Origin of the sequence: Amycolatopsis camponoti, assembly GCF_902497555.1 — a bacterium.
In the GTDB taxonomy this organism is placed as follows: domain Bacteria; phylum Actinomycetota; class Actinomycetes; order Mycobacteriales; family Pseudonocardiaceae; genus Amycolatopsis; species Amycolatopsis camponoti.
On sequence record NZ_CABVGP010000002.1, the window covers coordinates 181,165 to 236,133 of the forward strand.

The 54,969-nt window shown below is 71.6% G+C and carries 55 protein-coding genes (2 of these 55 cut by a window edge); 34 read left to right on the plus strand and 21 right to left on the minus strand.

Going from position 1 to position 54,969, the window contains the following annotated elements:
* Nucleotides 1-264 carry the end of a DUF11 domain-containing protein gene (locus AA23TX_RS21635; protein ID WP_155544696.1) on the plus strand. The gene continues 564 nt to the left of window position 1, outside the view, so 264 of the gene's 828 nt are visible here — the last part of the coding sequence; its start codon lies beyond the left edge, outside the window; its stop codon occupies nucleotides 262-264.
* A 63-nt stretch (nucleotides 265-327) separates the two neighbouring features.
* Here the strand turns inward: AA23TX_RS21635 and AA23TX_RS21640 are convergent, their stop codons facing one another.
* Nucleotides 328-1,089, minus strand: a complete 762-nt coding sequence (locus AA23TX_RS21640) for a trypsin-like serine peptidase (protein ID WP_439328771.1) — start codon at nucleotides 1,087-1,089, stop codon at nucleotides 328-330.
* A gap of 91 nt (nucleotides 1,090-1,180) precedes the next feature.
* Between AA23TX_RS21640 and AA23TX_RS21645 the strand changes: the two genes are divergently transcribed.
* Nucleotides 1,181-1,960, plus strand: coding sequence for an alpha/beta fold hydrolase (locus AA23TX_RS21645; protein ID WP_155544698.1), 780 nt, complete (start codon nucleotides 1,181-1,183; stop codon nucleotides 1,958-1,960).
* Between the two features lie 17 nt (nucleotides 1,961-1,977).
* On the opposite strand, the gene AA23TX_RS21650 is transcribed toward AA23TX_RS21645, so the two are convergent.
* Nucleotides 1,978-2,634, minus strand: coding sequence for a rhomboid family intramembrane serine protease (locus AA23TX_RS21650; RefSeq protein WP_155544699.1), 657 nt, complete (start codon nucleotides 2,632-2,634; stop codon nucleotides 1,978-1,980).
* A gap of 72 nt (nucleotides 2,635-2,706) precedes the next feature.
* On the opposite strand from AA23TX_RS21650, the gene AA23TX_RS21655 reads away from it, so the two are divergent.
* Genes AA23TX_RS21655 through AA23TX_RS21670 form a run of 4 tightly spaced genes read left to right on the plus strand, consistent with a single transcriptional unit; the run spans nucleotide 2,707 to nucleotide 5,781 of the window.
* On the plus strand, nucleotides 2,707-2,853 hold the full coding sequence (locus AA23TX_RS21655; RefSeq protein WP_196425473.1) for a hypothetical protein: 147 nt from the start codon (nucleotides 2,707-2,709) through the stop codon (nucleotides 2,851-2,853).
* A 53-nt stretch (nucleotides 2,854-2,906) separates the two neighbouring features.
* A complete protein-coding gene (locus AA23TX_RS21660; RefSeq protein ID WP_155544700.1) occupies nucleotides 2,907-4,034 on the plus strand; it encodes a hypothetical protein in 1,128 nt (375 codons plus the stop codon).
* Nucleotides 4,031-4,942, plus strand: coding sequence for an ABC transporter ATP-binding protein (locus tag AA23TX_RS21665; RefSeq protein ID WP_155544701.1), 912 nt, complete (start codon nucleotides 4,031-4,033; stop codon nucleotides 4,940-4,942). The genes AA23TX_RS21660 and AA23TX_RS21665 overlap by 4 nt, the downstream gene beginning before the upstream one ends.
* Nucleotides 4,939-5,781 (plus strand): ABC transporter permease, encoded by an 843-nt coding sequence (locus AA23TX_RS21670; RefSeq protein WP_155544702.1) that lies wholly within the window; start codon nucleotides 4,939-4,941, stop codon nucleotides 5,779-5,781. The genes AA23TX_RS21665 and AA23TX_RS21670 overlap by 4 nt, the downstream gene beginning before the upstream one ends.
* Here the strand turns inward: AA23TX_RS21670 and AA23TX_RS21675 are convergent.
* Entirely contained in the window at nucleotides 5,771-6,577 is an 807-nt protein-coding gene (locus tag AA23TX_RS21675; RefSeq protein ID WP_230862651.1) for an esterase/lipase family protein, read from the minus strand. The genes AA23TX_RS21670 and AA23TX_RS21675 overlap by 11 nt on opposite strands.
* 177 nt (nucleotides 6,578-6,754) lie before the next feature.
* On the opposite strand from AA23TX_RS21675, the gene AA23TX_RS21680 reads away from it, so the two are divergent.
* Entirely contained in the window at nucleotides 6,755-6,895 is a 141-nt protein-coding gene (locus AA23TX_RS21680; protein WP_230862652.1) for a hypothetical protein, read from the plus strand.
* Here the strand turns inward: AA23TX_RS21680 and AA23TX_RS21685 are convergent.
* The 3 genes from AA23TX_RS21685 to AA23TX_RS21695 all read right to left on the minus strand — a co-directional run bounded on the left by AA23TX_RS21685 (nucleotide 6,892) and on the right by AA23TX_RS21695 (nucleotide 10,462).
* Nucleotides 6,892-8,085, minus strand: coding sequence for a glycoside hydrolase family 64 protein (locus AA23TX_RS21685; protein ID WP_155544704.1), 1,194 nt, complete (start codon nucleotides 8,083-8,085; stop codon nucleotides 6,892-6,894). The genes AA23TX_RS21680 and AA23TX_RS21685 overlap by 4 nt on opposite strands.
* A 109-nt stretch (nucleotides 8,086-8,194) precedes the next feature.
* Nucleotides 8,195-9,139, minus strand: a complete 945-nt coding sequence (locus AA23TX_RS21690) for an MBL fold metallo-hydrolase (protein ID WP_155544705.1) — start codon at nucleotides 9,137-9,139, stop codon at nucleotides 8,195-8,197.
* Nucleotides 9,140-9,199: 60 nt separating this feature from the next.
* Nucleotides 9,200-10,462: a ricin-type beta-trefoil lectin domain protein gene (locus tag AA23TX_RS21695; RefSeq protein ID WP_155544706.1), complete on the minus strand. Its 1,263-nt coding sequence runs from the start codon at nucleotides 10,460-10,462 to the stop codon at nucleotides 9,200-9,202.
* A gap of 395 nt (nucleotides 10,463-10,857) precedes the next feature.
* Between AA23TX_RS21695 and AA23TX_RS21700 the strand changes: the two genes are divergently transcribed.
* Genes AA23TX_RS21700 through AA23TX_RS21715 form a run of 4 tightly spaced genes read left to right on the plus strand, consistent with a single transcriptional unit; the run spans nucleotide 10,858 to nucleotide 14,656 of the window.
* On the plus strand, nucleotides 10,858-11,334 hold the full coding sequence (locus tag AA23TX_RS21700) for a PTS sugar transporter subunit IIB (protein WP_155544707.1): 477 nt from the start codon (nucleotides 10,858-10,860) through the stop codon (nucleotides 11,332-11,334).
* Nucleotides 11,335-11,340: 6 nt separating this feature from the next.
* A complete protein-coding gene (locus AA23TX_RS21705; RefSeq protein ID WP_155544708.1) occupies nucleotides 11,341-12,957 on the plus strand; it encodes a PTS system mannose/fructose/sorbose family transporter subunit IID in 1,617 nt (538 codons plus the stop codon).
* An 11-nt stretch (nucleotides 12,958-12,968) separates the two neighbouring features.
* Nucleotides 12,969-13,352 (plus strand): PTS sugar transporter subunit IIA, encoded by a 384-nt coding sequence (locus AA23TX_RS21710; protein WP_155544709.1) that lies wholly within the window; start codon nucleotides 12,969-12,971, stop codon nucleotides 13,350-13,352.
* On the plus strand, nucleotides 13,349-14,656 hold the full coding sequence (locus AA23TX_RS21715) for a hypothetical protein (RefSeq protein WP_155544710.1): 1,308 nt from the start codon (nucleotides 13,349-13,351) through the stop codon (nucleotides 14,654-14,656). The genes AA23TX_RS21710 and AA23TX_RS21715 overlap by 4 nt, the downstream gene beginning before the upstream one ends.
* On the opposite strand, the gene AA23TX_RS21720 is transcribed toward AA23TX_RS21715, so the two are convergent.
* From AA23TX_RS21720 to AA23TX_RS21730, 3 genes are all read right to left on the minus strand, one after another.
* Nucleotides 14,628-15,371, minus strand: coding sequence for a hypothetical protein (locus AA23TX_RS21720; RefSeq protein WP_155544711.1), 744 nt, complete (start codon nucleotides 15,369-15,371; stop codon nucleotides 14,628-14,630). The two genes, AA23TX_RS21715 and AA23TX_RS21720, sit on opposite strands and share 29 nt — an antisense overlap.
* Nucleotides 15,372-15,431: 60 nt before the next feature.
* Nucleotides 15,432-16,199, minus strand: a complete 768-nt coding sequence (locus tag AA23TX_RS21725) for a GntR family transcriptional regulator (protein ID WP_155544712.1) — start codon at nucleotides 16,197-16,199, stop codon at nucleotides 15,432-15,434.
* A 102-nt stretch (nucleotides 16,200-16,301) separates the two neighbouring features.
* Nucleotides 16,302-19,385, minus strand: a complete 3,084-nt coding sequence (locus tag AA23TX_RS21730; protein WP_155544713.1) for an AfsR/SARP family transcriptional regulator — start codon at nucleotides 19,383-19,385, stop codon at nucleotides 16,302-16,304.
* Nucleotides 19,386-19,470: 85 nt separating this feature from the next.
* On the opposite strand from AA23TX_RS21730, the gene AA23TX_RS21735 reads away from it, so the two are divergent.
* On the plus strand, nucleotides 19,471-20,082 hold the full coding sequence (locus AA23TX_RS21735) for a thioesterase II family protein (RefSeq protein ID WP_155544714.1): 612 nt from the start codon (nucleotides 19,471-19,473) through the stop codon (nucleotides 20,080-20,082).
* Here the strand turns inward: AA23TX_RS21735 and AA23TX_RS21740 are convergent.
* Nucleotides 20,031-20,294, minus strand: a complete 264-nt coding sequence (locus AA23TX_RS21740; protein WP_155544715.1) for a hypothetical protein — start codon at nucleotides 20,292-20,294, stop codon at nucleotides 20,031-20,033. The two genes, AA23TX_RS21735 and AA23TX_RS21740, sit on opposite strands and share 52 nt — an antisense overlap.
* 47 nt (nucleotides 20,295-20,341) lie before the next feature.
* Between AA23TX_RS21740 and AA23TX_RS21745 the strand changes: the two genes are divergently transcribed.
* From AA23TX_RS21745 to AA23TX_RS21755, 3 genes are all read left to right on the plus strand, one after another.
* Nucleotides 20,342-21,313, plus strand: a complete 972-nt coding sequence (locus tag AA23TX_RS21745; protein ID WP_155544716.1) for a methyltransferase — start codon at nucleotides 20,342-20,344, stop codon at nucleotides 21,311-21,313.
* Nucleotides 21,314-21,935: 622 nt separating this feature from the next.
* Nucleotides 21,936-22,265, plus strand: coding sequence for a hypothetical protein (locus tag AA23TX_RS21750; protein WP_155544717.1), 330 nt, complete (start codon nucleotides 21,936-21,938; stop codon nucleotides 22,263-22,265).
* Nucleotides 22,266-22,312: 47 nt separating this feature from the next.
* A complete protein-coding gene (locus tag AA23TX_RS21755; RefSeq protein WP_155544718.1) occupies nucleotides 22,313-22,576 on the plus strand; it encodes an SH3 domain-containing protein in 264 nt (87 codons plus the stop codon).
* Nucleotides 22,577-22,579: 3 nt separating this feature from the next.
* On the opposite strand, the gene AA23TX_RS21760 is transcribed toward AA23TX_RS21755, so the two are convergent.
* Nucleotides 22,580-23,491, minus strand: coding sequence for a Kelch repeat-containing protein (locus AA23TX_RS21760; RefSeq protein WP_196425474.1), 912 nt, complete (start codon nucleotides 23,489-23,491; stop codon nucleotides 22,580-22,582).
* Between the two features lie 353 nt (nucleotides 23,492-23,844).
* On the opposite strand from AA23TX_RS21760, the gene AA23TX_RS21765 reads away from it, so the two are divergent.
* The 8 genes from AA23TX_RS21765 to AA23TX_RS21800 all read left to right on the plus strand — a co-directional run bounded on the left by AA23TX_RS21765 (nucleotide 23,845) and on the right by AA23TX_RS21800 (nucleotide 31,432).
* Nucleotides 23,845-24,819, plus strand: a complete 975-nt coding sequence (locus AA23TX_RS21765; protein ID WP_155544720.1) for an ABC transporter substrate-binding protein — start codon at nucleotides 23,845-23,847, stop codon at nucleotides 24,817-24,819.
* 250 nt (nucleotides 24,820-25,069) lie between these two features.
* Complete coding sequence (locus AA23TX_RS21770; protein WP_155547216.1) at nucleotides 25,070-25,891, plus strand: ABC transporter ATP-binding protein; 822 nt, start codon at nucleotides 25,070-25,072, stop codon at nucleotides 25,889-25,891.
* Nucleotides 25,884-26,591, plus strand: a complete 708-nt coding sequence (locus tag AA23TX_RS21775) for an ABC transporter ATP-binding protein (protein WP_155544721.1) — start codon at nucleotides 25,884-25,886, stop codon at nucleotides 26,589-26,591. The genes AA23TX_RS21770 and AA23TX_RS21775 overlap by 8 nt, the downstream gene beginning before the upstream one ends.
* A gap of 35 nt (nucleotides 26,592-26,626) precedes the next feature.
* Entirely contained in the window at nucleotides 26,627-27,478 is an 852-nt protein-coding gene (locus tag AA23TX_RS21780; protein WP_155544722.1) for a branched-chain amino acid ABC transporter permease, read from the plus strand.
* Nucleotides 27,475-28,545, plus strand: a complete 1,071-nt coding sequence (locus AA23TX_RS21785) for a branched-chain amino acid ABC transporter permease (RefSeq protein ID WP_155544723.1) — start codon at nucleotides 27,475-27,477, stop codon at nucleotides 28,543-28,545. The genes AA23TX_RS21780 and AA23TX_RS21785 overlap by 4 nt, the downstream gene beginning before the upstream one ends.
* Nucleotides 28,532-29,845, plus strand: coding sequence for an ABC transporter substrate-binding protein (locus tag AA23TX_RS21790; protein WP_155544724.1), 1,314 nt, complete (start codon nucleotides 28,532-28,534; stop codon nucleotides 29,843-29,845). The genes AA23TX_RS21785 and AA23TX_RS21790 overlap by 14 nt, the downstream gene beginning before the upstream one ends.
* Before the next feature lie 60 nt (nucleotides 29,846-29,905).
* The gene (locus AA23TX_RS21795; RefSeq protein ID WP_155544725.1) at nucleotides 29,906-30,472 is read left to right on the plus strand and encodes a TetR/AcrR family transcriptional regulator; all 567 of its coding nucleotides are present in this window, start codon (nucleotides 29,906-29,908) and stop codon (nucleotides 30,470-30,472) included.
* Between the two features lie 21 nt (nucleotides 30,473-30,493).
* A complete protein-coding gene (locus AA23TX_RS21800; protein ID WP_155544726.1) occupies nucleotides 30,494-31,432 on the plus strand; it encodes a GlxA family transcriptional regulator in 939 nt (312 codons plus the stop codon).
* 137 nt (nucleotides 31,433-31,569) lie between these two features.
* Here AA23TX_RS21800 and AA23TX_RS21805 read toward each other — a convergent pair whose 3' ends face one another.
* On the minus strand, nucleotides 31,570-31,914 hold the full coding sequence (locus AA23TX_RS21805) for a hypothetical protein (protein ID WP_230862653.1): 345 nt from the start codon (nucleotides 31,912-31,914) through the stop codon (nucleotides 31,570-31,572).
* A gap of 191 nt (nucleotides 31,915-32,105) precedes the next feature.
* Between AA23TX_RS21805 and AA23TX_RS21810 the strand changes: the two genes are divergently transcribed.
* Nucleotides 32,106-33,107, plus strand: coding sequence for an MFS transporter (locus AA23TX_RS21810; RefSeq protein ID WP_155547217.1), 1,002 nt, complete (start codon nucleotides 32,106-32,108; stop codon nucleotides 33,105-33,107).
* On the opposite strand, the gene AA23TX_RS21815 is transcribed toward AA23TX_RS21810, so the two are convergent.
* From AA23TX_RS21815 to AA23TX_RS21825, 3 genes are all read right to left on the minus strand, one after another.
* Nucleotides 33,083-33,277 carry a hypothetical protein gene (locus AA23TX_RS21815; RefSeq protein WP_155544727.1) on the minus strand — a complete coding sequence of 65 codons (195 nt, stop codon included), beginning with the start codon at nucleotides 33,275-33,277 and terminating at the stop codon, nucleotides 33,083-33,085. The genes AA23TX_RS21810 and AA23TX_RS21815 overlap by 25 nt on opposite strands.
* 71 nt (nucleotides 33,278-33,348) lie before the next feature.
* A complete protein-coding gene (locus tag AA23TX_RS21820) occupies nucleotides 33,349-34,005 on the minus strand; it encodes a response regulator transcription factor (RefSeq protein ID WP_155544728.1) in 657 nt (218 codons plus the stop codon).
* A complete protein-coding gene (locus AA23TX_RS21825; protein ID WP_155544729.1) occupies nucleotides 33,993-35,192 on the minus strand; it encodes a sensor histidine kinase in 1,200 nt (399 codons plus the stop codon). The genes AA23TX_RS21820 and AA23TX_RS21825 overlap by 13 nt, the downstream gene beginning before the upstream one ends.
* Nucleotides 35,193-35,315: 123 nt before the next feature.
* Here AA23TX_RS21825 and AA23TX_RS21830 point away from each other — a divergent pair, with 123 nt between their 5' ends.
* Both AA23TX_RS21830 and AA23TX_RS21835 read left to right on the plus strand, forming a co-directional pair.
* Nucleotides 35,316-36,050 carry an ABC transporter ATP-binding protein gene (locus AA23TX_RS21830; protein WP_439328772.1) on the plus strand — a complete coding sequence of 245 codons (735 nt, stop codon included), beginning with the start codon at nucleotides 35,316-35,318 and terminating at the stop codon, nucleotides 36,048-36,050.
* Nucleotides 36,044-38,578, plus strand: coding sequence for an ABC transporter permease (locus AA23TX_RS21835; RefSeq protein ID WP_155544731.1), 2,535 nt, complete (start codon nucleotides 36,044-36,046; stop codon nucleotides 38,576-38,578). Before AA23TX_RS21830 ends, AA23TX_RS21835 begins: the two co-directional genes overlap by 7 nt.
* A gap of 216 nt (nucleotides 38,579-38,794) precedes the next feature.
* Here AA23TX_RS21835 and AA23TX_RS21840 read toward each other — a convergent pair whose 3' ends face one another.
* Nucleotides 38,795-41,653 carry an AfsR/SARP family transcriptional regulator gene (locus AA23TX_RS21840; protein ID WP_155544732.1) on the minus strand — a complete coding sequence of 953 codons (2,859 nt, stop codon included), beginning with the start codon at nucleotides 41,651-41,653 and terminating at the stop codon, nucleotides 38,795-38,797.
* Between the two features lie 144 nt (nucleotides 41,654-41,797).
* On the opposite strand from AA23TX_RS21840, the gene AA23TX_RS21845 reads away from it, so the two are divergent.
* Nucleotides 41,798-42,457, plus strand: coding sequence for a hypothetical protein (locus tag AA23TX_RS21845; RefSeq protein ID WP_155544733.1), 660 nt, complete (start codon nucleotides 41,798-41,800; stop codon nucleotides 42,455-42,457).
* A 77-nt stretch (nucleotides 42,458-42,534) separates the two neighbouring features.
* On the opposite strand, the gene AA23TX_RS50780 is transcribed toward AA23TX_RS21845, so the two are convergent.
* The 3 genes from AA23TX_RS50780 to AA23TX_RS21860 form a co-directional block, all read right to left on the minus strand.
* Complete coding sequence (locus tag AA23TX_RS50780) at nucleotides 42,535-42,744, minus strand: DUF397 domain-containing protein (protein WP_155544734.1); 210 nt, start codon at nucleotides 42,742-42,744, stop codon at nucleotides 42,535-42,537.
* A 184-nt stretch (nucleotides 42,745-42,928) separates the two neighbouring features.
* Nucleotides 42,929-43,138 (minus strand): DUF397 domain-containing protein, encoded by a 210-nt coding sequence (locus AA23TX_RS21855; RefSeq protein ID WP_155544735.1) that lies wholly within the window; start codon nucleotides 43,136-43,138, stop codon nucleotides 42,929-42,931.
* The gene (locus AA23TX_RS21860; protein ID WP_155544736.1) at nucleotides 43,135-43,998 is read right to left on the minus strand and encodes a Scr1 family TA system antitoxin-like transcriptional regulator; all 864 of its coding nucleotides are present in this window, start codon (nucleotides 43,996-43,998) and stop codon (nucleotides 43,135-43,137) included. Before AA23TX_RS21860 ends, AA23TX_RS21855 begins: the two co-directional genes overlap by 4 nt.
* A gap of 242 nt (nucleotides 43,999-44,240) precedes the next feature.
* Here AA23TX_RS21860 and AA23TX_RS21865 point away from each other — a divergent pair, with 242 nt between their 5' ends.
* The 7 genes from AA23TX_RS21865 to AA23TX_RS21895 all read left to right on the plus strand — a co-directional run bounded on the left by AA23TX_RS21865 (nucleotide 44,241) and on the right by AA23TX_RS21895 (nucleotide 52,579).
* Complete coding sequence (locus tag AA23TX_RS21865) at nucleotides 44,241-45,005, plus strand: hypothetical protein (protein WP_155544737.1); 765 nt, start codon at nucleotides 44,241-44,243, stop codon at nucleotides 45,003-45,005.
* 105 nt (nucleotides 45,006-45,110) lie between these two features.
* On the plus strand, nucleotides 45,111-45,764 hold the full coding sequence (gene xynA, locus AA23TX_RS21870; protein WP_155544738.1) for an endo-1,4-beta-xylanase XynA: 654 nt from the start codon (nucleotides 45,111-45,113) through the stop codon (nucleotides 45,762-45,764).
* Between the two features lie 3 nt (nucleotides 45,765-45,767).
* The gene (locus AA23TX_RS21875) at nucleotides 45,768-46,421 is read left to right on the plus strand and encodes a polysaccharide deacetylase family protein (protein WP_155544739.1); all 654 of its coding nucleotides are present in this window, start codon (nucleotides 45,768-45,770) and stop codon (nucleotides 46,419-46,421) included.
* An 86-nt stretch (nucleotides 46,422-46,507) separates the two neighbouring features.
* A complete protein-coding gene (locus AA23TX_RS21880; RefSeq protein WP_155544740.1) occupies nucleotides 46,508-47,158 on the plus strand; it encodes a response regulator in 651 nt (216 codons plus the stop codon).
* 404 nt (nucleotides 47,159-47,562) lie between these two features.
* On the plus strand, nucleotides 47,563-48,492 hold the full coding sequence (locus AA23TX_RS21885) for an ABC transporter ATP-binding protein (RefSeq protein WP_155544741.1): 930 nt from the start codon (nucleotides 47,563-47,565) through the stop codon (nucleotides 48,490-48,492).
* Nucleotides 48,489-49,829: an ABC transporter permease gene (locus AA23TX_RS21890; protein WP_155544742.1), complete on the plus strand. Its 1,341-nt coding sequence runs from the start codon at nucleotides 48,489-48,491 to the stop codon at nucleotides 49,827-49,829. Before AA23TX_RS21885 ends, AA23TX_RS21890 begins: the two co-directional genes overlap by 4 nt.
* A 5-nt stretch (nucleotides 49,830-49,834) precedes the next feature.
* The gene (locus tag AA23TX_RS21895) at nucleotides 49,835-52,579 is read left to right on the plus strand and encodes a bifunctional YncE/alkaline phosphatase family protein (protein ID WP_155544743.1); all 2,745 of its coding nucleotides are present in this window, start codon (nucleotides 49,835-49,837) and stop codon (nucleotides 52,577-52,579) included.
* 52 nt (nucleotides 52,580-52,631) lie between these two features.
* Here the strand turns inward: AA23TX_RS21895 and AA23TX_RS21900 are convergent, their stop codons facing one another.
* Nucleotides 52,632-53,999 (minus strand): carboxylesterase/lipase family protein, encoded by a 1,368-nt coding sequence (locus tag AA23TX_RS21900; RefSeq protein ID WP_155544744.1) that lies wholly within the window; start codon nucleotides 53,997-53,999, stop codon nucleotides 52,632-52,634.
* Nucleotides 53,996-54,969: the 3' portion of an FAD-binding oxidoreductase gene (locus tag AA23TX_RS21905; protein WP_155547218.1), read on the minus strand. It continues 409 nt past the right edge of the window; 974 of the gene's 1,383 nt are visible here — the last part of the coding sequence; its start codon lies beyond the right edge, outside the window; it ends in the stop codon at nucleotides 53,996-53,998. The genes AA23TX_RS21900 and AA23TX_RS21905 overlap by 4 nt, the downstream gene beginning before the upstream one ends.

The window sequence follows — 54,969 nt, forward strand, 5'->3', positions numbered from 1 at the left end:
ACGTATGCGTCGGGCCTGTCGTTCGCCAGTGCCACCGGCTGCACCCGCGTCGGCACCACCCGGGCGCTGAACTGTGACGTCGCTTCGCTGGCATCCGGTGCTTCGGCGACGGCGAAGTTCTCGGTCAACGGCGGCCTGCTGGCGCTCGGCTCGTACACCACGACGGCGGTGCGCACGGCCAGTTCGCCGACCGATCCCACCAGCGCCAACGACAGCGCGTCGAAGACGTGCTCGGCGCTCACCGGGCTCATCGTGACCTGCTGAGGGCTCGCGAGAGGTGAACCGGGCTCGTGTCCTCCGCCAGGGACGCGGGCCCGGTTCGCGTTTTCAGCCCGTGGCCGAGGCGTACAGCTTCGCGATGTCGTCGTCGAAGTACGCGCTGTAGGAGACGTCCGGGGTGTCGCCGCCGAGCTCGTAGCCGCCGATGACCCCGATGACCACGCCGTCGGTCACCCACGGGCCGCCGCTGGTGCCGTCCGGGAACCCGGGGCACGCGACGCGCAGCTGGTAGGTGTCGGACCGCGTGGTGGCGCCGGTGCACACCACGGGGGAATCGGTGGTGTCGGGGTAGCCCGTCAGGGTGATCATGTGGTCGAATCCGCGGCCGGTTCCGAGCACATTCGCACCGGTGAGGCTTTCCAGTGAAGCCGTGTTGCCGGGTTGCTGAACGGTCAGGAACGCGAAATCCAGATCCGGGTCAGCCGACGACGTCCAGCCGTCCGCGACGGCGACTCCGGTGACCGTCCACATTCCCAGCGGGGCGACGCCGTCGTGATAAGCCGGGGCGAACGACATTCCGTCCCGGACGCAGTGCGCGGCCGTCAGCACCAGATCGCCGGCCTCGGAATGCACGACGCTCGCCGTGCAGAAATGACTCCCGTTCGCGAACAACGCGCCGACCGGGGAAAGGGTTTTCGCCGGAGCCGGGGAAGCAGCGGAAGCCTGAGTGGGCGGAGAAGTGACCGGGGCGCCCGCGGCGTAGGCGTCGTCGGCGGTCGTGCCCGTGCCGGCGACCAGGCCGGCGCCGAGCAGCACCAGCACCGCCGCCGCGCCCGCGAACGCAGGCCTCAGGAAGTTGATCGCCACCACTCCAGATCACCACACCGCGGCCGTGTCGGCAGCGCAACGAGGCGGATGCACAGCGACTTCACAGCGGTCGCGACGTCGTTAGCCTGGGGCCATGTCGAGTTCGGTCAGGTCGCCTGACGGCACGGTCATCGGGTTCGAGACGCTGGGTGCGGGCCCGCCGATGGTCCTCGTCCACGGCACCGGCGCGGACCACACGCGCTGGTCGGCGGTCCGCGAGCGGCTCGCCGAGCGCTTCCGCCTCCACCTCGTCGACCGCCGCGGGCGAGGGCTGAGCCGCGACGAAGCGAGCGCGTACGACATCCGGCGCGAGGGCGAGGACATCGCCGCCGTCGCCGAGGCCGCCGGGGGCGGCGTCTACCTCCTCGCGCACTCCTACGGTGCCTTGTGCGCGCTGGAAGCCGTCGGGCGGACCGACGCCGTCACGCGGCTCGTGGCCTACGAGCCGCCCCGGCCGAAACCGGGGGAGCACGTGATCGGGCCGGATGCGCGTGAACGCATGCGAGCAGCCGGAACGCCCGAAGAGGTGCTCGTGATCTTCCTGCGGGAGGCGCTCCGGCTGGGCCCGGCGGACGTCGAGGCGATGCGCCGCACGCCGGTCTGGCCGGCCCGGGTGGCCGCCGCGCACACGATCCTCCGGGAGCTGGAGGTCGTCGAGCGGGCCGAGTTCGGCGCGAGCCTGGGTGAGATCGCCATCCCGGTCCGGCTGTTCGCCGGCACGGAGAGCCCGGAGTACCTGCGGCTCGCCGCCGACGCCGTGGCGGCGCGCGTGCCCGGCGCCGACGTCGTGCCGCTGCGGGGCCAGGCTCACCAGGCGATGGACTTCGACCCGGATCAGTTCGTCCGGGCGGTTTTCGACTTCGGCGAGGCGTGAGACCGGGGCCCGGCTGCCTAGGTGAGGTTCTTGGGCAGCAGGGTCGTCGTCGCGTCGGGGGCGGCGACCGCCTTGGGGCGCTTGTCGCGGAACAGCCAGCCGCCGACGATGCCGCCGACGAACCCGAACATGTGGCCCTGCCAGCTGACGCCCTCTTCGGTCGGCAGCAGGGACACGAACTGGTAGGCGAAGCACAGGGCCATCACCAGCCCGATCACGATGTCGATCGGGTGCCGGTCGAACAGGCCGCGCACGATGATGTAGCCGAAGTAGCCGAAGACCAGGCCGCTGGCGCCGACGGTGACCGCCGACGTCGGCGAGATGAACCAGATGCCGAGACCACTGGCGACGATGATCAGCACGCTCACGCCGAGCCACTTCTTCACGCCGCGGTAGGCGGCGAGGAACCCGAACACGAACAGCGGGCCCGAGTTGGCTTCGATGTGGTCCCAGCCGTAGTGCAGGAACGGCGCGGTGAAGATCTCCGGCAGCGACGCCGGGTCGCGCGTCACGATGCCGAACTCCCGGCTCAGGTCGTAGTCGGTCGGGGCGTTGACGAGCTGGATCACCCACATCACGGCCAGCAGGCCGACCATCACCCAGAGGGCCTTCTTGGCCTCGGCGATCATCATCTCGGCTTCGCTGCGGGCCGGGCCCTCGCTGGTCGTGCTCATGGTCTCCCCCTGCTCGATGTGCGCCGAGGATATCCGGACGACGGGTGCGGACGCGGCGTTCCGGACCGAGCCGTGACCTGGCCGGGTGGCCGATCACGACGGCACACCGGCCGGAGGTGGTCTTCCGCGGCCGGTGTGACGCCCGGCGGCCGCGCGCTGGTCATGGCGATCGTCAACCCCACGCCCGACTCCTTCCGGGAGGCCGTCGAGGCGTCCTGAGTCGTTCATGTCGCCGGGACCATGGCGTACAAAGGACGAAGAGGTGATGCCGGATGACGCCCTCCGTGGTGCGGCACGCGAAGCGGCGCCGATGGGCGGTCGTCGCCGCCGTGGCCGCGGTGCTCGTGTCCGTGCCGTCGGTCGTCGCCGCGCTCGCCCCGGCCGGCGCGAGCGTCGACCCGGCCCGGCTGCGCGATCTCGTGTTGGGCTCCGCCGGAAAGCCGTACCAGGGGTACGCCGAAAGCGCCGGGTCGCTCGCCCTGCCGGAGCTGCCGAACCTCGCTCCCGTCACCGCGCTCTTCTCGATGCGGACGCCGATGCGCGCCTGGTACGCCGGGCCCGACCGCTACCGCGTGGACATCCTCGGCATCGCCGGTGAGCACGACGTCTACCGGCTGCCCGACGGCGAGTACACGTGGGACTACGGCGACAACACGCTGACCGAGCTGATCGGTGAGCCGGCCGTCCGGCTCCCGCGGGCCGGGGACCTGCTGCCGCCCGAGCTCGCCCGGCGGATCCTCCGGGCCGCGAAGGGCGACCCGGTGAGCGCGCTGCCGGGCCGCAGCGTCGCCGGCGTCGCCGCGTCCGGGCTGCGGCTCGTGCCCGCCGATCCGGACACGACGATCGGGCGCGTCGACGTCTGGGCGGACCCGGCGACCGGCGTGGCCGTGCGCGTCGAGGTCACCGCCCGCGGGCAGGAGGCACCGATCCTGGTCACCGAGTTCCAGCAGCTCGAGCAGACGACGCCGGTCGTCGAAGCCCCGCGGCCCGTGCTCGGCTCGGGGTTCACCGTCGCGAGCGCCCCGGACGTCTCGAACGCGCTCGGCGCGCTGGGCCAGGTGCCGCTGCCGGCGACGCTCGCCGGCCGCCCGGTCGTGTCGTCGAAGTTCGGCGGCGTGGAGGGCGCCGCGCTCTACGGCACCGGGCTGGCGGCGTTCGCGGTCATCGCCGTGCCGCGGGCCGTCGGGAACGCGGCGAGCGACGCCGCCGGGAAGGCCGGCGGGGTGCTGACCAAGCTGGCGGCGGGCAGCGTGGTGCAGCTGTCGATCACGCCGTTGTCGCTCGCGATCGTCCGCGCCTCCTCCTTCCGCCGCTCCTACCTGCTGGCCGGCACGGTGACACCGGACGTGCTCAAGGCCGTCGCGGAAGAGCTGTCCACGCTGCGCCGGGGTTTCCGATGATCGTGACGCGCGCGCTGACCAAGCGGTACGGCACCACCCTGGCGGTCGACGCTGTCGACCTGCTGGTCCGCGAAGGCGACCGTTACGGCTTCCTCGGCCCGAACGGCTCGGGCAAGACCACCCTCGTCCGGATGCTGCTCGGCCTGGTCTACGCCACCAGCGGGGAGATCGAGGTGCTCGGCAAGCCCGTCCCGAAGCGCGTCGCCGAGGTGCTGCCGGAGGTCGGCGCGCTCGTCGAGGGCCCGGCCGCGTACCCGCACCTGTCCGGGCGGCGCAACCTCTCCCTGCTCGACGCCGCCGGGCGCGGTGGCGGGCGGCGGACGCGGCGGCGGAGGATCGACGACGCGCTGGAGCAGGTCGGGCTCGGCGCGGTGGACCAGCGGCCGGTGAAGGCGTACTCGCTCGGCATGCGCCAACGTCTCGGGCTCGCCGGCGCGCTGCTGCGCAAGCCCCGGCTGCTGATCCTCGACGAGCCGACCAACGGCCTCGACCCGCAGGGCATCAAGGAGATCCGGGAGCTGCTCGTCGAGCTGAACGCGGGCGGCACCACCGTGTTCCTGTCCAGCCACCTGCTGGCCGAGGTCGAACAGCTCTGCACGCGCGTCGGCGTCGTCGACCGCGGCCGGCTCGTGCTGGAAGACGACTTGTCGACGCTGCGGGCGGCGACCGGGCGGATCCTCGTCGGCACGCCGGACCCCGCCGCGGCGGTCGCGGTCCTCGACGGCCAGCTCGAGTCCCGCGACGGCGACCGCCTGGTCATCCGGCACGGCGACCCGGCCGCGCTGAACGCGATGCTCGTCGGAGCGGGGGTGCGCGTGACGTCGATCCACGCCGAGCAGCGGACGCTCGAACAGGTCGTCCTCGACGTGACGGGTCCGGGCTCGGACCGCTTCGGGACCGCCGGATGATCGCCGTCGAACTGCGGAAGCTCGCCCTGCGGCCGCGGGTGTGGGTCAGCGTGGCGCTGCTGTGCCTGCTGCCCGCGATCGTCGGGGTCTTCCTGGCGACGGCCGACTTCGCGCCGCCACCGGGGCAGGGCGGGGCGTTCCTGTCGGCGGTCGTGAGCGACGGCGCGCTGTTCCCGGCGGCCGCGCTCGCGCTCGTCCTGCCGTTGTTCCTGCCGATCGCGGTCGCCGTCACCGCGGGCGACTCGATCGCGGGCGAGGCGTCCACCGGCACCCTGCGGTACCTGCTGGTGCGGCCGGTCGGCCGGACGCGGCTGCTCGGCGCCAAGATGGTGGCGCTCGCGGTGTACGTGACCGCGGCGATCGTGATCGTCGTGCTGACGTCGCTCGTGCTCGGGGTGATCCTGTTCGGCACCGGCGGGACGCCGGGCGTCGCCGGGCCGGGCGGGCAGCCGACCGGGGTGACGTCGTTGTCGGGGCAGTCGCTCAGCTCGTCCGGGCTGGGCCTGCGGCTGCTGGGCGCGGTCTCGTACATCGTGGTGTCGATGCTGGGGTTCGCCTCGATCACGATGTTCCTGTCGACGGTGACCGACTCGGCGCTGGGTGCCGCGCTGGGCGGGCTCGCGGTGCTGATCACCAGCTCGGTGCTGGAGACGCTGGACGCGGCCGCGTCCGTGAAGCCCTACCTGCCGACGCACTACTGGCTGTCGTGGATCGACTTCTTCCGGGATCCCGTGCTGTGGCGCAACATCGACCACGGGCTGCTGCTGCAGGCGGGCTACATCGTCGTGTTCTTCGGGGCCGCGTGGGCGAACTTCGCGACCAAGGACGTCACGAGCTGAGGCACTCCGCCGGTGCTTCGAGCGGGTTCGTGCCGAGGGCCTGGAGGACGAGCTCGGTGACGGCGGGGTCGGTCGGGAGGTCGCCGTGGCCGGCCTGGTTGCCGGGGCAGACCTGCTGGAGGGCGACGTTGACGGCGCCGTCGAGGCGGGCGGACTCGGGCGGGGTGACCGTCTCGTCGCGTTCGGTCCACACCGAGAGCCACGGCAGCGTCGCCGGGATGGGTTCCTTCGCCAGCTCCCGCAGCAGCGTGCTGCCGGGGGCCAGCTGCACGCACGCGGTGGGGCAGCCGCCCGGGACGAGCGCGCCGCCGGCCGCGGCGAGCCCGGTGCCGTGCATCGGCGCGCCGAGCGTGATCACCCGGCGCGCCTGGTGGTCACCGCCGTCGCGGCTGACCCACAGCCGGGCCACGACACCGCCGGCCGAGTAGCCGATGACGTCGACCGAAGGTGCTCCGCGCGCGTAGGCGTTCTCGACCGCTTCGGCCAGGACGCCGGCCTGTTCGACCAGGTCACCGGTGCCGTCGCCGGCCAGGGTGAGGACCTCGGTGCTGCGGCCGGTGGCCTGCCGGATGCGGGCGGCCAGCTCGTTGAGGGCGCCTTGACCGCCGCCGTAGCCGGGGACGAGCAGGACGGGCCCGGGCTTGTCCTGGTCGGGCGTCCCGGCCCGCGGCGCGGCGCTGGTCCCGGTGGTGGCGAGGACGGCCGCGACGAGCACGGCCACCACGACGACGGCGACGCCGCCCATGAGCAACCGCCGCCGCGGGCTGATGCCGCGCCACCAAGCCGTGATCCGCACGCACCCATCATGACCCGGCCGGGCTGAAGAGGACGTGCGGTCGCGAAGAGCCTGTCACCCGTTCGGCTCTGAACCGGACCGTGACGGCCGCCGTGTGCCGGGTGGGAGTGTGGAGACAAAACCGGGGTGAGCGATATGCGGATCCGGAAAATACTGCTCGTCATACCGTTGCTGGTCTTGGACCTCGCCGCCTGCGGGCAGCCGGCGGTCCTCGTCAAGGTGGGCAAGGCGGTGCCGGTGCCGCAGAGCACCGGCGTACCCGCCTGCGGCGCGTGGCTCGGGGATACACCGGTGCTGCCGGACGTCGTACGGCTCTAGTTGAACGGGTCCAGGGTCAGGTACGCCGTCGCCGGGTTGCCGTCGTTGACCAGGGACTCGTAGTGGCCCACGTCGTCGAAGGCGAACGCGTACGCCTTGCCGTCCGCCATCTGCGCGTGGATCTTCTTCGCGTACTGGTTCGTGACGGCGTCCAGGTAGAACCCGGCCGGGCTCGGGTCCGGCTGGTTCGCGTTCGTCAGCAGCGTCGAGCGGTTGAAGCCCGCGCAGAGCGTGCGCGAGATCTGGCCGCGGACGTCGTTCGGGGCGTCGAGGTTCTTGTAGCAGCCGAAAACGCTGTCGGAGTCGGGTTTCTGGAACGCCGTCACGAACCCGCCGGACGTGTTCGTGAAGTTCATGACGGTGCCGGAAACGCGGCCGGAGTACTTCACGTTCGGCTGGTCCGCGACGGGTGTCACGGTCAGCGTCGACGAGCTGTACTTCGTCCAGACGCGGTTGATGTAGTCCTGCAGCACGTTCGCGGGCAGCGCGCCGGCCTCGATGCCGTGGCCGGGCGCGAGCGCGCGCAGGACCGTGCCGTCGGAGCGGGTCCGGATCAGGTTGGCCCAGCCGCCGGCCTGTCCGCGCAGCGAGTTCAGGAAACCGTTGTAGCCGCCCGCTTTCAGGTGGCCGGTGTTCTTCGTGGTGCCGCCGACCGGCTGCACGCCGACCGCGTACGGCGCGGAGAACATGTCGACCTGGGTGCTGTTGATCCAGAGCCCGCCGTCGTTGAGCGTGTACTCCGACCAGTTGAAGAGGATGTTCACGTTCGGGTCGGACGGGTTCTGGACCGCCGGCTGCACCAGCCCGCCGGTGGTGAGCTTGAAGACCAGCTTCTGCCCGTAGGAGAAGTAGATCCGGCCGGAGAACTTCGGGATCCGGATGGTGATCGACTGGCCGTTCGCGGGCCCGGCGATCGACGCGTCCGGCGCCGGGGTCGGCGGGTTCCCGCCGGCCGGCCAGGCGTGGAACGCGCCTCCTGCGTCGGCCCAGCCCTGCTGGCCGGTCGCCAGGTAGGTGCCCAGGTCGTAGAGGTAGATCGGGTCGGCGCGGCCGGAGTTGTTGGTGATCTTCAACGGGATCGTGGCCGGCACCGCGTCGGCGGCCGGGGCGAGGGCGGTCGCGAGCCCGGCGGCGACGGCGGCCGCCGCGGCCAGGGTCGTCAGTCGCCGGAAGAACGGTCTGGTGCGCACGGGCGCCTCCTCGTCGAGGCCGGTGATCGCAAGTTGTCCAGACCATTGCACGGGGCGTCGGGAACGGTTGTCAAAGGCTGATAATTATCAGCCACCGTACGGAGCAGCGTCAGGAGATCCGGCGGACCGGCTCCCCGCCCAGCAGGCAGTCGAGGTCGATCCGGCCGCCCGCCGCCGCGAGGACGGCGTCGATCGCCAGGTCGACGTCCAGCTTCCGGCCGTGCTGGTCGGCGTACGCGCGCATCAGGTTGCCGATGTGGCGTTCGGGGTTGCGCCACGTCGGCCAGCGCATCGAGGCCCGGTTCGCCAGCTTCGTGAAGTCCGTCTGACGCTCCGTCACCTCGAGCAGCCACTCCAGGTAGACGCGCATCGCGTGCAGCGCGCTGTGGCCAGGGGTCGCCACCGGGCCGTGGCCGGGGACGACGGTCCGCGGGCGGAACGTGTCCTGCAGCCAGGCGAGCGCGTCGAGCCAGCCCGTGATCGAGCCGTGCACGGCCAGCGGCGTGTCGCCGACGCTCACGAGGTCGCCGGTGAAGAGCGTGCCCGAGCGCGGCTCGTGCACCACCAGGTCACCCGCCGTGTGCGCGACGCCCGGCACCGCCACGACGTCGGCGAACGCGCCGCCGAGGTCGAGGCGCTGCCAGCCGGCCACCTTCCGGACGGCGGCCGGCTCCGGCGGCTCGAGCACGCCCCACTGGGTGTAGGTGAAGACGTTCCCGTAGGTCTGCGGGCCGGCCTTGACGAGGTCGACGCTGCCGGGGGCGGCCAGTGCCGTCCCGCCCTCGCGCAGCGCGACCCCGACGCCGTTGTGGTGCTCACCGTGCGCGTGCGTGATGGCTACGGTCAGCTCCTGCTCGCCCGCGTACTTGCGGACGTCGCGCATCAGCTCCAGCGTCGCCTGCTCGGTGCCGCACGTGTCGACCAGCACCACGCCTTCGCTGCCCTGGATCCAGCCGCAGTTCGAGACGAACCACTCCGCCGGGCTCTTCACGTACGCGACCACGCCCGGGCGCGCGTGCCGGAGCGGGACGATGTTCGATGTGACGGCCGGCATGGTTCCTCCCCTGGACTGACGAAGCGGTTAACGACGGGGGCGCGAGCAGGTTGCGGAGTTTTACCCGGCGATAACCCAGCGCTGGTTGGCTGCCGCCGAACAGGTCCGGATCTGCAGCCGGGTGCCGTCGGCCGACGAGTTCCCGGTCGCGTCGAGGCACTTGCCCGACTGTGGGTTCAGCAGCGTGCCGTCCGACCGCGCCTGCCACGTCTGCGCGCCGGTGGCGTTGCAGTCCCAGAGCTGGACGAGGGTGCCGTCCGCGGTGCCGCTGTTGGCGACGTCGAGGCACTTGCCGAAGGCGCGGATCGTGCCGTTCTGCCTGGTCCAGCGCTGGGCGGGGGTGGTGTTGCACGTCCAGAGCTGCACGGCCGTGCCGTTGGCGGTGTTCGACGCGCTGACGTCGACGCACTTGCCGCCGAGCCCGGTGATGGTGCCGGCGGGGTAGGGCGTGCCGCTCGCGATGAGGTACGCGCTGGTCGCGACGTTCCAGTGGGTCGCCAGGTAGCTGCCGGGCGCCGGATTGGTGTTGAAGTAGTCGTCGCCGAGGCAGTCGAACTGGTTCTCCGGCGCGCCCGGGCAGACCTTCACGAGGGTGCCCGGCGGGTTCGGGAGGCCGCCGTCGTCGTAGCACATGATGTCTTCGTCGTCCCAGCAGTGACCGAACGCGCTGGAGTGCGGCGCGCTGCCCTGGACGGCGCCGAGGGTGTGGAGCAGCTCGTGCCCGGTGGCCTGCCAGGACCAGCAGCCGGTGCCGACCGTGGCGTAGTGCGGGCCGGCGTTGTACGGGTTGGCCGAGCCGGGGCTGTCGTTGCCGCCGTTGCCGAAGGCGAGACCGCAGCCGTCCTTGTCGTACCAGACGATGTACTTGCGGTCGGCGCGGTTGTAGCCCTGCGCCTTGATGGCGTTGGTGATCGTGTCGACGGTCGCCATGTCGGACTGGGCGATGGTCACGTTGTTCACGGTGGCGCGGCAGCTGGAATCGGTGACGTACCGGACGTGCCGCACCCCGCCGCCGAGCCGGCTCGCGGCCTCGACGAAGCCGTCGTCGATCTGGCTCGCGAAGGTCTGGAACTGGCCGGCGAACTGGGCGTAGCGGTCCGCCTGGGTGGTGCCGCGGACGTAGAGGGCCTGTACCCGCTTGCCGCTGGTGCCGTCGCCGTCGCAGACGGTGGACATCGGTGCCGCGGCGGCGGCCTGCTCCCTCAGGTGGCCGGGCAGCTGTTCGGTGCCGTCGCCGCCGGCCGCGGTGGCCGAAGGCAGCAGTGCGGTGGCGAAGACCAGGGCGGTGCTGAGCGCGGCGAGGCGCCAGGTTCTCGCGGTCATGGGGGAGTTCCGCCTTTCCCGGTGCGACAGGGGACGAGAAGTGCGGTCTAGACCACTGAGGATGATAGGCAGCGGGTGAGCGGGCTGTCACTGACAAGAACGGACAGCCTGGGGTGAATCGCCCACGGGATTTTCGATCGTACGATTGAAAATGATCTTTCGGACCGCTGGGCGTCAAGGTCTTGACAGTCGATCTCGTACGTTCATACTGGTATATACCTTTATGGGAGGGTCCGGGAAAACCGAGGGGGGCTTCGCGCTCGCGGGCCGACGGAAGGTCTGAGGGGTCCTTCCGTCGGCCGCGCGAAGCCGTCGTTGAAACCTCCGGTCACAGACCGCGTTGACACAACTACTGGTACGAACCAGGATGGGTGCTGCCGGCCGGGAGGAGACACATGGCGGGGGCACACGTCCGGATCGACAACCGGCTGATCCACGGGCAGGTCACCGTCGCGTGGACGCGGCGGCTCGGCGTGCGCCGGCTGGTCGTCTGCAACGACGACGTCGCCGCCGACGACCTGCAGCGGGTACTGCTCCCGCAGGCCGCCCGCGGGCTGCCCACCGACGTCTGCACCGTCGCCGAAGCGCTCGAACTGACCGTCGGCGCGGACGTCATGATCCTCGCGAAAGACCCCGGGGACGCCTTTCGCCTGGTCGAAGGCGGGTTGCGGCCCGAAACGGTCAACGTCGGCAACGTCGCGCCGCGCCCCGGCACCGCCTACACCATGGTCACGCGCTCGATCGCGGTCACCGCGGACGAGGCCGACGCCTACCGCAAGCTCGCCGCCACGGGCGTCCCGCTGGTCACGCAGCTGATGCCCCACGACAAGCCCGCCGAATTCGTCCCGTTGCTCGACCGGAAAGGGCTCTAGCCCCGCATGCTCGTCGCGCTGGCCCTGACTCTGTGGGCGATCTACTGCACCTACGACGGGCTCGGCCCGTTCCTCATCTACGCCCAGCGTCCGCTGATCGCCGGCTCGGTCGCCGGGCTGATCGTCGGGCACCCGCTGCTCGGCCTGCTGATCGGCGCGACGCTGGAGCTGGCCGCCCTCGGTGTCTACACCTACGGCGGCGCGACCATCCCCGACTACCAGACGGGCGCGATCGTCGGCACCGCGCTGGCCGCGGGCGCCGCCGGGGACACGTCCGCCCAGGTCGCGATCGGGCTCGGCGTCGGGCTGCCGGCCGCGATCCTGCTCTCCGCGCTCGACCCGGTCGGCAAGATCATCACCACCGGGCTGGTCCACCGGGCCGACGGCTACGCCGCCGACGGCAACGCGCGCGGCCTCGCGCTTATTCACTGGATCAGCCTGGTGCCGTGGGTGGCGGTGCGCGCGATCCCGACGTTCCTCGCCGCGCTCGCCGCGTCCGGCGGCCTGGTCAAGGACATCACCGCGAGCATCCCGGCCGGGTTCGTGCAGGGCATGACGCTCGCCGGGTCGCTGCTGCCCGCCGTCGGGTTCGCGCTGCTGCTCGGGATGATGGAGCTGTCGCGGTACTGGTACCTGCTGCTGATCGGGTTCGTCGCGTTCGCCTACCTCCACGTGCCGCTGCTGGGCATCGGGTTGATCGGCGTCGCGGTCGCGATGCTGTTCGTGACGCTGAAGCGCGACGAACCGGCGCTCGCCGTCCCCGAGGCGGCCGAAGAGTCCACTGTGGACCCACGGCTGACCAAGCAGGACCTGCGCCGCGTGTTCCGCCGGTACTTCTGGTCGAGCCAGATCTCCTGGAACTACGAGCGGATGCAGGCGCTCGGGTTCGCGTACTCGATGGAACCGGTGCTGCGCCGGCTCTACCCGGAGAAAGCCGACTACGTCGCCGGCCTGCAGCGGCACCTGCAGTTCTTCAACACCTCGGTGCTCATCGGCGGCCCGCTGATCCTCGGCTCGAGCGTCGCACTGGAGGAAGCGGGCACGCCGAAGTCGGCCGCGAGCACGAAGGTCGCGCTGATGGGGCCGATGGCCGGCATCGGCGACACCGTCGTCTTCGCGCTGTACAACAGCATCATCTTCACCATGGGCGCGTCGTGGGCGCTGCAGGGCAGCTGGCTCGGCCCCGCCTTCGCCGCGGTGATGGTGCTCGTGCCGTACGCGCTGGTGCGGCGCTGGCAGTTCGGGTTCGCCTACCGCGAAGGCAAACGGCTGGCCGGCCACCTGGCCGCCGGCGCGCTCGCCCGGGTCGCGCAGGGGGCGACCGTGCTCGGGTTCGTCGTGCTCGGCGGGTTCATCCCGTCGATCGTCAAGGTCGTCACCACGCTGACCTACCGTCAGACCACGACGGTCCAGGGGCAGCCGGTGACTCAGGCCGTCGCGATCCAGGACCGGCTCGACGAGCTGGTCCCGTTCCTGCTGCCGGTGCTCGTCACCGCCGGGGTCTACCTGCTGACGGCCAAGGCCCGCCTGCGGCCCGTCTGGATCATCGCCATCGTCGTCGTCGCCGGGGTGGCCCTGGGGTGGCTCGGCTGGTTCGCGCCGTCGCCCCCGGCGAAAGGTTAGGAGACACCGCCATGTCCGTTCCGATCATCCTCGCCGGGCACGGGCGGCTGCCCTCCGGTGTGGGGGAAGCCGCCGAGATGATCCTCGGCCCGCAGTCGCGGCTGAAGGTGTGCGAGCTGAGCCCGCGCGACAGCCCGGAAGAGTTCGGCGCCCGGGTGCTCGCGCTGCTCGGCGACGCCACCGAGGCGCTCGTGCTCGCCGACCTGCACGGCGGCTCGCCGTTCAACGCCGTCCGCGCGCTCGCGCACCCGCGCCTCCAGCTCGTGTCCGGCCTCAACCTGCCGATGCTGCTGGAGGTCCTGCTGCACACGACCGACGACGTCACCGAGCTCGCCGGGGTGGCTCGCGCCGCCGGCCGCGACGGCGTCGTCGACGTCCTGGAATCGACCTGGTGACCGCCGCGCTCCTGCTCGCCGCGCAAGACGTCCGGATCACGCCGGGACCCGGGCACCCGCTCGGCGGCTACCTGGCCAGGGACGGCGTCGCGACCGGCACGCACGACGACCTCGAGGCGTCGCTGATCTGGCTGTCCACCGAGGACGACCCCGGCGTGCTGTGGGTGGCGCTCGACGCGCTCGCGGTCGACGCCGGCCTCACCCGCACCCTGACCGACGCCGTCGCGGCCGCGGTGGGCATCGACCCGGCGCGGGTGCTCGTCTGCGCGTCGCACACGCATTCCGGGCCCGAGGGCTGGACCGGCCCGCTGCACCCCGGGCTGCCGGGCCGGCGCGACGCCGGGCTGGTCGGCCGCATGGCGGAGACGGTCACCGGCGCGGCGCTGCGGCTGCGCGCGTGCCGCGGCCGCGTCCGGGCCAGCTGGCACGCGGGGGCGACGGAGGCCGTCGGCGGCAACCGCTACCGGCCGGACGGGCCGCACGACACGTCGTTCGGGGTGCTGGAGCTGCGCCGCGACGACGGCACGCCGGCCGCGCTGCTGTTCGACTACGCCAGCCACCCGACCGTGCTGGGGCCCGACAACCTGACGTGGTCGGCGGACTGGCCGGGCGCGACGCGGCGCGAGCTGGCGGCGCTGATCGGCCAGCCGGTGGCGGCGTTCCTGCAGGGCGCGGCGGGCGACGCGAGCTCCCGGTTCGTCCGGCGCGGCCGCGACCACGCCGAGGTCCGCACCCTCGGCGGCCACCTGGCGACGTCGATCGCCCGGACACTGGCGGCGGCCTCCGCGACGGCGGAAACCGGCCCGGTCCGGGTGTCCCGGTCGGCGCTGTTCCTGCCCTACCGCGAGGTGCCGTCGCTCGAGGACAGCCTGGAGCTGCGCCAGTCGGCCGAGCGCGAGTGGCAGCGCGAGCTGGCCCACCACGGCGAGGACCACCCGGCCGTCCGGATCGCGCAGACCCGTTACGAAGGCTGCGCGATGCTGGCGGCGATGGCGGCGACCGACCGCCCGACGGGCTGCGCGGAGGTCCCGGTCAGCGTGGTGACGCTGGGGGAGATCGCGTGGCTGCACACACCGTTCGAGCTGTTCGCGTCGCTGGGGCTGCGCATCCGGCGGGGAAGCCCGTTCCGGCACACGCGGGTGATCGGCTACACCGACGGGTACCTGGGGTACCTGCCGGACGCGGAGGGGCATCGGGGCGGGGTGTACGAGTCGTACGTGACGCTCTTCGGGCCGGACGCGGGGGACGTGCTGGTGGAGCACTGCCTGCGGCTGCTCAAGACGCATCACGGCCGCCCCACCTAGGCCATTCGAGGGGGAACCCGAAGCCGAGCACGGTGACGGCCAGCATTCCGGCGCCCGCCAGGAAGAACACCGTGCCGAGCGAGGGGTTCACGTCTTCGGGCAGCGCCGGGCGGACGAACCGGCCGGGGTCGTACAGCACGGTGAACCGTTCCCCCTCGACGGTGTCCGCGAAGCCGCGCAGATCACCGCGCAACGGCGTCGAGCCGCCCGGCAGGACGAGCGTGGCGTCGTGGGAGGGGCGCGCGGGCGCCACCTCGATCAGGATCGGCGCGCCGCGGTGGGTCAGGACCAGGTCGGTCACCAGGCCCGGTCCGGAGAAGGCCAGGACGAGCAGGCCCAGCATGGTGAACGTCAGCTGGCCGAAGTCGTCGCCCGGTGTCCAGGCGCCCCGCCGCCAGGCGACCGCCCACAGGACTGCGCCGAGCACGCCGAAGCCACCCACGAGGACGCCGCCTTCCCCGATCCGGGTTTCCTGGTGGGCGGCCCAGACGGAGATCGCCGCCGAGGCCACGAGGACGCCGGTGAACACCAGCCGCCGGTGCGCCTTCCGCCGGTGCCAGGCCGAATCGTCCTCCGGCGGGGGCGGGCTCGGCTTCGGACTCCGCTCGGGCTTCGGCTTCCGCTTCGCGCGGGGACGGCGGGTGGACCACGCCGCGAGCGCGGCCGTCGACCCCACGAGGGCGGCGAGTGCGAAGAACTTGCTCCGGCGTGCCATGCGGTCCTCCCCGGCGTCCGTGCTGGGGAACACGCCGGAGGAGGCACCGGGGTTGCCCGGTCAGACCGGGCTGCGCCGAGCCTGGGTGAACACCGTGTAGCGGTCGGCGCGGTAAAGCGAGCGGCCCGCTTCGATGACGCCGCCGCTCTGGTCGTGGAGCGTGCCTTCGATGATCAGGCACGGCTGGGTGGGCTCCATGCCGAGCAAACCCGCGTCGAGGGTGTTCGGCAGGACCGCGGAGATCGCCGTGTCGTTCCACTCCGCGTGCACGCCCCAGCGCTCCTCGAGGGTGCGGTGCAGGGACTGCGTCTCCCAGTCGAACAGCTCGATGTCGGGGAACCGGTCGACGGACAGGTTGGTGCGCTCGACCGCGAACGGCTCGTCGTCGACGTACCGCAGGCGCTCCAGCCGGAACACGCGCGCGCCCGGGGGAACGTTGAGGCGGCCGGCGATGCGCGGGCCCGCGCTCAGGACCTCGGCGTGCAGCACCTTCGTCTTCGGGATCACGCCGCGGGCCTTCATGTCCTCGGTGAACGACGTGAGCATGTCGATGTGCGGGGCCTGGCGGTCGGCGGTGAAGGTCGCGGTGCCGTGCTGGCGGTAGAGGACGCCGTCGGAGACCAGGCGGTTGATCTCCTGGCGCACGGTGCCGCGGGCGACGCCGAAGTGCTCGGCGAGGAACCGTTCGGACGGCATCAGCCGCCCGGGACCGGCCTCGGTCGCGACGGCTTCGATGATCTCGCGGAGCTGGTCGCCCTTGGGTCGCCCCGGCTGCAGCGCGTCCGGGAGCCGGAGATCGCTCGCGGGGACGTGTTTCGGACGAGGCATGGCTTCAGTATGTCGCGCGGACGGGCCGGAGGTAACACGCGCGGCGGGTGAGGTCCGGGAAAACGGCTTTCCCACCGGGAGATGGAGTAATTCCGGCCGGTGTCATCCGGTCGCGCGGCGGGCGAAGTCCGCGAGGAACCGTTCGGCCAGCGCTTCTCCCGTCACGTGCCCGACCGACCGGTAGAGCCCCCGTGCTTCGCGCGCCGTCCCGTCGGCGAGCATCGAGCGGCCGGCCGCGCCCTCGACCGCCGCCAAGCCGAGCAGCGCCTGTGCCTCCAAAAGCCGGTAACCGCCCGCGCGTGCGGCGTCCAGCGCCGTTCGCGCGTGCTCGCCCGCTTCCGGCACCCGGCCGGCCGCGGCCAGCACCCACGCCAGCGTCGCCGACGCCTCCGCCAGCTGACCCCGCAGACCCGACTCCGCGGCCAGTTCCCGGGCCTCGCTCAGCACGCGCTCCGCCGAGGCCAGGTCGCCGCCGGCTTCCGACGCCCGGCCCAGCGCGATCAACGCGGCCGCTTCCACCTGGCGGTCGCCGTCGCGGCGGACGCGGTCGAGGGCCTCTTCCGCCGTTCGCGCCGCCACGCCGTGGTCGCCACGGGCGCCTTGCAACGCACTCAACGCCGTGAGCGCGGTCGCCTCGCCGAAGCTCGAACCGAGGCCGCGGAACGCGCTCAGGGATCCCTCGACCGCTTCCGCGGCCTCGTCGAAGCGTCCCGTCTCCAGCAGCACCCAGCCGAGGTCGGCCAGGTTCGCGGCCTCCCAGAACCGCAGATCTTCCCGGCGGCACAGCGCGACGGCCTCGCACAGGCAGTCCTCGGCTTGCTCCAGCCGGCCCAGCTGCCGGTAGTGGCAGCTCAGCGAGTTCAGCGCGAGCGCCTCGCCCGAGGGGTTGGCCAGCTCGCGGAACAGCTGGATCGCGCGCCGGCTGTGTTCGACGGCTTCCGAGAGCCGGCCGGTCCACTCCAGCATCGACCCGAGGTTCGCGACCGCCGTCGCCTCGCATTCGCGCCAGGCGCACGCCCGGCTGGCCAGCACCGCCTTCTCCGAGTGCCGGATGCCCGCCTCGTGCTGGCCTTCGCGGAAGTACGCGCCGCCGATCGACAGGTGCACCAGCGCCTCGGCCGGCTGGGCGCCGTGCTGCTGGGCCGCGTGCAGGACGATCGGGGCCAGCTCCAGCCACTCCGCGCGGCGCCCGTGGTCGTGGAAGAACCGCCGCAGCGCGTCGGCGAGGTACCACGCGGCGGGGTACGGCCCCCGCGTCGCCGCCAGCCGCAGCGCCGCCGCCAGGTTCGGCACCTCGACGTCCAGCCAGGCCACGGCTTCCGCGGCGTCGGCGAACGCGATCGGGCTCGGCGCCGCCGGGGCGTCTTCGCGGGGGAGCTTCACGATCCGCGCGCCCAGCAGCGCGACGGCGGCGTCCGCGGCCGCGCAGTAGCCGGTGAACAGCCGCTCCCACGCCTTTTCGCGCGACGTTTCGTCTTCGTCGGCGCGGACGCACCGCTCGGCGTAGCGCCGGGCGAGGTCGTGGAACCGGTAGCGGCGGGGCGCGTGCGCCTCCAGGAGGTTCGCCGCGGCCAGCCCGCGCAGCCGCCGGGTCGCCTCCTCGGCCGGCACGTCCAGCAGCGCCGCGGCGGCGACCGCCGTGAAGTCGGCGCCCGGCACCAGCGCCAGCAGCCGGAACGCGTGCCGCAGCGCGGACGGCAAGGCTTGGTAGGACACCGAAAACGCCTTCGCGACGGCGCTTTCTTCGCCACCGTCGAAGCCGAGCTGGGCCAGGGGGTCGCCGCGCAGCTCGTCGACGAGCTCGCCGAGGCTCGCGACCCCGGTGTTCGCCGCCGCGATCCGCAGCGCGAGCGGGTGGTGGCCGCAGAGCCGGGCCAGTTCGTCCGCCGCTTCGGGTTCGGCGGTGACCCGCTCGCCGAGCAGGGCGGTCAGCAGTGCGCGCGAGTCGTCCGCCGGCAGCTGCGTCAGGCCGAGCGACCGGGCGCCGGTGCGCGCGACGAGCTCGTCGAGCCGGTGCCGGCTGGTCACCAGCACCCGCCCCGACGACGGCAGCAGCGGCAGCACCTGGGCGGCGTCGCGGGCGTTGTCCAGCACGACCAGCGCCTGCCGGTCGGCCAGCAGCGACCGGTAGAGCTTGCTCTGGTCGTCGATGCCCGGCGGCACGTCCCGCAGGTCGACGCCGAGGGTGCGCAGCAGCTGGGCGAGCGCGGCGGCGGGGGTGAGCGGCTCGTCGTCGGCTTCGAAACCGCGGAGGTTGACGTACAGCTGGCCGTCGGGGAAGCCCGCCCGCGCGGTGTGGGCCCAGTGCACGGCCAGCGCGGTCTTGCCGACGCCGGCGGTGCCGGTGATCACCCAGACGTCGCCCGGCTCGTCGAGCGCGGCCAGCTCCGGTGCCCGGCCGGTGAACCCGCGGACGTCCAGCGGCAGCTCGGCGGGCCGCGGCACGACCGGGCCCGTGGCCGGCACCGGTTCGCCTTCACCGCGCAGGATCCGCATCCGCAGGTCCTGCAGGGCCTGGCCGGGTTCGATGCCGAGCTCGTCGACCAGCAGCTCGTGCGCCCGCGCGTAGGTTTCGAGGGCTTCCGGCGTGCGGCCGCAGCGGTGCAGCGCGAGCATCAGCGCGGCCCGCAGCCGTTCCCGGAACGGGTGCTCCTCGACGATCCGGCGCAGCTCGCCGACGACCTCGCCGTGCCGCCCGGAAGCCAGTTCCTGCTCGTACAGCTCCTCCAGCACGACGAGCCGGCGTTCGGCCAGCGCCGGGCCTTCGTACTCGGCCAGCGGCTCGCTCACCCCGCCGAGCGGGGTGCCGTCCCACAACGCCAAGGCGGCCCGCAGGTGCGTGACGGCCGCCGCGCCGGACGTCGCCCTCGCCCGGGCGACCTCGTCGTCGAACACGTCGAGGTCCCGGTCACCGGGAGCGACCTCGATCACGTAGCCGGGCGCGCGCCGGACGATGACGTCACGGCCGAGGAGCTTCCGCAGCTCCGAGATGTGCACCTGGAGCCGGCCGCGGACGCTCGGCGGCGCGTTCTCGCCCCAGGTGAGGTCGATGAGCCGGTCTTCGCCGACCACGCGGTTCGGGTTCAGCAGGAGCGCGGCCAGCACGGACGTCTGCTTCTGGCCACCGGGCCGGACGGCGCCCGCGTCGCCGAGGACCGTGACCGGCCCGAGCAAGCGGTAGCGCACGTGGAGCCCCCAGAAGGCCGACCGAAGCGGAACGGAAGTGCCGTGCCCGACCCTATCCCCGGCCGAGGAGAAAAGGGGGCCGCGGGTGGACACCGACGACGGACGCCTGCTGTTCGTCTGCTTCCCGGACGCGGGGGAGGCAGCCGGCCGGTACCGGGCGTGGCGCGATCCGCGGATCGCGGTGCACGTCGTCGAGCTGCCCGGCCGGGGCGAGCGCCGGGAGGAGCACTCGTACCGGGACATGTGGCTGCTGGTGGAGTCGCTCGCGGCGGAGCTGGCCGGGGTGCTCGCCCGCCCGCACGTGCTGTTCGGCGCGGGGCTCGGCGCGCTGGTGGCCTACCGGCTGGCGCAGCGGCGGGTGGCCGCGGGACTGGGGGTTCCGCGGGCACTCGTCGTGGCGCACCAGGCGCCGCCGGACCGGGCCGCGCGGGCCGTGCCGGAGCAGGCGGCCCGCGCGGACGTCAGCCTGCTGGCCAGCGACGCTCACGTGCCCGTGGCGCCGCCGCTGCCGTGCCCGATCCGCGGGTTCGGCGAGCCGCACGTGATGACGGGCTGGGGCGAGCACACGAACGCGGGGTTCGTGCTCGCCCCCGCCCGGGCGCGGGACAGCGGCGCGCTGCTGCGCGACGCCGTCCTGCGCGCCGGCTACTTGGTGTCGGCGCTGGCCGTCCCGGGCCGGGGCGAGTCACCGATGTAGGGACCGACGCCGATGGACGGGCCGGTCTGAGGCGGCTTCTCGGCCGCCTGGGCGGCGGGCGCGAAGACGAGGGCAGCCACAAAGGCCGTGCCGATGACGGCCTGGAGCAGACGGGCGTTCATGGTTCGACTCCTCAGGTTCGGATTGCGGCCGATCTTGCCCGAACCGGCTTCCATATCGCTTCCCTTTGCCGCGGGTGGTCGTCCGGTCACCGATCGTCCCTTGTGGAGGAATCCACCCGCTGGGACCATCGATCGTCATGGGGAGTGACGACGCGAACACGATTCTGCGCATGGCCGGCCTGGCGACCCCGATGGCGTTGCGGGTGGCGGTGACCCTCGGCCTGCCCGACCGGCTCCGCGGGGACGAGGTCGCCGTGGAGCGGCTGGCGGAAGACCTCGGCGTCGCGCCGGTCCCGCTCGGGTTGCTGCTGGGTCACCTCACGACGCTGGGGTTCTTCGAGCGGACGGCCACCGGCTACCGGACCACCGGGTACGGCGAGCACCTCTGCGGCGACACCCTGACCGGCGTGTTGCTGAACCTGGACACCGCGGGCGGGCGCGCCGAGCTGGCGTTCGTCGAGCTGCTGCACAGCGTCACCACGGGCGAGCCCGGCTACGACCGCCGGTACGGGCGCGACTTCTGGGGCGACCTCGCCGAGCACCCGCCCCTGCGCGAGTCGTTCGACCGGCAGATGACGCACCGGCTACGCGCCGATGCCCCGCAGCTCGCGGCCGGGTACGACTGGGGCCGGTTCGCCACGGTCGTCGACGTCGGCGGCGGCCCGGGCACGCTGCTCGCCGCGATCCTGGCGGCCCACCCCGGCACGCGCGGCCGGCTGGTCGACGTCGACGTGTCCGTCGCCGCCCGGACCTTCGCCGCGGAAGAGCGGGCATCGGTGGTCGCGGGCAGCTTCTTCGACCCGCTCCCGGCGGGGGCGGACGCCTACCTGCTGTGCGACATCCTGCACGACTGGGACGACGAGCACGCCGGGCGCGTCCTGGCCCGCTGCGTCGAGGCGGCCCGCCCGGACAGCCGGGTGCTGGTCGTCGAGGCGGTCGGCGGGCGGCGCGGCCGCACGGACATGGACCTGGCCATGCTCGTCATCTTCGGCGGCCGGGAGCGCCGGGTCGCCGAGTTCGAAGCCCTCGCGGCGCCTCACGGCCTGGTGCTCGACGCGGTGACGGACGTGAGCGAGGGGCGGTCCGTGCTGGAGTTCGGCATCGGATGAGTTCTGCGGTGTCTCTGACCGGCGCGTTCGTCGACTCGACCCCGCTTCGCGGGTCGCCGGCCTTCCGGCGGCTCTGGCTGGGCGCGCCGGTGGGAGCGGGGATCCCCGGCTTGCGCCGCTTCGCGACGCCCGCCAAAGCTGCGGCGGAGTTAGGGGCGGCAGGCGGTGCCGGGTCGCCTTGCGAGCGCGGGTGGTGCTGGGGTTCGGCGTCGGGCGGTGCCGATTCGCCTGGCGGTGAGGGTGGTGGGCAGGTGCCGAGTCGCGTGGCCGGGCTGGGTGCGCGGCGGACCGCGGTGGAGCAACTCGCCACCCTTTCGGCAGAGCGGGGCGACGGTCGTGGCACCCGCGCTGACCCCCGCGCGAAGGCGTGACGGCAGCGGATCCAGCGTGATCGCCGGGGCATCGCCCGTGTTTGGAGGGGCATCACGCGTGTTTGGAGGGGCAACACGCGTGATTGGCGGGGCATCACGTCGTGGAGGGTGGCCGTAGGGCGCTGACCGGCGCCGGTGCACGGGTGGACCTGAACTGTGCACGCCCGGGCATGGCGTGGGCTTCCGCCGGATCCAGCTGCCCGGTAGTTCTTTCCTGACGACACACCTTCGTCCGTCCGGAAAGGACCGAAATGATCAAGCGAATCCGCACGGCCGCACTACTCGCGGTCGCCGCGGCGGGGCTCGTCGCCGCGCCCGCGCAGGCGACTGTCCAAAGTGGAAGCGGCACCATCGGCGACCCCTGGGTGCCGACCCGTGCCGCGCACGTCACCTGCCAGACCGCCACCCTCTTCGGCAACTACACCGCCGGGCAGGGGCACTCCGACCCGATCGCGACGCTCGTCCAGGGCAACTACATCGGCGTCCGCTACATCACCTCCGACCACAACTCGGCCGACGTCTTCTGGCACAGCACCGGCAAATGGGGCTTCCTCCTCCGCGACTGCTTCGCCTTGAACTGAGCCCTGAACCGAGCCCTGAACCGAGCCTTGAACCGAAAGGGAAGCCGATGAAACGCGCCATCCTCACCACCACCCTCGCCGCCGCCGCGGCGATCGCCGCGGCCCCCGCCGCCGAAGCGGGCACCGTGCACGAGATCTGCGCCCAGGACCTCTACGTCCGGACGCAGCCCGCGGGCGTCATCGTCGGCACCCTCTACCGCGGAGACCACTTCGAACTGTCGCGGTACTCGCCCAGCGGTGACTGGGCCGAGGGGTACGCGATGGGCCACGTGAACCAGCGCGGCTGGATCCAGGCCGGCTGGTTCTGCTGACGCTCAAGGGAGCTTGAGCGAAAGCACGTCCGGCACCGTCACCAGGCTGCCGTAGAGGTTCGCGTTCCCGCCGATGGCGAGGACCCGGTGCGCCGGGGTCGCCGCGCAGACCACCGACGCCCGGCCGTGGGGGAGCAGCGTGCCCAGCAGCACCCATTCCCCCGTGCGGACGTCGAGGACCTCGGTCGTGCGGTCCCGGGCGGTCGGGTCCTCGATCGGCGCGGGACCGCCGCCCGTCACCACGATCCGGTCGCCCACCCGCACCGCACCGGGTGCGCCGCGCCGCTTGCGCATCGGCGCGACCGCCTCCCAGTGGTCGGCGTCCGGGTCGTACCGCTCCACCGAGTCGAGCGCGTTCTGTTGCCGGCTCGGCAAACCGCCGAGTGCGTACAGGTGCGTGCCGGTCGCGACGAGCCGGAACCGGGCCCGCGGCGTGAGCATCGGGGCCACCGGCGCCCAGTGCCGCGTCGCCGGGTCGAAGACGAGCACGGCGTCCGTGGCGTGCTCCTCCGGATCGCTGTCGCCGACGAAACCGCCTGCCACATAAAGCTTTCCGCCCAGTCCGGCCGCCGACGCCGCACCGAGCGGCACGGGCATCGGCGGGCTCGCCCGCCATTCGTCGGACGCCGGGTCGTACACCTCGACGACGTCGGTGGTGCGCTCGTCCGCGGTGATCCCGGCGGCGGCGTAGATCAGCCCGCCGACCACGCCGGCCGCGTGGTTGCCGCGCGGGGTGGGCATCGGGCTGACGTAGCGCCACGCGCCGCTGCCCGTGACCTTGCGCGTCTCCACCGAGCCGAAGCCCACGTTCCCGTCGGTCCCGCCGAGCACGAAGACGTCGTCCCCGACGGTCGCCACCTCGTGGGCGAACCTCGGCGACAGCATCGGCGGCCGGTACTTCCACGACACGTTCATCGCGCACCCCTCCATTCCGCCCCGCCAGAGTCTCCGAAGACGATCTGTTTGTTACCGCTTCGGCCGAAATTGGTTTTTCGCTGCCCGGTGCGCGCGGACGATTCCTTTCCCGATGGGTCATCCGCTGTAGTGCGCTCGGCTGGATGGCGTACATCGATCACGCTGTGTGGCGGCTTCTCGTGGGTTTGTTTCCCCTGGTGATCACCGTCCGGTCAGTGGATTACCCGTTTGTACGCCGTTCAAGGTTTCCCGAATCGATATTTGCGGACCCGGAAAACGTCATCTACAGTCCGGCGATCACGGCTGTACGAGCCGGATTCCGTGATCGAAAAGATTCCTTTCCGAGGAGTGTCATGCTCAAACGCGCCTCGACCCGCCGGTTCGCCGTGCTCGCGCTCGTCCTCGCGCTGGTGAGCGCGTGCAGCCAGCGAGGCGGGTCCGGCAGCGGCGGTACCGTCGAAAAGCCGGCGATCCGGGTCGCCATCTTCTCCGCCGTCGACCTCGCCACCTTCTGGCTCGCCCAGGAAGGCGGCTACTTCAAGGCCGAAGGGCTCGACGTGCAGGCCGACACCGGGGCCAGTGGCCAGGAGGCGCTGACCCGGATGACGAACGGCCAGGACGACCTCGCGCTGTCCACCTACACCCTGTTCTTCCTGGCGAAGAACAACGGCACCGACGTGAAGCTGATCGCGGACGCCACCTCGGCCAGCCCGCGCAGCAACGAGCTGGTCACCGTGCCGAACTCGCCGGTCAAGACGGTCGGTGACCTGAACGGCAAGCGGATCGCCATCAGCTCGAAGAACGCCGCCTCGGACGTGCTGACCCGGTCGGTGATGCGCGACCACGGGGTCGGCTTCGACAAGGTGCAGTGGGTGCCGATGCCGTTGCCGGACATGGGGACGGCGCTGGCGCAGGGCCGCGTCGACGCCGCCTACCAGCCGGAACCGTTCCTCACGCAGTCGGCGAAGGTCGCCGGCGCGTTCCCGGTCATCGACGCCGCCAGCGGCAGCACGCAGGCCTTCCCGCTCACCGGCTTCGGCGCGACGGCGAAGTGGGTCGAGGCCCATCCGAAGACGATGCTCGCGTTCCAGCGCGCGATGCTCAACGCCACGCGCGCTTCGGTCGACCGCGCGCGGATCGAGCCGCTCGTCGTCCGCAACGCCAAGGTGGACCAGGACATCGCGAGCCTGATGGTGATGCCCGCCTTCGGGTCCACCCTGGACGCCCGCCGCATCCAGCGGGTGCCGGACCTGTTGCAGCAGCTGGGCGTCGTCCAGACGAAGCTCGACGCTTCCTCGATGATCACTCCGCAGGCCAGTACCGGCTGACCGGGAACCGGCGGGAAAGGGCGGGTGCGCTGAAGAGCGCACCCGCCCTTTTCGCGTTCGCGGCGCCTCTGCCGTCGTGAGAACTTCCCCCGGCGCGCGGGCTTTCCGAAATTCACGGACCGCCCGCGTCGATCCGGTTTCCGGCGGTTCGCACCTTGACACGCCCGGCGCCGCACTCCACCCTCTTCATACCGACCGCGCGGTACGGCCTGGTCCACATCGTGGGACAGGGGAGACGGGAGAGTCGATGATGACACTTCTCGGGGAGGCTCGGCCCGGCGAGCCTGTGCCTGGCGAGGACCTGCTCGTGGTCGATGGTCTCACCGTGCGGTTCGGCGGGCTCACCGCGCTCAACGACGTCCGCCTCGGCGTCGACGCGGGCACCGTCGTCGGGGTCATCGGGCCCAACGGCGCCGGGAAGACCACGCTGTTCAACGTCATCTGCGGCTTCGTCCGGCCCCAGTCCGGCCGGGTGCTGTGGCGCGGCGAGCCACTCGTCCGCCACCGCCCCGAACACCTCGCCGGACTCGGGATCGTCCGGACCCTCCAGGGCCTCGGCCTCTTCGCCGGCCTGACCGTGCTCGAGAACGTGATGGCCGGCGCGGGCCGCCACGCGAAGACCGGCCTGCTCCCCGCCCTCGTCGGCGCCGGGCGGTCGGCGCGCGACGAAGCCGGCCTCGCGCACCGGGCCCGCGTGACGCTCGGGGAGCTCGGGATCGCCGACCTCGCCGACCGGCTACCGGGCGTTCTGCCTTACGGCGTGCGAAAACGTGTCGCCCTCGCCCGGGCGCTGGTGGCCGAGCCCGACCTCCTGCTGCTCGACGAACCCGCCAGCGGGCTCTCGGCCGCCGAGCTCGTCGAGCTCTCGACGTTGATCCTCTCGCTGCGGCGGCACATGGCGGTCGTGCTCGTCGAGCACCACATGGACCTCGTCATGCAGGTCTGCGACCGGGTCGTGGTGCTCAACTTCGGCGAGGTGATCGCGGCGGGGTCCCCGGCCGAGATCCAGGCCGACCCCCGCGTGGCCGAGGCCTACCTCGGCGATCCCGCCGAGGAGGCGCCCGGTGCTTGAGATCGACGAGCTTTCCGTGGCCTACGGCGCCGTCCGCGCGCTCGACGGCGTCAGCCTGACGGTCGACCGCGGCGGGATCACCGCCGTGCTCGGCGCGAACGGCGCCGGCAAGACGACGCTGCTGCGCACGATCAGCGGCCTCCAGCCGGCCCGCGCCGGCCGGATCACCTGGGACGGCGAGGAACTCACCGGCCGGGCACCCGACCGCATCGCCCGCGGCGGGGTCGCGCACGTGCCCGAGGGCGGCGGCGTGATCACCGAGCTGACCGTCGACGAAAACCTCCGGCTGGGCGCGCTGTGGCGCCGCGACCGCGCCGACCGCGAGGCCGCGCGCAAGGAGATGTACGAGCTCTTCCCGCCGCTGGCGGAACGTTCGGCGAAACCCGCCGCGACGCTGTCCGGCGGTGAGCGGCAGATGCTGGCCATCGGGCGCGCCCTGATGAGCCGCCCGGAACTGCTGCTGCTGGACGAGCCGTCGCTCGGCCTCGCCCCGCTGATCACCGCCCGGATCATGGGGATCCTGCGGGACCTGCGGACCTCGACCGGGCTCACCGTGGTGCTCGTCGAGCAGAACGCGCACAGCGCGCTGTCCATCGCGGACAACGGGTACGTCCTCGCGCTCGGCAGCGTGGTGGCGGTCGACACCGCGGCGGAGCTGCTGGCCGACGACGGCCTCCGCCACGCCTACCTCGGTTTCTGACGCTCTGACCGGTTAATGGAGGTGAACGGTCCGGTATGCGGGAATTCTTCGACCTGACCCTCGGCGGGATCTCCGCCGGCGCGGTCTACGCGGCCCTCGGGCTCGCACTGGTCATCATCTACCGGGCCACCCGGGTGGTGAACTTCGCGCAGCCCGCCCTCGCCCTGATCTCGACGTACCTCGCGTACTCGGTGACGAAGGCGACGGGCAGCTACTGGCTGGGTTTCGCCGTCGCGATCGTGGCCGGGACCCTGCTGGGCGTCGCCACCGAACGGCTGCTGATCCGGCCGCTGCGGCACCGCTCCGAGCTGAGCTCGATCATCGTCACCCTCGGGTTGTTGCTGGTGCTGCAGGCGATCGCGGGCATGATCTGGTCCAACGAGCCGCTGGCGTTCCCGTACGCCTTCGACTTCGTCGGCCGGTTCTCCGCCAACGACCTGTTCGTGGTGCTGGTGGTGCTCGTGATCGCCGCGCTCGTGCTGGTGGTGTTCAAGTACACGCCGCTGGGCCTGCGGATGCGCGCGGCGGCGTTCGCCCCGGAGGTCGCGCGCACGCTCGGCGTGCGGGTCGGGCTGATGCTCACCGTCGGCTGGGGCCTGGCGGCGGCGGTCGGCTCGCTGGCCGGGCTGCTGGCCACCCCGCCGTTCCTCTTCCCGAACGTCCTCGACGGCGTCTTCGTCTACGCCCTCACCGCGGCCGTGCTCGGCGGCCTGGACAACCCCCTCGGCACCATCGCGGGCGGGTTCGTCCTCGGCGTCGGGCTGTCCTACGTGTCCGGCTACCTCGGGCCGGAGATGGTGACGATCGCCGCGCTGGCGATCCTCGTCGTCGTGCTGATCGTGCGTCCCAGCGGGTTGTTCGGCCGCGCGAAGGTGAGGCGGGTATGACCGTGCGAACGAGTCTTCCGGAAACCCGCGTCGAGACGGTGACGAAGAAGCGGCTGCTGCCGCCGCTGCTCCGGCACCTCCTGTTCGCGCTGGCCGCGTTCGCCGTCGTCGTCCTGCTGACGCTGGTCACCGACGAGTTCACCAACCTGCGGATCGCGACGATCGGCTACTACCTCATCGCGGTCGCCGGGCTGACCCTGCTCACCGGCCTCACCGGGCAGGTTTCCCTCGGCCACGGCGCGTTCATGTTCATCGGCGCGTACACGGTGGCGCTGCTGGTGCGGCGCGTCCCGTCGTTCCCGCTGTGGGCCGACCTGCTGCTCGCTTCGGCCGCCGGCGGGCTCGCCGGGCTGCTGGCCGGGGCCGCCGCGGCCCGGCTGCGCGGGCCGTACCTCGCCGGGGCGACGCTCGCGCTGGCCGTCGGCCTGCCCGCGCTGACCCGCCGGTTCCAGGACTTCCTGGGTGGCAGCAACGGACTCAGCTTCACCGTCCACAGCAGACCGGCCGGGATCGCCGTCCCCGAGCTGCGCTGGCAGACGTGGGTCGTCTGGCTCAGCGTGCTCATCGCGCTGGTGCTCGTGGTCAACGTCGTGCGCGGCAAGCTCGGCCGGAACTTCCGCGCGGTCCGCGACGACGAGGTCGCCGCGTCGCTGAGCGGGATCGCCGTCGGCCGTACCAAGATCCTTGCGTTCCTCATCAGCGCGGTGTGCGGCGGCCTGGCCGGTGGCCTGCAGGCGTACCTGCTCGGCACCGCCGCGCCCGGCTCGTTCACGCCCGCGCTGTCGCTGAGCCTGCTGGCGGCCGTGGTGCTCGGCGGGCTCGGCTCCCTGTGGGGCGCGCTGTGGGGCGCGATCGCGCTCGTCTACTTCCAGGCCTGGTCCGAGGACCTCGCCGACGTCCTGCACCTGAACACCGACGTGGCCAACAACCTCCCGCTCGCGGTGTACGGCGTGATCCTCATCGTCGTCGTGCTCGCCTTCCCCCGCGGTGTCCAGGGCGGGTTCCAGTGGCTACGTGGACTTCTCCGTCGACCCGCCGAAAAGAAGGAGAACCATGAGAACCACTAGGTACGGCGCGGGTTTCCTCGCTCTCGCCTTGACCCTGACCGCGTGCGGAGGTGCGGGGGAGAGCGACGGCGGCGGCCAGCAGGCCGCCGACTCGGCCGTCGGCGTCACGAAGGACACCGTCACCATCGGCACGCACCAGCCGCTGACCGGCCCGGCCGCGCCCGGGTACAGCAAGATCTCCGTCGGCGCCCGCGCGGTGTTCCAGGCGATCAACGACGGCGGCGGGATCAACGGCCGGAAGATCGACTACAAGGTCGAGGACGACGGGTACAACCCGACGAAGACCGTCGAGGTCGTCAAGAAGCTCGTCCTGCAGGACAAGGTGTTCGCGATCGTCGGCGGGCTCGGCACGCCGACGCACTCCAAGGTCGTCGACTACCTGAACACCGAGGGCGTGCCGGACCTGCTGGTGTCCTCGGGCGCGCTGGCGTGGGACAACCCCCAGAAGGCGCCGATGACTTTCGGCTACCAGCTGGACTACGCGCGTGAGGGCAAGATCCAGGGCAAGTACATCAAGGACACCTTCGCCGGCAAGAAGATCGGGTACTTCACGCAGAACGACGACATCGGCCGGGACACCCAGGCGGGGCTCGACCAGTTCATCAAGGACCAGACGGTCGCGCGGCAGGGCTACGACAGCGCCAACACCGACGTCACGCCGCAGCTGTCCGCGCTCAAGGCCGCGGGCGCCGAGGTCGTCGTCTGCGAGTGCATCCCGGCGTTCACCGCGCTGTCGATCCTGGCCGCGGCGAAGATCGGGTACAAGCCGCAGTTCGTCGTCAGCAGCATCGGCGCGGACCCGGCGACGCTGTCCGGGCTGCTGCAGGACTTCGCCAAGCGCGGCGGCGCGACCGTCTCGAGCGCGCAGCTGCTGTCCGGGCTGATCGGCACCGGCTACCTGCCCGACGTCTCGCAGACGTCCGACCCGTGGGTCGCCTACTTCAAGGGCATCCACGACAAGTACATCCCGAAGGAGCCGCTCACCAACACGCTGTTCTACGGGATGGTGCTGGGGTACACGTTCGGCCAGGCGCTGAAGGCCGCCGGGCCGGACCCGACGCGCCAGAAGATCGTCGAAGCGATGAGCTCCGGGCAGCTGAAGGGCCCGGGCCTCACGCCGTTCGGGTTCTCGAAGGACTCGCACTCCGGGTACACCGGCGGGTTCGTGTTCAAGATCAACCCGGACACCACGACGACGGTGATCCAGCCACCGTCGGTCACCGACCGGGGTACCGGGGCGATCACGCCGTACACCGGGGAACGCGCCACTCCGGAGCAGGTGAACCTGCTGGGCAAGTGAGGACCGGGCCGGTCCGCGGCGCCGCGCGGACCGGCCCGCCCGCTCACATAGGGTGGTCTCATGACGGTCAGGGACAAGGTCGTGCGGGCGGCAGTGCGCCTGTTCGCCGACAAGGGGTTCGAGGCCACGACGGTCCGCGAGATCGTCGAAGGGGCCGGCGTCACCAAGGGTGGGCTGTACCACTACTTCGAATCCAAGGACGACCTGCTCCTGGAGATCTACACCGCGATGCTGCGGATGCAGGCCCAGCGGATGCGGACCATCGCGGAGTCGGACCTGCCGCTGCCGGAACGGCTGCACGCCATCATCGCCGACGTCGTGACGACCAGCATCGCGGACCTCGACGCGGCGACGGTGTTCTTCCAGTCGTTCCCGCTGCTGGAGAAGAGCAAGCAGATCCAGGTGCGAGCCGAACGCCGCCGCTACCACGAGCGCGTGCGCGACCTCGTCGCCGAGGGGCAGCGCGCGGGGATCTTCCGCGACGACGTCCCCGCCGACCTGGTGATCAACTACCACTACGGCGCGATCCACCGGCTCCACATGTGGTACCACGCGGACGGCCCGCTGTCGGGCGAGCAGGTCGGGGAGCACTTCGCGAACCTGATGCTGCGCAGCCTCCGTCCTTAGTGGACGATCTATCGTGGTGCCATGCACATCGTGGCGGTCCTCGCGCTGGACCAGGTCGTCCCGTTCGACCTGGCGACGCCCATCGAGGTCTTCTCGCGGACGCTCCTGGGCAGCTCACCGGCCTACGAGGTCCGGATCTGCGGGCCGGCTCCCGAGCTGGACGCGGGCATGTTCACCCTGCGGCCGCCGTGGGACCTGTCCGGGTTGGCTGACGCCGACACGATCGTCGTGCCGGGCCGGGCTTCGAACCCTCCGCTGCCGCCGCCGGTGACTTCGGCTTTGCGGGCTGCCGCGGCCCGGGGCACGCGGATCGCGTCGATCTGCTCGGGAGCGTTCGTGCTGGCCGAGGCGGGCCTGCTCGACGGCCTCCGCGCGACGACCCACTGGGCGGCCGCACCGGAGCTGGCCCGGCGGTACCCGGCGGTCGACGTCGACCCGGACGTGCTGTACGTCGACAACGGGCAGATCCTGAGCTCCGCGGGCGCGGCGGCCGGGCTGGACCTGTGCCTGCACCTGATCCGCCGCGACCACGGTTCGGCGGTGGCGGCTTCGGCGGCCCGCCTCTCGGTGATGCCCCTGGAACGCGAGGGCGGCCAGGCCCAGTTCATCGCGCACGACGCGCCGCCGACGCCGCGCGGGTCCGAGCTGGAGCCGGTGCTGGCGTGGATGGAGGAGAACTGCGCGGCGGAGCTGACGCTGTCCGGCGTCGCGGCGCAGGTGGGGATGAGCACCCGCACGTTGAACCGGCGCTTCCGCGAGCAGACGGGCACGACGCCGTTGCAGTGGCTGCTGCGGGCCCGCGTCCGGCGGGCGCAGCACCTGCTGGAGGCGACGGGCGAGCCGGTGGACCGGATCGCGACGCAGGTGGGGTTCGGGTCGCCGGGGGCGTTCCGGGAGCGGTTCAAGCGGGTGGTGGGGACGAGCCCGCAGGCTTACCGGGCCAGCTTCCGGGGGCTGTGACTACCCGGCGGCGCGGAGCAGGATGTCCCGGATCGAGCCCATGCCGTACTTGTCCACCGTGCTGGAAAGTCCGGCGACTTCGCGCAGGAGCGGCTTGATGTCCACGCCCGCTGTCCCCGCTTCGGCGCAGATGTCGTTCAGCGCCAGGATTTCGTCGCGGGTGTCGCGGCCGTGGTCGCGGCCGAAAGGTGCAGGAGCCGGGTGCGGAAGTCCGCTCCCGGGAGATGGACCGCCCAGCGGAACGACGAGTGCCGGTCGAACAGCGCGCGGACGGTGGCCCGCGTCCCGTCGTCGCCGTGCTCGTAGCGGTCGAGCAGCGCCCGCAGTGCTTCTTCGGCTTCGGCCCGGATCCCGGCTTCGTCCATCGGCTCGGCGGCGCGCAGCTTCTCCGCCCACGCCGGGTCGGAGAGGTCGACCGGGCGCTTCGCGATCGGTTCCAGGCGCAGGTCCAGCCGCGCGACCGTCTCCTCGAGTTCCGCCACAGCTCACCGTAACCGGTAAGGTCGGGATCATGTCGAGCCCCGAAGCGTCCAGGGCGGGGCTGCCGGTCATCCCGGCGGCCCGGTAGCTCCCGCCTTCCCGGGCTCCCCGGGTGACCACGAAGCGTCCATCGCGTTCGTGATCCCTGGAGTTCCTTGTGTCCCGGTACTTCCTCGCCCTCGGCGTGTTCGCCATGGGCACGTCCGAATTCATGCTCGCCGGGCTGGTGCCCGGCATCGCCGCCGCGCTCGACGTCTCCGTCGTGCGGGCCGGCTACCTCACCTCGGCTTTCGCCGCCGGGATGGTCGCCGGGGCGCCGCTCATGGCCGCGCTCGCGCGGACCTGGCCGCGGCGCACCGCGCTCAAGACCTTTCTGGTCCTCTTCGTCGCCGCCCACGTCGTCGGCGCGCTTACGACGTCCTTCGCCGTCCTGCTCGCGACGCGGGTGGTCGCCGCCGTCGCCTATGCCGGGTTCCTCGCCGTCGCCCTGACCGTCGCACGCCGGGGACGCGCGGTCGCCGTCCTCCTCGGGGCCACGACCCTCGCGTGCGTCGCCGGAATCCCCGGTGGGGCGCTGCTCGGCTGGCCCACGGCCGCCTGGACCGTCGCCGGGCTGTGCCTGCCGGCCTTCGCCGCGGTGTCACGCATCGCCGACACCCCGGCCGGTGGCCGGGCCGACCTGCGGGCCGAGCTCCGGGAACTCCGCGGCTTGGCCGGCGTCCTCCTGGTCGGTGCGCTCGTCAACGCCGCGACGTTCGGCGTCTTCACCTACCTGGCGCCGATCGCCGACGGTGTCGCGCCGGTGCCGGTGGTGCTCGCCGCGTTCGGTGCGGGGTGCTTCGCCGGCATCACGGCGGCCGGACGGCTCGCCGACCGGTGGCCCGGCCGGGTCGTCGTCCTCGGCGGGTCGGCGCTGTTCGTGGGCTGGGTCGTGCTCGCCCTCGTCCCCGCGGCGCTCGTCGGCGGAGCTTTCGTGCAGGGCGCGTTGTCGTTCGCGGTGGGCGGCACGGTGATCACCCGGATCCTGCGCCTGGCCACCGGCGCCCCGACCATGGCGGGGTCGTACGCCACCGCGGCCCTGAACGCCGGCGCGACGGCGGGCCCGCTGCTCGCCGGCGCGCTGAACCCGTTCTGGGTGGCCGCGGCGCTGGTGGCGGCGGCGCTGGCGGTTCACGCCCTCCGGCGCCGGACGTAGTGGACGATCAGCAGGACAAAAGCGACCGTCGCGATCGCGCCCGCCGTGATGCGGAACGGGTCGGCCATGTCGGTGAAGGACCCGACCGCGTTGACCGCGGCGCTCACGATCAGGACCGGCCAGAGGACGAGGGGTGCCGCGGTGCGGGTGGGAGCGTCGGTGTTGGTCATGGCGGAAACGTTAAGCGCGGCCGGGAGCCGGAACGATGCCGTGCGCACCCGGATCCGGGGTGGTGCCTGCGCTACCCCGCGTCGCGGCCGAGGTAGGCGAGCACCGCCAGCACACGGCGGTGGCCGCCGCCTTCGTCCGACGGGAGGCCGAGCTTCGCGAAGATGTTGCGGATGTGCTTGAGCACCGCGCCGTCGCTGACGACGAGCAGCTCGGCGATCGTGCCGTTGTTGTAGCCCTCGGCCATCAGCGCCAGCACCTCGCGCTCCCGTGCGGTCAACGCGTCCAGCGGGTCCTTCGCACTGCGCCGGGACATCAGCTGGCCGATGACCTCCGGGTCCATCGCCGTGCCGCCCTTCGCGACCCGCTCGAGCGCGTCGAGGAACCGCTCGACCTTGCCGACCCGCTCCTTGAGCAGGTAGCCGACCGCGCCGACACCGTCGGCGAGCAGCTCGACCGCGTAGCTCGTCTCGACGTGGGCCGAGAGCACCAGCACCGGCAGGCCCGGGTGGATCTCGCGGGCGCGCACGGCCGCGCGCAGGCCCTCGTCGCGGTGGGTCGGCGGCATCCGGACGTCCATCACGACGGCGTCCGGCCGGTCGCCTTCGACGAAGGCGAGGAAGGCCTCGGCGTTGTCGAACGTGGCGGCGACCTCGATGCCCGCCGTCTTCAGCAGCAGCGCGAGACCTTCGCGCAGCAGCGCGTCGTCCTCGGCGATCACGACCCGCATGGCAGCTCCACTCGCAGCACGGTCGGCCCACCGGGTGGGCTGGTCAGGGTGAGGGTCCCGTCGAAGGCTTCGGCGCGGCGCCGGATCCCGGCGATCCCGCTGCCGCGCCTCTCGTCGGCGCCGCCACGGCCGTCGTCGCGGATCTCCAGGCGCAGCAGGCTCGCCGTGCCGCCCAGCACTATGTCCACTTGGGACGCGTCGGCGTGCTTGGTGACGTTGGCCAGCACCTCGGCGACGACGAAGTACGCGGCGGCTTCGACGGCGGCCGGGCGGCCGGTTTCGTACTCGACGGTGACCGCCGTCGGCACCGGCGTCCGCTCGGCGAGCGCGCGCACCGCGCCGGCGAGACCGCGTTCGCTCAGCAGCGGCGGGTAGATGCTGCGCACGACCGTCCGCAGCTCGGCGAGCGCGTCGGTCGCGGTGTCCTGCGCCTTGACCAGCAGGTCGCGCACCGTGTCCGGGTCGCGGTCGTAGAGCTGACCGGCGATGCCCAGCTGCAGGACGACGGCGGCGATCCGGGCCTGGGTGCCGTCGTGCAGGTCACGCTCGATGCGGCGCAGCTCGGCACCGTGCGCCTCCAGCGCCGCCGCCCGCGTCGCGGTCAGTTCCGCGACCCGGTCGGCCAGGACGACGCCGGGGGCCGGCCGCAGCAGCTTCTGAGCGGTGCGGGCCTGCCAGCGCGCGGCGCGGGGCAGCAGGAGCGTCGCCGCGGCCATTCCCGCGGCGACCAGGAAGTCCAGTCCCGCGCTCGGCCACGAATTCACCATGATGCCGAGCGAGCCCTCGATGCCGCCGGGCACCACCGGCCAGATCAAGACCGTGACGACCTGCTGGACCGCGCCGAGCGGCAGGCCGAACGCCAGGCTGCCGAGGATCAGTCCGGTCGCCGCGTGGATCGCGAGCCACGCGAGGTCGCGGCGCGTCGCCGGGTCCTTCAGCGGCGAGCCGTCCCGGTACGGCTCGGGGATGGCCTCGCCGAGTTTGCGCGCCGCGCGCCGCCGGTCGACCCGGACCGGCCACCGCGACAGCTTGATCGCCGGGGCCAGCGACGGGATGCCGACGCCGAACGGGCACAGCAGCAGGACAGCGAAGAGCCCGGCGAGGGCGAAGATCGACAACAGCGACGTGCCGGCGCCGACCACGAGGTAACGAGCCGCCGACCAGCACTCGCGCAGGCGGGTCGTCACGCCGACAGTGTCCCACCCCACCCCGGTGGTGGTGCTGGCGCTACCCCGGATCCACCCCTCCACGGGATCGAAGCCGAGGCCCCGCCGCCCTAGTTTTCCTTACAGAGAACGAAGGGGATCACGATGACGACAGCGAATGCGCTGGAACTGGCCGGGGTGCGGAAGGTGTACGGCTCCGGCGACGGCGCCGTCACCGCGCTCGACGGCGTGACGGCGGACGTGCGGCGGGGGACGTTCACCGCCGTGATGGGCCCGTCGGGCTCGGGCAAGAGCACCTTCCTGCACTGCGCGGCCGGCCTGGACCGGCCGACCTCGGGGAAGGTGCTGCTCGGCGGCACCGAGATCGGGCGGCTGAAGGAGAACGAGCTGACCCGGCTGCGGCGCACTCGCGTCGGGTTCGTGTTCCAGGCCTACAACCTGCTGCCGTCGCTGAACGTGCTGCAGAACATCACGCTGCCGCTGCGGCTGGCCGGCACCAAGCCGGACCCGCAGTGGCTGCGCGAAATCGTCGAAGGCGTCGGGATGGCGAAGCGGCTGGAGCACCGCCCGGCGGAGCTGTCCGGCGGGCAGCAGCAGCGCGTCGCGATCGCCCGGGCGCTCATCGCCCGGCCCGACGTCGTGCTGGCCGACGAGCCGACCGGCGCGCTCGACACCCGCACCGCGCGCCAGGTCCTCGACCTGCTCCGCGCCGTCGTCGACGGCATGGGCCAGACCGTGCTGATGGTGACCCACGACCCGGTCGCCGCCTCGGCCGCCCACGGCGTGCTGTTCCTCGCCGACGGCCGGCTGGCCGGGCACCTCCCGCACCCCACGCCCGAGCGCGTGGCGGAGCGTATGACGCACCTCGGGGAGTGGTGACCGTGCTGTCCCTGGCCTGGCAGACGATCCGGACGCGGCTCGGCGGGTTCGCCGGCGCGTTCATCGCGATCCTGTGCGGCACCGCCCTGGTGGCGGGCTGCGGGGTCCTCATGGAGTCCGGCCTGCGCGCCGGCGTCCCCACCCAGCGCTACGCCGCCGCGGCGGTCGTCGTCGGCGGTGCCCAGAGCGTGCGGCCCCCGGGTGCCGACGCGCTGTCGTCCGAGCAGGTCGGCGAGCAGCCGTCGGTGCCGGAAGCGCTGGCCGGCCGGATCGCCTCGGTGCCCGGCGTCCGCGCGGCGGTGGCCGAGCAGAGCTTCCCGGCCCAGGTCGTGACGGCGTCCGGCGAGGTGCTCGGCGGCGCGCAGTCGCTCGGCCACAACTGGGACGCGGCCGTGCTGGCGCCGTTCACGCTGCGCTCCGGCGCGGAGCCCACGGCTCCCGGCGACGTCGTCTTGGACGCCGACCTGGCCCGGCGCGCCGGCGTGGACGTCGGCGGGCAGGTGCGGATCGCGACCCGGTCGGTGCCGATGACGTTCCGGGTCAGCGGCGTCGTCGACAGCCTGTCGCGGCAGTCGGCGCTGTTCTTCACGCCGCAGCGGGCCGCGGAGCTGACCGGGCAGCCCGGACGGGCCCACGCGATCGGCGTCCTGGCCGCACCCGGGGTGGCGCCGGAGACGCTCGCCGAACGGATCGGCGCGATCGTGGACGGCGCCGAGGTCACGACCGGGGTCGAGCGCAGCACGATCGAGTTCCTCGACGTCAGCCAGACGCGGCTGCTGCTGCTCACCATCGCCGGCTCGTTCGGCGGGTTCGCCCTGCTCGTGGCCGTGTTCGTGGTGGCGAGCACGCTCGCGCTGACGATCAACCAGCGACGCCGGGAATTCGCGCTGCTGCGGGCGGTCGCCGCGACGCCGAAGCAGATCCGCAAGCTCATCGGCATCGAAACGACGCTGGTCGCGCTCGTCGCCGGGGTGCTCGGCGGCGCTTCGGGTCTCGCGGTGGCGTCGGGGCTGCGCGACGCGTTCGCGGCGATCGGCGTGATCCCGGCCGACTTCGAGCTGGCGATCAGCCCGCTGCCGCCGCTCGCCGCGCTGCTGCTCGGCCTGGGCGCGGCCCGGCTGGCGGCGTGGGCGGCGTCGCGGCGGCCGTCGATGATCCGGCCGGTCGAGGCGCTCGGCGAGGCGGCGGTCGAACGCCGTGAGCTGGGCCGTGTCCGCCTGCTCACCGGCTGGGCGCTCGTTCTCGCGGGCCTCGGGGGCGCGATGGTGCCGCTGTTCCTGCGCGGCGACATCGGGACCGCGATCTCGACGATGGCGACGCTGGTCGTCGTCATCGGGCTGGCGGTGGTCGGCCCGCAGGTGACCGGGCTGGTGACGCGCGTGCTCGCACCGGTGCTGGGGCGGGTCTGGCGGATCAGCGGGTACCTGGCCGGCGCGAACGCCCAGGCCAACACCCGCAGGCTGGCGGCGGCGGTGACCCCGCTGATGCTGTCGGTGGCGTTCGCGCTGGCGACGTTCTACAGCCAGACGTCGTCGACGGCGGCCGCGGCGGAGGAGACGGCCCGCTCGACGACGGCCGACTACGTGCTGAGCGGTCCGGCGGGGGTTTCGCCGGAGGTCGCCGCGGCGCTGGCCAGGGTGCCGGGGGTCGCGACGGCGACACCGGTGGTGCGGACGTCGGTGATCACGGTGTCGTCGATGGGCGACAGCGTGGACGTCCAGCGCAAGCCCGCGCAGGGCCTGGCGGGAGATCAGACCCGCGGAGCACTGGAGCTGGGCGTCGACTCGGGTCGGCTCGCGGACCTGGCCGGCGACACGGTGGCGTTGAGCCGGTCGGAGGCCGACTGGCTGGACAAGAAGCCCGGCGACGAGGTGACGTTCTACTTCGGCGATGGCGCCCCGGCGAAGCTGCGCCTGGTGGCGACGTACACGCACGACCTGGCGTTCGGCGACTTCGTGCTGCCGGTGGCCCTGGCCCGCGAACACAACGGCGGCCGCCTGGACGATTCGGTGCTGGTCCGCCGTTCCCCCGACGCGGATCCCGCGGCGGTCGCGGCGGCGCTGCGCTCGTTGCCGTACCCGGGCTTGACGGTGGCTCCGTCGATGTCGGCCCCGGAGGGCGGAGAGCGGCAGGCGCAGTTCTACCTGAACCTGGTGGCGGTCGGCGTGATCGTCGGGTACCTGGCGATCTCGGTGGCCAACACGCTGGTCCTGACGACGGCCCAGCGGTCCCGCGAGTTCGCGCTGCTGCGGCTGATCGGGACAACCCGCCGCCAGGTGACCCGCATGATGCGACTCGAGGCGTTGGTGACGGTGGGGACCGCGGTGGTGGTGGGGACTGTGGTCGCGGTGGTGCCACTGGGCTTGCTGAACGCGGGGCTGCGAGGGAGCCCGGTGCCGTCCGGACCCTGGTCCGTCTACTTCGGAATCATCGGCGGCGCGGTGCTGTTGGGGCTGCTGGCGATGGGGCTGTCGACGTGGGTGGCCCTGCGGGCCCGCCCCATCGACGCGATCGGCCTGCGGGAGTAGCGCGGTGCGGGTGAGCCGGTTCCGGCTCACCCGCACCGGTTTCAGCAGGCGGCGCCGGTGTCTTCGCCGGTGTAGGAGAGAACTCGCCAGTCGGTGGTCCCGCCCAGCGGAACAGTACTGCCGGCGGCGACGCACTTTTCGCCGATGAAGGTCTTGAAGGCACCGCCGTACGTCAGGGAGTAGGCCTTGATCTCGGTGGCCGCGGCCGGGAATTCCCTAATCCGGCGGCCACAACCCCAGCCTCGTGAACTGCTCCCGGACGTGGTCCCGCACCGGGTCGCCGACGTCGGCGACGAGCGCGATCGTCTGGCGGGACTCGTTCCACGCCTCGACCTGCCGGCCGGTCGCGGCCAGCGACCGCACCAACGCCACCAGCGCGCGGACGACCGGGACGTGGTCGGAACGGGAGACGCCGAGGGCCTTCCGGGCGACCAGCAGGACGTCACCGTGCTCTTCGGCGTCGCAAGCGGCCTCGCTCAGCTCCACCAGCGCGGCGAGCGTCTGCTCGTGGCCGGCCGGGTACCGCTCGTGCAGCTCGACGGCTTCGGTGAGCTGCCGGATGGCCTCCGTGGTCCGGCCGGCGCGGCGGCTCAGCAGACCGAGCTCAAGCGCCATCGCGGCGTGGCGTCGGTGGTCGCCCAGCTCGGCGTAGAGCGTTTTCGCCTGGGACAGATGGGTTTCGGCTTCTTCGAGCTCGTCTCGACGGCGCAGGTGCGCGCCGAGGTCGCCGTGCGCCGCGGCGCACTGGGCGGGCTCATTGAGGCTGTGCTGGATGTCGAGGGCCTCCCGCAGGCAGGACTCGGCGCGGTCCCGCTCCCCGGCCTCCGCCGCGTGGCGGGCGAGCAGGAGGAGAACCTCCGACCGGTCCCGGCTGTTCCGGGTGTTGCCGAAGAGCAAGTTCGCGATCTCCAGGGATTCGGCGATCTTGTCCGGGTCGTCGTGGATCCGCGCCAGGGTCGCCAGTGTCTGGCCTTCGGCGTCGCGGTCCTGGGCGTCTCGTGCGGCGAGCAGGACCGTCTCGACGGTTTCGCGCCAATCGCATCCGGTGTCGTCGAAGGCGAGGTGAGGTCGGATCAGCCGGAGCAGCGTCACCGCCCGCGGCAGGTTGCCGCCCGCCGCGCGGCGGATCGCGGCGCACAGGCTCGCCTCTTCCGCGGCCAGGAACGCTTCCGCGGCCTCGAAATCCGGCAGACCGGCGTGCGGCACTTCGGCTGTGCGCCGCAGAGCCGGCGCCAAGACCTCGGCGGCGTCGGTGACACGGGCGATGTACCAGTCGAGGAGCCGCGCCTCGGCCTGCCGGCGGTCTTCGCTCGAGTCGTGGGCCCGCGCCAGCCGTTCACCGGCCTCGCGGGTGAGAGCGTCCATCCGGTATCGGCCGTCATCCCGGTCGATCAGGTACAGCGACCCGAGCCTGGTCAGCGCGCCGCGGGTCGACTCCTCGTCGGTTCCGTCCAGGGCGAGGACCGCTTCGAAGGTGATGCTGGGGGAGCTGTGCAGGGCGAGCGCGCGGAAGAGCCGCGCGGCCGGCGCGCCGAGGGCGTGGTAGGACCACAGCACCGACGTCAGGATCGTGCCCGACGCCAGTTCGCCGGCCAGCAGGAGTTCGGCCGGGCTCGGCAGGCCGCCCGTGCTGGGCAAGAGTTCGGCGAGGGTGCGGACGGCCTGCGGGGCACCGCCGGTCAGCGTCCGCACCGCCGCCGGGTCGGGCCGCTCGGCCTCCGTGTCGCGCAGAAGGCCGCCGAGCAGCCGGGCTATGTCGGCTTCGGAGAACGGCCGCACCTCCAGCCGGAAGGCGCCGTGGTGGGTCACGAGGTCGCTGAGCCGGTGCCGGCTGGTCACGACGACCACGGAGTGCGCGCTGCCTGGCAGCAGGGGCACGACCTGGCCGGAATCCCGGGCGTTGTCGAGGAAAACCAGCACGCGGTGGTCGTCGAGCAGGGTCCGCAGCATCCGGACCCGCGCGCTCGGGCTCGCGGGGATCGCGGACGCGGCGACGCCGAGCGCGTCGAGGAATTCGGCGAGCACGTCGGCGGGATCGCGGGGCGGGCCGGTGCCGTAGCCGCCGAGGTCGGCGTGCAGCTGCCCGTGCGGGAACCGCTCACGGACGGCGTGCGCCCAGTGCAGGCCGAGCTCGGTTTTGCCGACCCCGGCCGGCCCGGTCAGCGCGACGATGAGGGTCGCGGGTGGGCCGCCGACCCGCGAGCGCACGTAGAGGTCGTCCAGCCGGTCGACGTCGTCGGCGCGGTCGACGAACTGGCTGACGGCCGAGGGCAGCTGCGCGGGAGGCAGGGCGCGCAGGGCCGCCTGGGTCCGGTGCCGGTCCGCGGGCGCGGGCGAATCGCGGGACTGCAGCAGGCGCTGGTGCAGGTCCTGCAGGTCCTGGCCGGGGCCGGTCCCGAACGACCGGGCGAACCGGTCGTACACCTGTTTCCAGTACGCGTCGAAGACTTCGTAGTGCCCGAGCCCGTTCAGGGCGGTGATCCGCTGGGCGATGTACTGGGTGTCCAGCTCGTGGTCGACCATGGCTTCGTCGAGGATCCGCAGCACCCGGCGGTAGTCCCGGCGTTCGAGCTCGACGGCGCACAGCGCCTGATAGCCGGCCACGCGCTCGTAGCGGTCGATGTCCTCCCGTTTCTGCTCCATCCAGATGGTCCCGAGATCTTCGACGACGGGCCCGCGCCAGAGCCCCATGGCTTCCCGCAGCGCGGCGGCGGCATCGTCGAACCGCCCGGCTTCCCGCGCTTGTTCGCCGTTCTTCATGAGTTTTTTGAAACGCGCGTAGTCGAGATCGTCGTCCTCGGGCAGGAACTGGTAGCCGGCCCGCTGGGTGACGATCTTCGCGGAAACCCCGGCGTCGCGCAGGGAGGCCCTCAGCCGGCTGACGTAGGCGTGGAGATCCTTCCGGGCGTGATCGGGCGGGTCGTCCCAGAGGGCTTCGGTAACGGTCCGGACGGCGACGACCTTCCCGTGGTTGAGCATCAGCACGCCCAGAAGCGACCGTTCCTTGGCCCGCCCGAGCGCGACCTCCCGGTCGCCGAGCAGGAGTTCGACGTGCCCCAGGATCCGGAACTGCATCGCACCTTGTGGTTGGTCGGCAGGACTTCCTGTCCAGACGGTAACCCGGCGACGTGCGGGTTTCAGTGCAGGTCAAGGGGCTGTCAAGAATTTGTCCAGCGCTTGGTAACCGAAGTGTCAACCGGCGCGGTTCACGATCACGTCATGTCGTGGACGGATGCGTGGCGGTGGCTGTGGGGCTGTTCGCCGCCTGTGCTCGCGGAGCCGGTGGCCGATCCGGTGCACCACACGATCTTCGTAGTGGAGATCGAAGGTTTCGCCTCGGCGGGGCGAACCACCTTGCACCGGTTGACACTGCGGGCGGGGCTCTACGAAATCGTGCAGCGGGCGTTCGCCGCTTGCGGCGTGGAATGGGCCGCCTGTTATCACACCGACCTCGGCAATGGTGTGCTACTACTGGTGCCCGCCGAGTACCCGAAGGCGGTGTTCAGCGAGTTGGTGCCGGGGGCACTTTTGGCGTTTCTGGCCGAACACAATCGTGCGCACCAACTACCAGAACGAATCCGGCTTCTGGCAGCGTTGCACGCGGGCGAAGTCAGCTATGACGCGCACGGGCGGACGGGAACCGCGATAGTCCATGCTTTTCGGCTGTTGCAGGCCGAAGTGGTGCAGGATGCACTGGCGGACTCAGGTGGAGATCTCGCTGTGATCGCCTCCGGCTGGTTCTACGAGGAGATCATCCAGCACAGCCCCGCCAGCCGACCGGATCGGTATGAGGCCGTCCTAGTGCGGGTCAAGGAGACCGCAACGCGCGGGTTCGTTCGATTGCTGGGCCAGGAGGCCGGCACGTCGAGAAGCAGGTGAAGCCAGACGGGCGGCCCGCCCGGTGAGTCAGGGGCGCCTTGACGGCGCCCCTTGCGTTTGCTGTCTGTCAACCGCTGTTATAGAGTCTTGATCACCTGCACGAAAGCTGACCAAGCGGGCGGTGAGGATGAGATGGTGGGCGAGTGGCTCTCACTGTCCTTGCTGTCGCGGATTGCGACGTTCTTGCACGTCATCCGGACCTCAACGCAGCTGCCGCCGGCGTTGGAGTAGCTGCTCTTGAACCACTTGTCGGGGTCGCGTGTTTTCGTCGCGGGCGCTGTCGTCATTCGATGTCCTTAGATGATCAGTTCTTTAGTTTTTGGGCGCGAAGGCATGACTCCTCCTTATCGTCCGGCAAGTGTCGGGGTTGTCTTGGGTCAGTCGGGTGACTGCCGAAGAACAGGTGCTGGCTGTACGCTTGGGTGAGCACTTCCCGACGCGTCCTCACCCTCGCGTCTTGTTAATATGTCGTCAGGAATCCTCCGGGGTCAGTGCTGACAAAAATGCTGCCCAGGATTCGGGTTTGAATGTGAGGACCGGTGCATTCGTCCGACGGTCTTTGCTATCCCTCACCAGGGTCGCGCCAGAGGTGTTACGGGTCTCGACGCAGCTGCCGCTAGCGCTTGAGTGACTGCTCTTCTGCCAGCCGCCGAGTGCAGTAACTAGTTCTTTCTTCGTCAATCCAAATCCTTGGTACGAGCAAGAATAACCTGCAAAGATTCTTCCTTGCCCAATGCTTTCCGATATGCGTCTTCGTAAGCGGTAGTTATGTTGTTCACTTGAATTGGGTCGTCGATGATCCCCCATGTCGTCACGGTTTCTTGCCAGGCCAATGTAGGCAGTTGTGGGTTGTCGAAGTCGATGAGGTGGACTGTGGCGGCACCGAAGAGGCCGCACGATGTCGCGGTGAACGGTATGACCCGCAAGTCGAGTGCATCGGGGTGTCGCTCGATCAAAGTTGCGAGATGGATCAGCTGTTCCTTCAGTACGCGCCTACCGCCGATCTGCTGCCGGAGCGCGGCCTCGCTGAGGACGACCGTCAATGAGAACGGATCGTCGGGATCGATGAGGCGGTGCTGCCGTCGAAGTCGGGCTTCGACTCGCTGGTCGACTTCTATCTGGCGCACGGTGACGTCGGGCATCATGATGGCTTTGATGTAATCGGCGGTTTGCAGTAGTCCGGGAATGAGCAGGCTCTCGTAGCCGCGCATGCTCCGTGCGCCTTGCTCCAGGCCGAACAGTCGCTGTATATCGGCGTCGAAGAGCGCAGAATAGCGGGTCCACCAACCCCGTTCTTTGGCTGTGGCGCGGAGAGCGAGTAGCTCGTCCTTCTCTTCGTCGTCGAATTCGAATAACTCTATTATTCGCGAAAGGGTTTCCGGGGAAAGTATTTTCCGTTCGTTCTCGACCGCGGACCAGTAATTGCGGGAGAATCCGAGGGTCTCGGTGATAGTTCTGACTTCGATGCCGAGCTGTTCCCGTCGCCGTTTCAAACGAAGGGCGAGCTCCCAGGATGCGACGACGGGGGACGAGGTGGGCACGGTGTCGCGTCGCTAACGATCGGCTCGGACGGAAGGCCTGCGGTGTTCGGCGAGGCTCATGACATCCATGGCTCACGATCTCTCAAGGGCGGGCAGACGCGGCTGCGGTGGGCTGTCACCGGTTACGGTAACCAAACGATGTGACCTGTGTGGTACAGGTAACACCACTTGGTTCCGTAGTCTGGCACAGACGCCAGCTCGCTACCGCGAGCCGAGCGAAGTTCGCTCAATAGAGGTCGAAGATGTCCGATCCGGAGACGGCGAGGCCGGTCGCGTGGCGGCCTGATCCTCGAGCGCGCGGATCGACCTGGCTGCACTCCGACCCGTTGCCCGAGATGGTCGGTGTAGTGACGTACCACGGGACGGAGGCCGACGGCGTCGACTGGCGTGGCAGTCTTGCGCTCACCACTGCCCACTGCACCATCGTGGTTGTCGACGTCGAAAGCTTCGGCCGACGAAGCCGAACGAACCCCAACAGAGTGCGCATCCGCCGCGGGATGTACCGCGCAATCGAACGTGCCTTTGCCGCGGCCGGTATTCCCTGGGACATCTGCAGGCACGAAGACCTCGGCGACGGTGTGCTCGTCCTCGTGCCCGCTCGGGTGTCCAAGACGCTCTTCGCCGACCTGCTCCTCGGCGAGCTCGCCGACGAACTCCAGGCCCACAACGGCGTTCACCCGCCGCTCGAGCGGATTCGGCTCAGGCTGGCGCTCCACGCCGGGGAAGTTTCCTACGACGCCTACGGTGCCACCGGTTCGTCGATCCTTCACGCCCAGCGGTTGCTCGATGCGCCCGAGCTGAGGCGTGCCCTGGCGGACACCAAAGCGGTGCTCGCCGTGATCGCGTCGGCTTGGGTCTTCGACGAAGTGATCAGGCACAGCGAGCGGGGCTTCGTCGATGCGTACCGATGTGTTCGTACCGAGGACGGCGCTGCGTGGATCCGGCTTCTCCCGGCGTCCGCGACCGCGCGACGGCGCGAGCTTGCCCGGCGGCGTCGGCTCGGCTGAGTTGGTAACCCCTGCCGTACTGGCGAAACTTTCCGAAAGTCATTGTCCCACCAGTCAGCCCGATCACATGCTTTCCCCATCGCCAGGCCTCAATGAGGAGGAAGCATGCTCACCAAGATCAGGGTGTTCGCCGGTGGGACCGTTCTTGCGCTCATCGCCGCGCTCGTTCCCGGGGTGGCCCGAGCCGATACCGTCATCACCACCAGCCAGACCGGGAACAACGGTGGCTACTACTACTCCTTCTGGACCGACGGCGGCGGCTCCGTCCAGATGACGCTCGGCTCCGGCGGGAACTACCGGATGAACTGGAGCAACGTCGGGAACTTCGTCGGTGGCAAGGGGTGGAGCAACGGGAGCCGGCGGACCGTCAACTACTCCGGCAGCTTCAACCCCTCCGGCAACGGCTACCTCGCCCTCTACGGCTGGACCTCGAACCCGCTCGTCGAGTACTACATCGTCGACAACTGGGGCACCTACCGGCCCACCGGCACCTACAAGGGCACCGTCACCAGCGATGGCGGCACCTACGACATCTACCAGACCACCCGCTACAACGCGCCGTCCGTCGAAGGGACCAAGACCTTCAACCAGTACTGGTCCGTGCGGCAGCAGAAGAAGACCGGTGGGACCATCACCACCGGGAACCACTTCGACGCCTGGGCGCGCTACGGCATGCGCATGGGCAGCTTCAACTACTACATGATCCTCGCCACCGAGGGCTACCAGAGCAGCGGCAACTCGAACATCTCGGTGGGCTGACCGATGCGCACGTTGATCCTCGCGGCCGCCCTCGTGATCACCGGCGCGGTCGGTGCCACCCCCGCGCACGCCGCCGCCTGCAACGGCTATGTCGGCCTCACCTTCGATGACGGACCCTCGAACGCGCACACCCCCGGGTTGCTCAACGCCCTGCGGCAGAACGGTTTGCGCGCCACCATGTTCAACGAAGGTCAGTACGCCGCCGCCTATCCCGCTCAGGTGCGGGCCGAGGTGAGCGCCGGGATGTGGGTCGGGAACCACAGTTACACCCACCCGCACCTCACGCAGCAGAGCCAGTCCCAAATGGACTCCGAGGTTTCCCGGACGCAGCAGGCGATCTCGGCCGCCGGTGGTGGTACTCCGAAGCTGTTCCGGCCGCCGTACGGGGAAACGAACGGAACGTTGCAGGCGGTCGAAGCGAAGTACGGCCTGCGGCAGATCATCTGGGACGTCGACTCGCAGGACTGGAACAACGCGAGCGTCGACGCGATCGTGCAGGCCAACGCCCGTCTCGGCAACGGCCAGGTCATCCTCATGCACGAATGGCCCGCCAACACCCTCTCCGCCATCCCGCGGATCGCGCAGGGCCTGGCGAGCCGCGGGCTGTGCGCGGGCATGATCTCGCCTCAGACGGGCCGGGCGGTGGCCCCGGGCTGAGGCCGCCGGGTGGCGCGGCGGCCCCGAACCCGCCGCGCCGCCATTCCCCCGGCGGGCGCGGCCGGGGATGCGGCAGACTGCCGATCATGGGGATCTCGGTGATGGTGGTGGACGACCAGCAGGCCGTGCGCGAGGGCCTGGTCGCGCTGATGGGCCTGCTCGACGACGTCGATGTCGTCGGCTCGGCGGCCGACGGTGCCCAGGCGCTCGAGCTGGCCGGGCGGCTCGACCACCTCGACGTCGTGCTGATGGACCTCACCATGCCCGTCATGGACGGCGTCGAAGCCACCGGACGCCTCGCGCGCGAGCACCCGGACGTCGCCGTCCTGGTCCTCACGACCTACTCGGACGACGAGTCGATCGCCGGGGCGCTCGCCGCCGGGGCCAAGGGCTACCTGACGAAGGACGCCGGGCGGCACGAGATCGGCGCCGCGCTGCGGGCCGTCGTCGCCGGGGCGCTCACCTTCGGGGCGGACGTCTCGCGCCAGGTCGCCGGCGCCCTTTCCGGGGCGAAACCGCGTCCGGAAAGCCTGCCGGACGGGCTCACCGCCCGGGAAGCCGAGGTGCTCGGCCTGATCGCCGCCGGCCTGACCAACGGGAAGATCGCCGCCGAGCTGTTCATCGGCGAGGCGACCGTCAAGACGCACATCAACAACGCCTTCGCGAAGATCGGCGTGCGCACCCGCGTCGAAGCGCTGCGCTACGCCGAGCGACACGGCCTGCGGCCGAAGCGGTGATCACCGCCCGACCTTCTTCACGACGACGGCGATCACCCCGAGCACGATCAGCAGCAGCAGGATCCCGCCGCCGATGATCGCGAACCGCAGCAGCATGAACTGGACGACTTGACCCATGTCCGTTTCCCTTCCCGTGTTCCGACGAGGGGAACGCTAGGGCGGCACCCGGGTGGAGCAGGACCTCCGCGGGGTGGAGATCCGGGTGGAGACTCACCGGAAGTCCACTGTAGACAGACTAGCTGTCGGTTAACTCGCCGTAAGGAACCTCCTTAACCCGGACATTTCACCACTCCGGCGGCCGTCGGTCGGCTCCCGTTCGGGCTGCGTTCATCCCGCTCGCCCGCCGCCGTAATTTGCGGTGCCTAAGTTTCCTGCTCGAGCCGCAGAGTGAAAGCAAGGAACCCATGGACGCACCCCTGGCCGTCAGAGCGCGCGGGATCACCAAGTGCTTCGGTGACGTCGTCGCGCTCGACGGCATCGACTTCGACGTGGCCCCGGGCCGGATCCACGGCCTGGTCGGCCCGAACGGCGCCGGCAAGACCACCCTGCTCGGCCTGCTGCTGAGCCTGGCCGTCGCCGACGAGGGCACGCTGGAAGTCCTCGGCGGGCCGGTCGGCAAGACCCTCGGCGACGTCGCCGGGTTCGTCGACGGCCCCGGTCTCTACCCGTCGCTCACCGCCCGGCAGAACCTCGCCGCGCTGGCCGCCCTCCGCGGCCTCGACCGGCGGACCCCGAAGATCGACGACGTCCTCGGCGAGGTCGGGCTCACCGACGTCGCCGACGACCGCGTCCGCGGCTTCTCCCTCGGCATGCGGCAGCGGCTCGGGCTGGCCGCGGCGCTGCTCACCGAGCCCCGCCTGCTGGTGCTCGACGAGCCGGCCAACGGCCTCGACCCGGCCGGCAAGAAGCACGTGCACGGCGTTCTCGGCCGGCTCGCCGCCGAGGGCACCACCGTCGTGCTCTCCAGCCACCGGATGGACGACCTCGAGGCGCTGTGCTCCGACGTCACCATCCTGGCCACCGGCCGCGTCGTCTTCACCGGTCCGCTCGGCAAGCTCTCCGCCGAGAACGGCGAACTCGGCTACCGGCTGCGGACGTCCGACCCGCGGGCGGCGCGTCCCCTGGTCGCCGGCGCGCCGGGGATCCGCCTCGCCGACTCCGACGACGACGTGTTCGTGGTCCGCGCGCTGGTGGCCGCGCTCGACGAACTGGTGCTGCGGCTGGCGAAGGAGGGCATCGCGGTGCGCGAGCTCGCGCCCGTCGTGTCCCCGCTGGAAGCCGCGTTCCTCGCTCTCACCGAAGCTCTCCCCGAGCAGCCGGAGGCCGGTCGATGACCGTCATCACCGAGACCGCCCGTCCCGTCCCCGTGTCCCGCGGGTACCGCTTCGAACTCGTCAAGCTGTTCGCCGCCTGGCGCGTCCGCCTGCTGGTGCTGGCCTGCTGGATCGCGCCCGCGTTGTTCGTCGCCGTGGTGAGCGAGCAGAGTTCGCTGCCCGTCGACACGCTCTTCGGCCGCTGGATGAACGCCACCGGCTGGGCCGGGCCGCTGGTGATGCTCGGGTTCGCGGGCACCTACGCGCTCCCGCTGCTGACATCGGTCGTCGCCGGGGACGTCTTCGCCTCCGAGGACCGGCTCGGCACCTGGCGCCACCTGCTCGTCGCGGTCCGCTCCACCCGGCGGATCTTCGCGGCGAAAGCGCTGGCCGGCCTCAGCGTGCTCGTCGTCCTCGTGGCCGGGATGGCCGTTTCCAGTGCGGTGGGCGGGGTCCTGGCCGCCGGGAACCGGCCGCTCGTCGGCCTCGACGGCCACCTGCTGACGTCCGGCGACGCCGCGGTGCGGGTCCTGCTCGCGTGGGTCTGCGTCTTCGCCCCGACGCTGGCGCTCGGGGCGATCGGGCTGCTCGGCTCGGTCGTGTGGGGCCGCTCGCCGATGGGCCTGCTGCTGCCCGCCGTCGTCGCGCTCGTGCTGGCGCTGGCCCAGCTGCTGCCGCTGCCCGTCGCCGTCCGCCTCGCCCTGCCCAGCTACGCCTTCATCGCGTGGAACGGCCTGTTCACCGACCCGGCCCAGCTCGGGCCGCTGCTGATCGCGGTCGGCGTCAGCCTGGCCTGGGCCGTCGTCGCGAGCGCGCTGGCGTACCTGCTGTTCGTGCGCCGCGACTTCACCAACCCGGCTCACGACGGTTCGGGCCGCCGCGCGCTCACCATCGGTGTCCTGCCGCTGGTCGCGCTGCTCGCCGCCACGGCCGGGATCGTCGCCGTCGCGACGCCGGCCACCGGCTCCGGGATCGAGCTCGACAAGGTCCAGCGCTCGGTCGCCACCGCGTTCGCCCACCTCTACCGGCTGCAGGCCGGCCAGCTCAACCGGCCCGACGTCACCGAGGAGCAGCTGGCCGCCACGGCCGCGTGCACCAAGGGCGACGGCCTGGTCGAGCCCGACGGTCCCGGCAACGACTGGCGGTGCGTCGTCTCCTGGCACCTGCCGGGGATCGACGCGACGGGACAGGCGATCTACCAGCTGGACATCACCTCGGACGGGCGGTACGTCGCCGACGGCGACGGACCGAAGGAAGTGAACGGCTACTTCCAGGTGCGGACCCCCGCGGGGGACCAACCCAACCCGCTTTGGCAGTTCGACGGGAACGTCGAGCTGCTCACCACCACGAAGGGATAACCCCGATGCAGGTAACACGCCGCAGACGGCGTGCCGGGAACCGCCGGAGCAGCAGCCATCGGCTGCGCTACGCGACGGCCGGCTCCGCCACGCTCGTGCTCGTAGCCACCGGCACCGGCGTCGGTGTCGCGTCGACGGCCCAGTTCGGGAAGGACCAGGTCGGCCAGGTCACCGAGAACGGCCAGGTCGTCTCCGCCGACCAGTACGTCAAGCCGATCGGCGACCGGCTGGTCGTGAACAACGGCAAGATCATGGCGTCGTCGGTCAGCCCGGACGGCGCCCACCTCGCCGCGCTGACCACCGACGGCGGCATCGCGCTCACCATCGTCGACCTGAAGAGCTGGAAGGTGCAGCAGCTCGTCGGCAACTCCGCGACGGCGAACCTGCGCATCGCCGGCAACGACGTCGGCCAGGAAGGGCCGACGTACTCGCCGGACGGCAAGGCGCTGTGGCTGGCGCAGACCGACGGCTACACGAAGTTCACCGTGAACCCGGACGGGACCGTCGCCACCCCGGTGCCGGTCAAGATCCCGGCGGACGGCGCGAAGCACGCCCTGGTCGCGCAGGCCGTGTTCTCGCCGGACGGGTCCACTGTGTACTCGGCCGTCAACGGCCAGAACCGGGTTGTCGCGCTCGACGCGGCGACCGGCGCGATCAAGCAGAGCTGGGCCGTCGGCAACGCGCCGCGTGACCTGGTGCGCGTCGGCACCAAGCTGTACGTCAGCAACGAAGGCGGTCACCCGGCGAAGCCCGGCGAGCCGACGCTGAACTCGTACAACACGCAGGTGCCGGCCAGCCAGTTCACCGGCGCCACGACCAGCGGCACGGTCAGCGTCATCGACCTGGCGAACGCGGCCGCCGCGCCGAAGAGCGTCGACGTCGGCCTCCACCCGACGGCGGTTTACTTCAAGAACGGCGCGCTGTTCGTCACCAACACCGCGAGCAACACCGTCTCCGTCATCGACACCGGTCGCGACAAGGTCGTCCAGACCATCGCGACGCAGCCGTGGCCGCAGGCCTCGGTCGGGTACGAGCCGGACGGCGTCACGCTCACCGACGACGGTCACCTGCTGGTGACGCTCGGTCGCGCCAACGCCGTCGCCGTCTACCGCTACCAGCGGGCGCAGGAGCCGGTGAGCTACGTCGGCCTGCTGCCGACGGACTACTTCCCGACCGCGATCACCACGGTCGGCAAGGACGTCGTCGTCTCCAACACCCGCGGCATCGACGCGCGCCGTCCCACCACGGCCGCCGGGCACGGCACGCACGACACGACGTCGAGCGTGCAGAAGTTCCGGCTGCCGGACGACCGCGCGATCCGCGGCTACACCGGCCAGGTCTTCAGGCAGAACGGCTGGACGAACGACTCGGTCCAGGTGGCGCAGGACAACGGCCACCGCAGGGCCGTCCCGGTCCCGGCGCGGCTGGGCGACCCGTCGACGATCAAGCACGTCTTCCTGCTGGTCAAGGAGAACCGGACCTACGACCAGGTCTTCGGCGACGACGCGCGCGGCAACGGCGACCCGTCCGTGACGCAGTTCGGCGAGAACGTCACGCCGAACCAGCACGCGCTGGCGAAGCAGTTCGGCTTGTACGACAACACCTACGACATCGGCACGAACTCCGCCGAGGGCCACAACTGGCTGATGCAGGCCGACAACCCGGAGTACACCGAGTCGTCGGCGGGGGAGTACCTGCGCAGCTACGACACCGAGGACGACGCCCTCGGCCACCAGAGCTCCGGGTTCCTCTGGACCGGCGCGCAGGCGGCCGGGAAGTCGGTGCGGGACTTCGGCGAGTTCCAGCAGTTCCTGACCAAGCCCGCCGGGGCGAGCTGGCAGAACCTGTACTGCGACGCCAAGAACATGGCGGCCACGGGTGAGCCGACGGCCTACCCGCTGGTGTCGTCGTCGCCGATCCCGTCGCTGAACAACGTGTCGGTGCCGGGCTTCCCGAAGTTCGACACGTCGGTGCCGGACACCTACCGGTACCAGATCTGGAAGAACGACTTCGAGAAGAACGGGCCGGCCAACCTGAACATGTTCTGGCTGTCCAGCGACCACACCGGCGGCCCGCCCAACGCGGCCGCCCAGGTCGCCGACAACGACCTCGCCGTCGGCCGGATCGTCGACGAGATCTCGCACAGCCAGTACTGGAAGGACTCGGCGATCTTCGTCGTCGAGGACGACTCGCAGGCCGGTCTCGACCACGTCGACGGCCACCGGGCGCCGGTGCAGATCATCAGCCCGTACGCCCAGCACGGCGTCGTCGACAGCCACTTCTATTCGCAGATCACGATGATCCGGACGATCGAGCAGATCCTCGGGGTCAAGCCGATGAACCAGAAGGACAGCGCGGCGACGCCGATGGCCGCGGCGTTCACGCCGAAGCCGGACTACACGCCGTTCACCGCGCTGCCCAACCGCACGTCACTGACGGACGGCCTGGCCACCCAGCCGTCCTGCGGCCCGGACACCCCGGCCGCGGCGAACCCGGCAGCGGCCCCGGTGCCGTCGTCGGCGGTGCCGGCGGACAAGAAGCAGCTGGCGGCGCAGTGGCAGGAGTGGACGACCCACCAGCGTCTGACCGGCCCGAACGCCGTCGCGGACTACGCGAACCCCGCGCAGATGAACCACTTCACGTGGTACCAGACGCACGGGTGGCAGCAGCCCTACCCGGGTGAGAACCAGGTGTTCGCACCGGATCAGGTGCCGGGCGCGTACATCCCGTCCGCGGAATCGGACGGCTGATCACCCGCCGGGAGGCCTCCGGTCCGGGGGCCTCCCGGTTTCCAATCTGCCGTCAGCCCAGGCGCTTGGTCTCGCCCTCGGCCCAGCCGGGGTCGCCGGTGGCCGCGAACCGCGTCCACGCCGCATTGACTTCGCGAGCCAGTCCCACCGGCGGGCTGTCCCCGACGAGTCCGGCCGACGCGGCCAAGGAATCGAACACGAATGGCAATTCCATCCCGTGGCACGCCCCGAGCCGCGGCGCCCGCCACTCGAACTCGTACCGGAACGTCCGGCCCCGGTGGTTCTCGACCAGCTCCTCGACGCCGTCGCGGAACACGAGGTCCGTCATGGCCTCGACGAACACCTCGCCCGCCTTGCGCCCGTCGCCCAGGCCGTAGCTCTTCAGCACGCCCGCCGCGTCCGGGTGCGATGCCGACAGCATCGCCACCGCCTGCTCGTCGGTCAGCACGTCGAGCAGGCCGGTCGGGCCGAAGTACAGCAGCATCTCCTCGCGGCAGGTACCCGCGATCAGGTCGACGCCGTCGCGGATCGCCGAACCCGGGTGCTCGGGCAGGACGTCGTCACCCACCAGCGGCAGGAACGGGCTGAGGCCGAAACTGCGGTCCAGTCCGTCCTCGCCGCGCAGGTCGGGGGCACCGCCGGGCTTCAGCACCGCGTCCTGCGCGTCGAGCAGCTGCTCGGTCGAAAGCGTCCGGAACGCCTCGGCGGTGGGCTCGACACCGAGGCCGTCGGCGATCTTCCGGACGAGCCGGTCCGCCTCGACCCGCCCGCGCACCATGTTCGCGTGTCCACTTTGGACGATCGCGCGCCGGAAGAGGCCGGTCGACAGCGGCGAACCGAGCAGGCACGCGACGCTGATCGCGCCCGCGGACTCGCCGAAGAGCGTCACGTTGGCCGGGTCGCCGCCGAACGCCGCGATGTTGTCCTTGACCCAGCGCAGCGCGGCGAGCTGGTCGCGCAGGCCGAGGTTGGTCGCGCCGCCGTCGAGCGGCAGGAAGCCGTCGATGCCGAGCCGGTACTGCACGGTCACCAGCACCGCACCGCCGCGGGTGAACGCCGTGCCGTCGTACACCGGGGCCGAGCCCGTGCCGCCGATGAACGCGCCGCCGTGGAGGAACACCAGCACCGGCCGGTTTCCGGCGCCGGGCGTCCAGACGTCGGCCGTCAGGTACTCCGGCCCCCGCCGCCAGCCGGTGCCGACCACGGCGGACAGGTCGAGGCCGGGGATCGTCCGTTGCCGTTGCGGCGCCGTGGGTCCGGGCTCGCGAGCGTCGCGCACGCCGTCCCAGGCGGGCGGCGGGACCGGCGCGGCGAACCGCAGCTCACCTTCGGGCGCGGCCGCGTAGGGGATGCCGCGGAACCGCACACCGGTGGCGATCGGCTCGCCGCGGACCTCGCCGGCGGTGGTGCGGACGATCATGCGGGCGTCCCTTCGGGAAAGACCTTGCCGGGGTTGAGGATGTGGTGCGGGTCGAGGGCGTTCTTGACCGCGCGGTGCATTTCCAGGACTTCGGGGCCCAGCTCGCGAGTGAGGCCGGGCTGCTTGAGCAGGCCGACGCCGTGCTCGCCGGTGACGGTGCCGCCGAGGTCGAGCGCGTCGGCGATGATGTCGTCGAACGCCGCCTGGGCGTTCTTCCGAGCCGTCTCGTCGCCGGCCGGCGTGACCAGCAGCGGGTGCAGGTTGCCGTCGCCGATGTGCGCGATGTTCGCGATGTGGACGTCGTGGCGCCGCCCCGCCGCGTCGATGCGGGCGAGCATCTCGGGCACGGCCTGCGTCGGGACGCAGACGTCCTCGGTGAGCAGCGGGCCGAGCCGTTCGAGGGCGGGGTAGGCGAGGCGGCGGGCGGCGAACAGCGCGTCGGCCTCGGCCTGGTCGGTCGACTGCGCGGCCCAGGTCGCGCCGGCCTGCTCGAAGCAGTCCAGGATCTCCGCGGCTTCGTGTTCGCCGAGCGCGCCGGGGGAGTCCGTGCGGGCGAGCAGGACGACGTTCGCGTCGGCGCTCAAGCCCATGTTCTTCCACTGGTCGACCGCGGCGAGGCAGTGCCGGTCGACCAGCTCCAGCGCCGAGGGCAGCACGCCCCGGGCCGCGACCGCCGCGGCGGCCTGCCCGGCGGCGACCGTCGTGTCGAAGTAGCCGGCGACCGTGCGTTCCGCGGCGCGGGCGGGCCGCAGGCGGACGGTGACCTCGGTGATCACGCCGAGCGTGCCCTCCGAGCCGACCAGCAGCCCGGTCAGGTCGTAGCCGGCGACGCCCTTGGCGGTGCGGCGCCCGAGCCGGACGAGCTCGCCGGTGCCGGTGACGACCTGCAGGCCCAGGACGTAGTCGCGGGTGACGCCGTACTTGACGCAGCAGACGCCGCCGGCGTTGGTGGCGACGTTCCCGCCGATGG

Coding starts and splice junctions, on each gene's coding strand:
- AA23TX_RS21645 (WP_155544698.1), top strand. CDS start 1,181: ATGTCGAGTTCGGTCAGGTCGCCTGACGGCACGGTCATCGGGTTCGAG.
- AA23TX_RS21650 (WP_155544699.1), bottom strand. CDS start 2,634: ATGAGCACGACCAGCGAGGGCCCGGCCCGCAGCGAAGCCGAGATGATG.
- AA23TX_RS21660 (WP_155544700.1), top strand. CDS start 2,907: ATGACGCCCTCCGTGGTGCGGCACGCGAAGCGGCGCCGATGGGCGGTC.
- AA23TX_RS21665 (WP_155544701.1), top strand. CDS start 4,031: ATGATCGTGACGCGCGCGCTGACCAAGCGGTACGGCACCACCCTGGCG.
- AA23TX_RS21670 (WP_155544702.1), top strand. CDS start 4,939: ATGATCGCCGTCGAACTGCGGAAGCTCGCCCTGCGGCCGCGGGTGTGG.
- AA23TX_RS21690 (WP_155544705.1), bottom strand. CDS start 9,139: ATGCCGGCCGTCACATCGAACATCGTCCCGCTCCGGCACGCGCGCCCG.
- AA23TX_RS21695 (WP_155544706.1), bottom strand. CDS start 10,462: ATGACCGCGAGAACCTGGCGCCTCGCCGCGCTCAGCACCGCCCTGGTC.
- AA23TX_RS21700 (WP_155544707.1), top strand. CDS start 10,858: ATGGCGGGGGCACACGTCCGGATCGACAACCGGCTGATCCACGGGCAG.
- AA23TX_RS21705 (WP_155544708.1), top strand. CDS start 11,341: ATGCTCGTCGCGCTGGCCCTGACTCTGTGGGCGATCTACTGCACCTAC.
- AA23TX_RS21710 (WP_155544709.1), top strand. CDS start 12,969: ATGTCCGTTCCGATCATCCTCGCCGGGCACGGGCGGCTGCCCTCCGGT.
- AA23TX_RS21720 (WP_155544711.1), bottom strand. CDS start 15,371: ATGGCACGCCGGAGCAAGTTCTTCGCACTCGCCGCCCTCGTGGGGTCG.
- AA23TX_RS21725 (WP_155544712.1), bottom strand. CDS start 16,199: ATGCCTCGTCCGAAACACGTCCCCGCGAGCGATCTCCGGCTCCCGGAC.
- AA23TX_RS21745 (WP_155544716.1), top strand. CDS start 20,342: ATGGGGAGTGACGACGCGAACACGATTCTGCGCATGGCCGGCCTGGCG.
- AA23TX_RS21750 (WP_155544717.1), top strand. CDS start 21,936: ATGATCAAGCGAATCCGCACGGCCGCACTACTCGCGGTCGCCGCGGCG.
- AA23TX_RS21755 (WP_155544718.1), top strand. CDS start 22,313: ATGAAACGCGCCATCCTCACCACCACCCTCGCCGCCGCCGCGGCGATC.
- AA23TX_RS21760 (WP_196425474.1), bottom strand. CDS start 23,491: ATGAACGTGTCGTGGAAGTACCGGCCGCCGATGCTGTCGCCGAGGTTC.
- AA23TX_RS21765 (WP_155544720.1), top strand. CDS start 23,845: ATGCTCAAACGCGCCTCGACCCGCCGGTTCGCCGTGCTCGCGCTCGTC.
- AA23TX_RS21770 (WP_155547216.1), top strand. CDS start 25,070: ATGACACTTCTCGGGGAGGCTCGGCCCGGCGAGCCTGTGCCTGGCGAG.
- AA23TX_RS21780 (WP_155544722.1), top strand. CDS start 26,627: ATGCGGGAATTCTTCGACCTGACCCTCGGCGGGATCTCCGCCGGCGCG.
- AA23TX_RS21785 (WP_155544723.1), top strand. CDS start 27,475: ATGACCGTGCGAACGAGTCTTCCGGAAACCCGCGTCGAGACGGTGACG.
- AA23TX_RS21790 (WP_155544724.1), top strand. CDS start 28,532: ATGAGAACCACTAGGTACGGCGCGGGTTTCCTCGCTCTCGCCTTGACC.
- AA23TX_RS21795 (WP_155544725.1), top strand. CDS start 29,906: ATGACGGTCAGGGACAAGGTCGTGCGGGCGGCAGTGCGCCTGTTCGCC.
- AA23TX_RS21800 (WP_155544726.1), top strand. CDS start 30,494: ATGCACATCGTGGCGGTCCTCGCGCTGGACCAGGTCGTCCCGTTCGAC.
- AA23TX_RS21810 (WP_155547217.1), top strand. CDS start 32,106: ATGGGCACGTCCGAATTCATGCTCGCCGGGCTGGTGCCCGGCATCGCC.
- AA23TX_RS21815 (WP_155544727.1), bottom strand. CDS start 33,277: ATGACCAACACCGACGCTCCCACCCGCACCGCGGCACCCCTCGTCCTC.
- AA23TX_RS21820 (WP_155544728.1), bottom strand. CDS start 34,005: ATGCGGGTCGTGATCGCCGAGGACGACGCGCTGCTGCGCGAAGGTCTC.
- AA23TX_RS21830 (WP_439328772.1), top strand. CDS start 35,316: ATGACGACAGCGAATGCGCTGGAACTGGCCGGGGTGCGGAAGGTGTAC.
- AA23TX_RS21840 (WP_155544732.1), bottom strand. CDS start 41,653: ATGCAGTTCCGGATCCTGGGGCACGTCGAACTCCTGCTCGGCGACCGG.
- AA23TX_RS21845 (WP_155544733.1), top strand. CDS start 41,798: ATGTCGTGGACGGATGCGTGGCGGTGGCTGTGGGGCTGTTCGCCGCCT.
- AA23TX_RS50780 (WP_155544734.1), bottom strand. CDS start 42,744: ATGACGACAGCGCCCGCGACGAAAACACGCGACCCCGACAAGTGGTTC.
- AA23TX_RS21865 (WP_155544737.1), top strand. CDS start 44,241: ATGTCCGATCCGGAGACGGCGAGGCCGGTCGCGTGGCGGCCTGATCCT.
- xynA (WP_155544738.1), top strand. CDS start 45,111: ATGCTCACCAAGATCAGGGTGTTCGCCGGTGGGACCGTTCTTGCGCTC.
- AA23TX_RS21875 (WP_155544739.1), top strand. CDS start 45,768: ATGCGCACGTTGATCCTCGCGGCCGCCCTCGTGATCACCGGCGCGGTC.
- AA23TX_RS21880 (WP_155544740.1), top strand. CDS start 46,508: ATGGGGATCTCGGTGATGGTGGTGGACGACCAGCAGGCCGTGCGCGAG.
- AA23TX_RS21885 (WP_155544741.1), top strand. CDS start 47,563: ATGGACGCACCCCTGGCCGTCAGAGCGCGCGGGATCACCAAGTGCTTC.
- AA23TX_RS21890 (WP_155544742.1), top strand. CDS start 48,489: ATGACCGTCATCACCGAGACCGCCCGTCCCGTCCCCGTGTCCCGCGGG.
- AA23TX_RS21895 (WP_155544743.1), top strand. CDS start 49,835: ATGCAGGTAACACGCCGCAGACGGCGTGCCGGGAACCGCCGGAGCAGC.
- AA23TX_RS21900 (WP_155544744.1), bottom strand. CDS start 53,999: ATGATCGTCCGCACCACCGCCGGCGAGGTCCGCGGCGAGCCGATCGCC.